At 62.7% G+C, this 57671-nt stretch carries 49 protein-coding genes and 2 pseudogenes (2 of these 51 only partly in view); 21 read left to right on the plus strand and 30 right to left on the minus strand.

The window, feature by feature from the left end; all coding sequences use genetic code 11:
* The 8 genes and pseudogenes from FE851_RS17130 to FE851_RS17165 all read left to right on the plus strand — a co-directional run.
* Nucleotides 1-172: pseudogene (locus FE851_RS17130) on the plus strand (CoA-transferase); its annotated part reaches 107 nt to the left of the window's first position; the annotation flags it as partial.
* Nucleotides 172-1374 (plus strand): 3-oxoadipyl-CoA thiolase, encoded by a 1203-nt coding sequence (gene pcaF / locus FE851_RS17135; RefSeq protein ID WP_145205054.1) that lies wholly within the window; start codon nucleotides 172-174, stop codon nucleotides 1372-1374. The pseudogene FE851_RS17130 and the gene pcaF, both read left to right, overlap by 1 nt.
* 1 nt (nucleotide 1375) lies before the next feature.
* Nucleotides 1376-1822, plus strand: coding sequence for a cupin domain-containing protein (locus FE851_RS17140; RefSeq protein WP_145205057.1), 447 nt, complete (start codon nucleotides 1376-1378; stop codon nucleotides 1820-1822).
* A 66-nt stretch (nucleotides 1823-1888) separates the two neighbouring features.
* Complete coding sequence (locus tag FE851_RS17145; protein ID WP_261371035.1) at nucleotides 1889-4324, plus strand: TonB-dependent receptor; 2436 nt, start codon at nucleotides 1889-1891, stop codon at nucleotides 4322-4324.
* Between the two features lie 29 nt (nucleotides 4325-4353).
* A complete protein-coding gene (locus tag FE851_RS17150; protein WP_261371036.1) occupies nucleotides 4354-6327 on the plus strand; it encodes a glycoside hydrolase family 3 protein in 1974 nt (657 codons plus the stop codon).
* 224 nt (nucleotides 6328-6551) lie between these two features.
* Nucleotides 6552-9461 (plus strand): Tn3 family transposase, encoded by a 2910-nt coding sequence (locus tag FE851_RS17155; RefSeq protein WP_048938210.1) that lies wholly within the window; start codon nucleotides 6552-6554, stop codon nucleotides 9459-9461.
* A gap of 142 nt (nucleotides 9462-9603) precedes the next feature.
* A complete protein-coding gene (locus FE851_RS17160) occupies nucleotides 9604-10470 on the plus strand; it encodes a recombinase family protein (RefSeq protein ID WP_006953933.1) in 867 nt (288 codons plus the stop codon).
* 120 nt (nucleotides 10471-10590) lie between these two features.
* Nucleotides 10591-11562 (plus strand): alpha/beta hydrolase, encoded by a 972-nt coding sequence (locus FE851_RS17165; protein WP_145205063.1) that lies wholly within the window; start codon nucleotides 10591-10593, stop codon nucleotides 11560-11562.
* Nucleotides 11563-11577: 15 nt separating this feature from the next.
* Here FE851_RS17165 and FE851_RS17170 read toward each other — a convergent pair whose 3' ends face one another.
* The gene (locus FE851_RS17170; RefSeq protein WP_145205066.1) at nucleotides 11578-12957 is read right to left on the minus strand and encodes a PLP-dependent aminotransferase family protein; all 1380 of its coding nucleotides are present in this window, start codon (nucleotides 12955-12957) and stop codon (nucleotides 11578-11580) included.
* 340 nt (nucleotides 12958-13297) lie between these two features.
* Here FE851_RS17170 and FE851_RS17175 point away from each other — a divergent pair, with 340 nt between their 5' ends.
* From FE851_RS17175 to FE851_RS17210, 8 genes are all read left to right on the plus strand, one after another.
* On the plus strand, nucleotides 13298-13780 hold the full coding sequence (locus tag FE851_RS17175; RefSeq protein ID WP_107124556.1) for an MSMEG_0572/Sll0783 family nitrogen starvation response protein: 483 nt from the start codon (nucleotides 13298-13300) through the stop codon (nucleotides 13778-13780).
* Between the two features lie 13 nt (nucleotides 13781-13793).
* Nucleotides 13794-14828 carry a Nit6803 family nitrilase gene (locus FE851_RS17180; protein ID WP_145205068.1) on the plus strand — a complete coding sequence of 345 codons (1035 nt, stop codon included), beginning with the start codon at nucleotides 13794-13796 and terminating at the stop codon, nucleotides 14826-14828.
* On the plus strand, nucleotides 14764-15888 hold the full coding sequence (locus FE851_RS17185) for an MSMEG_0568 family radical SAM protein (protein ID WP_261371037.1): 1125 nt from the start codon (nucleotides 14764-14766) through the stop codon (nucleotides 15886-15888). Before FE851_RS17180 ends, FE851_RS17185 begins: the two co-directional genes overlap by 65 nt.
* Nucleotides 15888-16430 (plus strand): MSMEG_0567/Sll0786 family nitrogen starvation N-acetyltransferase, encoded by a 543-nt coding sequence (locus FE851_RS17190; protein ID WP_145205664.1) that lies wholly within the window; start codon nucleotides 15888-15890, stop codon nucleotides 16428-16430. Before FE851_RS17185 ends, FE851_RS17190 begins: the two co-directional genes overlap by 1 nt.
* Nucleotides 16427-17401, plus strand: a complete 975-nt coding sequence (locus FE851_RS17195; protein ID WP_145205071.1) for a sll0787 family AIR synthase-like protein — start codon at nucleotides 16427-16429, stop codon at nucleotides 17399-17401. The genes FE851_RS17190 and FE851_RS17195 overlap by 4 nt, the downstream gene beginning before the upstream one ends.
* Nucleotides 17394-17681, plus strand: a complete 288-nt coding sequence (locus FE851_RS17200; RefSeq protein WP_145205074.1) for an MSMEG_0570 family nitrogen starvation response protein — start codon at nucleotides 17394-17396, stop codon at nucleotides 17679-17681. The genes FE851_RS17195 and FE851_RS17200 overlap by 8 nt, the downstream gene beginning before the upstream one ends.
* 38 nt (nucleotides 17682-17719) lie before the next feature.
* Nucleotides 17720-19009, plus strand: coding sequence for an MSMEG_0569 family flavin-dependent oxidoreductase (locus FE851_RS17205; protein WP_145205076.1), 1290 nt, complete (start codon nucleotides 17720-17722; stop codon nucleotides 19007-19009).
* 107 nt (nucleotides 19010-19116) lie between these two features.
* Nucleotides 19117-19965, plus strand: coding sequence for a Pnap_2097 family protein (locus FE851_RS17210; RefSeq protein WP_261371062.1), 849 nt, complete (start codon nucleotides 19117-19119; stop codon nucleotides 19963-19965).
* 52 nt (nucleotides 19966-20017) lie between these two features.
* On the opposite strand, the gene FE851_RS17215 is transcribed toward FE851_RS17210, so the two are convergent.
* The 4 genes from FE851_RS17215 to alr all read right to left on the minus strand — a co-directional run bounded on the left by FE851_RS17215 (nucleotide 20018) and on the right by alr (nucleotide 23298).
* Nucleotides 20018-20293: an HU family DNA-binding protein gene (locus FE851_RS17215; protein WP_017182407.1), complete on the minus strand. Its 276-nt coding sequence runs from the start codon at nucleotides 20291-20293 to the stop codon at nucleotides 20018-20020.
* 255 nt (nucleotides 20294-20548) lie between these two features.
* Nucleotides 20549-20893, minus strand: a complete 345-nt coding sequence (locus tag FE851_RS17220; RefSeq protein ID WP_145205082.1) for a RidA family protein — start codon at nucleotides 20891-20893, stop codon at nucleotides 20549-20551.
* Between the two features lie 18 nt (nucleotides 20894-20911).
* A complete protein-coding gene (locus tag FE851_RS17225) occupies nucleotides 20912-22168 on the minus strand; it encodes a D-amino acid dehydrogenase (protein ID WP_145205085.1) in 1257 nt (418 codons plus the stop codon).
* Nucleotides 22165-23298 carry an alanine racemase gene (gene alr / locus FE851_RS17230; RefSeq protein ID WP_145205088.1) on the minus strand — a complete coding sequence of 378 codons (1134 nt, stop codon included), beginning with the start codon at nucleotides 23296-23298 and terminating at the stop codon, nucleotides 22165-22167. Before alr ends, FE851_RS17225 begins: the two co-directional genes overlap by 4 nt.
* Nucleotides 23299-23415: 117 nt before the next feature.
* Here alr and FE851_RS17235 point away from each other — a divergent pair, with 117 nt between their 5' ends.
* Entirely contained in the window at nucleotides 23416-23880 is a 465-nt protein-coding gene (locus FE851_RS17235) for an Lrp/AsnC family transcriptional regulator (protein ID WP_145205091.1), read from the plus strand.
* A 15-nt stretch (nucleotides 23881-23895) separates the two neighbouring features.
* Here FE851_RS17235 and FE851_RS17240 read toward each other — a convergent pair whose 3' ends face one another.
* The 5 genes from FE851_RS17240 to FE851_RS17260 are packed head-to-tail and all read right to left on the minus strand — an operon-like array spanning nucleotide 23896 to nucleotide 30337.
* Nucleotides 23896-24525, minus strand: coding sequence for a cytochrome b/b6 domain-containing protein (locus FE851_RS17240; protein WP_145205094.1), 630 nt, complete (start codon nucleotides 24523-24525; stop codon nucleotides 23896-23898).
* A 53-nt stretch (nucleotides 24526-24578) separates the two neighbouring features.
* The gene (locus tag FE851_RS17245) at nucleotides 24579-25076 is read right to left on the minus strand and encodes a c-type cytochrome (protein WP_145205097.1); all 498 of its coding nucleotides are present in this window, start codon (nucleotides 25074-25076) and stop codon (nucleotides 24579-24581) included.
* A gap of 27 nt (nucleotides 25077-25103) precedes the next feature.
* The gene (locus tag FE851_RS17250) at nucleotides 25104-26471 is read right to left on the minus strand and encodes an ankyrin repeat domain-containing protein (protein WP_145205100.1); all 1368 of its coding nucleotides are present in this window, start codon (nucleotides 26469-26471) and stop codon (nucleotides 25104-25106) included.
* Nucleotides 26464-27804 (minus strand): DUF1552 domain-containing protein, encoded by a 1341-nt coding sequence (locus tag FE851_RS17255; RefSeq protein ID WP_145205103.1) that lies wholly within the window; start codon nucleotides 27802-27804, stop codon nucleotides 26464-26466. The genes FE851_RS17250 and FE851_RS17255 overlap by 8 nt, the downstream gene beginning before the upstream one ends.
* 10 nt (nucleotides 27805-27814) lie before the next feature.
* On the minus strand, nucleotides 27815-30337 hold the full coding sequence (locus FE851_RS17260; protein ID WP_145205106.1) for a DUF1592 domain-containing protein: 2523 nt from the start codon (nucleotides 30335-30337) through the stop codon (nucleotides 27815-27817).
* 218 nt (nucleotides 30338-30555) lie between these two features.
* Here FE851_RS17260 and FE851_RS17265 point away from each other — a divergent pair, with 218 nt between their 5' ends.
* Nucleotides 30556-32070 carry an adenosine deaminase family protein gene (locus FE851_RS17265; protein WP_145205109.1) on the plus strand — a complete coding sequence of 505 codons (1515 nt, stop codon included), beginning with the start codon at nucleotides 30556-30558 and terminating at the stop codon, nucleotides 32068-32070.
* 210 nt (nucleotides 32071-32280) lie between these two features.
* On the opposite strand, the gene FE851_RS17270 is transcribed toward FE851_RS17265, so the two are convergent.
* A complete protein-coding gene (locus tag FE851_RS17270; protein WP_145205113.1) occupies nucleotides 32281-33381 on the minus strand; it encodes a purine nucleoside permease in 1101 nt (366 codons plus the stop codon).
* Between the two features lie 63 nt (nucleotides 33382-33444).
* Nucleotides 33445-35925: a TonB-dependent siderophore receptor gene (locus tag FE851_RS17275; protein ID WP_145205116.1), complete on the minus strand. Its 2481-nt coding sequence runs from the start codon at nucleotides 35923-35925 to the stop codon at nucleotides 33445-33447.
* 317 nt (nucleotides 35926-36242) lie between these two features.
* On the opposite strand from FE851_RS17275, the gene FE851_RS17280 reads away from it, so the two are divergent.
* The 3 genes from FE851_RS17280 to FE851_RS17290 all read left to right on the plus strand — a co-directional run bounded on the left by FE851_RS17280 (nucleotide 36243) and on the right by FE851_RS17290 (nucleotide 38365).
* Entirely contained in the window at nucleotides 36243-37178 is a 936-nt protein-coding gene (locus FE851_RS17280; RefSeq protein WP_145205120.1) for a LysR family transcriptional regulator, read from the plus strand.
* A 78-nt stretch (nucleotides 37179-37256) separates the two neighbouring features.
* Nucleotides 37257-37787, plus strand: coding sequence for a phosphoribosyltransferase (locus FE851_RS17285; protein WP_019052389.1), 531 nt, complete (start codon nucleotides 37257-37259; stop codon nucleotides 37785-37787).
* On the plus strand, nucleotides 37787-38365 hold the full coding sequence (locus tag FE851_RS17290) for a TIGR00730 family Rossman fold protein (protein ID WP_017182003.1): 579 nt from the start codon (nucleotides 37787-37789) through the stop codon (nucleotides 38363-38365). Before FE851_RS17285 ends, FE851_RS17290 begins: the two co-directional genes overlap by 1 nt.
* Here the strand turns inward: FE851_RS17290 and FE851_RS17295 are convergent.
* The 18 genes and pseudogenes from FE851_RS17295 to FE851_RS17380 all read right to left on the minus strand — a co-directional run.
* Nucleotides 38362-39057, minus strand: a complete 696-nt coding sequence (locus FE851_RS17295) for an HAD family hydrolase (protein ID WP_145205123.1) — start codon at nucleotides 39055-39057, stop codon at nucleotides 38362-38364. The genes FE851_RS17290 and FE851_RS17295 overlap by 4 nt on opposite strands.
* 94 nt (nucleotides 39058-39151) lie before the next feature.
* Complete coding sequence (locus FE851_RS17300; RefSeq protein WP_145205127.1) at nucleotides 39152-40156, minus strand: adenosine deaminase; 1005 nt, start codon at nucleotides 40154-40156, stop codon at nucleotides 39152-39154.
* Entirely contained in the window at nucleotides 40153-41463 is a 1311-nt protein-coding gene (gene guaD, locus FE851_RS17305; protein ID WP_145205130.1) for a guanine deaminase, read from the minus strand. Before guaD ends, FE851_RS17300 begins: the two co-directional genes overlap by 4 nt.
* Nucleotides 41460-42380: a xanthine dehydrogenase accessory protein XdhC gene (xdhC, locus tag FE851_RS17310; protein WP_145205133.1), complete on the minus strand. Its 921-nt coding sequence runs from the start codon at nucleotides 42378-42380 to the stop codon at nucleotides 41460-41462. Before xdhC ends, guaD begins: the two co-directional genes overlap by 4 nt.
* Nucleotides 42377-44686: a xanthine dehydrogenase molybdopterin binding subunit gene (xdhB, locus tag FE851_RS17315; RefSeq protein ID WP_145205136.1), complete on the minus strand. Its 2310-nt coding sequence runs from the start codon at nucleotides 44684-44686 to the stop codon at nucleotides 42377-42379. Before xdhB ends, xdhC begins: the two co-directional genes overlap by 4 nt.
* The gene (gene xdhA, locus FE851_RS17320; protein WP_145205139.1) at nucleotides 44679-46106 is read right to left on the minus strand and encodes a xanthine dehydrogenase small subunit; all 1428 of its coding nucleotides are present in this window, start codon (nucleotides 46104-46106) and stop codon (nucleotides 44679-44681) included. The genes xdhB and xdhA overlap by 8 nt, the downstream gene beginning before the upstream one ends.
* 1 nt (nucleotide 46107) lies before the next feature.
* The gene (uraH, locus tag FE851_RS17325) at nucleotides 46108-46440 is read right to left on the minus strand and encodes a hydroxyisourate hydrolase (protein ID WP_145205142.1); all 333 of its coding nucleotides are present in this window, start codon (nucleotides 46438-46440) and stop codon (nucleotides 46108-46110) included.
* Nucleotides 46437-47855 (minus strand): FAD/NAD(P)-binding protein, encoded by a 1419-nt coding sequence (locus FE851_RS17330; protein ID WP_145205145.1) that lies wholly within the window; start codon nucleotides 47853-47855, stop codon nucleotides 46437-46439. Before FE851_RS17330 ends, uraH begins: the two co-directional genes overlap by 4 nt.
* Nucleotides 47852-48292 (minus strand): 2-oxo-4-hydroxy-4-carboxy-5-ureidoimidazoline decarboxylase, encoded by a 441-nt coding sequence (uraD, locus tag FE851_RS17335; protein WP_145205148.1) that lies wholly within the window; start codon nucleotides 48290-48292, stop codon nucleotides 47852-47854. Before uraD ends, FE851_RS17330 begins: the two co-directional genes overlap by 4 nt.
* Entirely contained in the window at nucleotides 48289-48669 is a 381-nt protein-coding gene (gene hpxZ, locus FE851_RS17340) for an oxalurate catabolism protein HpxZ (RefSeq protein ID WP_017182013.1), read from the minus strand. The genes uraD and hpxZ overlap by 4 nt, the downstream gene beginning before the upstream one ends.
* Nucleotides 48666-49535, minus strand: a complete 870-nt coding sequence (gene puuE, locus FE851_RS17345) for an allantoinase PuuE (protein WP_145205151.1) — start codon at nucleotides 49533-49535, stop codon at nucleotides 48666-48668. Before puuE ends, hpxZ begins: the two co-directional genes overlap by 4 nt.
* 163 nt (nucleotides 49536-49698) lie before the next feature.
* Complete coding sequence (locus tag FE851_RS17350) at nucleotides 49699-50937, minus strand: pyridoxal-phosphate-dependent aminotransferase family protein (RefSeq protein WP_145205154.1); 1239 nt, start codon at nucleotides 50935-50937, stop codon at nucleotides 49699-49701.
* A complete protein-coding gene (locus tag FE851_RS17355; protein ID WP_145205157.1) occupies nucleotides 50924-52159 on the minus strand; it encodes an allantoate amidohydrolase in 1236 nt (411 codons plus the stop codon). Before FE851_RS17355 ends, FE851_RS17350 begins: the two co-directional genes overlap by 14 nt.
* A complete protein-coding gene (locus tag FE851_RS17360) occupies nucleotides 52153-53736 on the minus strand; it encodes a gamma-glutamyltransferase family protein (protein WP_145205160.1) in 1584 nt (527 codons plus the stop codon). The genes FE851_RS17355 and FE851_RS17360 overlap by 7 nt, the downstream gene beginning before the upstream one ends.
* Before the next feature lie 4 nt (nucleotides 53737-53740).
* Nucleotides 53741-54658: a 5'-methylthioadenosine/S-adenosylhomocysteine nucleosidase gene (locus FE851_RS17365; RefSeq protein ID WP_145205163.1), complete on the minus strand. Its 918-nt coding sequence runs from the start codon at nucleotides 54656-54658 to the stop codon at nucleotides 53741-53743.
* Nucleotides 54655-56004, minus strand: coding sequence for an NCS2 family permease (locus FE851_RS17370; RefSeq protein WP_107124525.1), 1350 nt, complete (start codon nucleotides 56002-56004; stop codon nucleotides 54655-54657). Before FE851_RS17370 ends, FE851_RS17365 begins: the two co-directional genes overlap by 4 nt.
* A complete protein-coding gene (locus tag FE851_RS17375) occupies nucleotides 56004-57338 on the minus strand; it encodes an AtzE family amidohydrolase (protein WP_145205166.1) in 1335 nt (444 codons plus the stop codon). The genes FE851_RS17370 and FE851_RS17375 overlap by 1 nt, the downstream gene beginning before the upstream one ends.
* Nucleotides 57335-57671, minus strand: a pseudogene (locus tag FE851_RS17380) (bile acid:sodium symporter family protein) (it continues 805 nt past the right edge of the window). The gene FE851_RS17375 and the pseudogene FE851_RS17380 overlap by 4 nt, the downstream one beginning before the upstream one ends.

Raw genomic sequence — 57671 nt, forward strand, 5'->3', positions numbered from 1 at the left:
TTGCACATTGCCGCTGACGGGCAAGGGGTGCGTCGACCTTGTGGTTACCGACCTTGCCGTGATCGCCTGCGACAAGCCCGGCCTGCGGCTGATCGAACTGGCTCCGGGTATTGGGGTGGACGAGGTGCGCGCCAAGACTGCCGCGCCCCTCGAAGTCGGAGCGCTGCTCTGATGGCGCATGCCTTCATCTGTGACGCCGTGCGCACGCCCATCGGACGTCTGAACGGCGGACTTTCTTCCGTCCGCGCAGACGATCTGGCGGCAATCCCGATCCGGGCCCTCGCTGAACGCAACCCCGGTGTCGATTTTTCCGCATTGGACGACGCGGTTTTCGGCTGCGCCAATCAGGCGGGCGAGGACAATCGCAACGTGGCGCGCATGGCCGTCCTGCTGGCGGGATTACCGGTCGAAGTGCCTGGTTCAACGGTCAACCGGCTATGCGGGTCGGGTCTGGATGCTGTCGGGTCCGCCGCGCGCGCGATCCGGAGCGGCGATGCCGATTTGATGCTGGCGGGCGGCGTCGAAAGCATGACGCGCGCGCCGTTCGTCGTCGGGAAGGCGGGTGCTGCGTTCGATCGGACCCAGTCCATCGAGGATACCACGCTGGGCTGGCGCTTCATAAACCCGATCATGCGTGCAACCCATGGCGTCGACACGATGCCGCAGACGGCAGAGAATGTCGCCGCCCAATGGGGCATCGGCCGGGAAGAACAGGACATTTTTGCCCTCGCCAGCCAGGAAAAGGCCGCAGTTGCTCAGGCCAATGGGCGACTGGCGGCTGAGATTGTTCCCGTAACCATTCCTCAGCGCAAGGGCGAAGCGCTTGTCGTTACTGTGGACGAGCATCCGCGCGCGACAAATATGGAAGCGCTGGCGCGGCTCAAGCCCGTGGTCCGAGAGGACGGGACGGTCACCGCAGGCAATGCCTCTGGCCTGAACGATGGCGCAGCGGCGATGCTGATAGCCTCTGAATCCGCCGCAGCCCGGCATGGGCTTATCCCGCGCGCTCGTATCGTGGCCATGGCCTCGGCGGGCGTGGCGCCCCGGATCATGGGTGTGGGCCCGGTCGCAGCCGCGCAGCGGCTTTTCGACCGGACGGGCCTCACCATGGGCGACATGGACATCATCGAACTCAACGAGGCGTTCGCCAGCCAGGCCATCGCCACGCTCCGCGAACTGGGAGTCGATCCGGTCGATCCGCGCGTCAATCCGAACGGTGGTGCGATCGCGCTCGGACATCCGTTGGGCATGTCCGGCGCGCGCCTTGCGCTGACCGCAACACAGCAACTGAGCATCACCGATGGCCGCCGTGCGCTGATCTTCATGTGCATCGGCGTCGGCCAGGGCATCGCCGCAATTCTGGAGCGAGTGTGATATGATTTTTACCCACTTCATCCTGCGGGCGGCACTGGTCACAACAGTGGCTCTTGCACCGCATGCACTGCTAGCGAGCGCTTCCGGCACCGGCCCGAAGCAGATCAGGTCGCTTGCCGACCTTCCGACCGAGCGTTCGGGGATCTCCAACATCGAAACCGGTCGCGTCGATCTTCCCGAAGACTTCGGGGGCGGCGGTCGCCGAACGTTGCGGATGCGAAAGGTGACGATTGCACCTGGCGGTGTGCTGCCCATGCATAGCCATCAGGATCGTCCGTCGGTTTCCTACGTCCTGAGCGGCACGTTGACCGAGTTCCTGGCTGGCGACGACCTGCCGCACAGCTTCACGGCCGGGCAATCCAACAGCAGTTTTCGGCGTGATCACGCCTTGGTCAACAACGACGCCGAGCCAGTGGTGTTCCTGGAAGTCGATATCCCAACTAATTGATAAATAACAATAACATATTCGATAATGAACGAGAAAGGGAGTTTTTGCATGAGATATCAAGTGTCAATGACAGCGCTGGTCCTGTCACTAGCCGTCGCCATGTCGGCCAATGCCGCGACCGCGGCAGAATCCGGTGCCGCAGGAGCAGGCGACCAGGAGGTCGCCGCCACCGCGTCCGCAGGACAGGGGGCTACAGCGTTGGACTCGGCCGATGCGGGCGGTGAAATCGTCGTGACGGCGCAAAAGCGCACTGAACGACTGCAGGATGTTCCGCTGGCCGTTACCGCGATCGGCGGTCAGGCTTTGTCGGACCGACAGATCAATGACACCCAGAGCCTCGTCGCGGCGGTCCCGTCGCTGACTTTCCAGCAGGGTACCAATCCGTCAAACACCACGTTCCGCGTGCGCGGCATCGGTACGCAACTGTTCAGCCAGGGCGTCGAAGCGGCGGTGGCAGTCGTTGTCGACGGCGTGGTCGCTGCGCGCCAGGCCCAAGGCTTTGCCGACTTTGCCGACCTTGAGCGGGTTGAAGTTCTGCGTGGTCCGCAAGGCACGCTTTTTGGCCGCAACGCGACAGCGGGCGTGCTCAACATCACGACGGCGCGCCCAGCTCGCGACTTTGAAATGCGCGGCGATGTCACGATCGCCGAGCATGCCGAATATCGCGCCCGCGGCACCGTGTCTGGTCCTATCTCCGACATGTTGCGCGCTCGCCTGACGGGGTACTACAATGATGTCGGCGGCATCACCCATAATTTCGCGACCGGCAAGAAGGTCAATGGCAGCAAGAGCTGGGGTGTTCGCGGCAAGCTGGAATGGGAAGCGTCTTCCAACCTGAACTTCCTGCTGTCGGCAGACCATCGCGACACAAAGGCTGATTGCTGTGCGCAAGTGCTGATCAGTGCCGTCAACCCCGTCGTGGCGCAGCTTACCGCTCCCGTAGTCGCCTCACGAAAGAACCGGGCCATCAATGACGAGCAGCTGACCTTCGGCGATTCACGGCAAACAACGGTATCGCTACAGGGCGATTGGGACATTGGGCCGGCCACCATTACCTCGATCACGGCCTATCAGGACTATTATCTCAACGCCAACCAGTCGGTGGACCGTATCCCCTCGCTCCCCGTCAAGTTCATCAGCCCAACATTTGCCTATGCGCATTGGGCGACCGGCGGTGGCGAGGTTGCCCTCAACAACCTGACGCAGGAACTGCGTATCGCATCCAATGGCGGTGGCGATCTCAACTATGTCGCGGGCATTTTTTATTCCGACCTGAACGTCGACCGGAACTTCACCCGCCGCCGGGCCACTTGCACCGCCGGGGTCATTGGTCAGCCCTGCGCCGTTACACCCGTCTATCAATCCTCGCGCAGCGACGCTCATCTGGATGGCGAGAGCATCGCCGCTTTCGGTCAGGCGGACTATCGCGTGGTCGGCGGGCTGAAGCTGCTTGGCGGCATTCGCGTGCAGCGTGAGAAAGTCTCCAATCGTGGTACGCGGATCTCACCCATCCAGCCGGGCGATGTCGCCTTCCCCGGCAATGGCCCGACGACTGGAAGCGCCAGCATTACCGACACCGCCGTCACCGGCAAGGCCGGGTTGCAGTATGAATTCAGCCGCCTGGCCCAATTCTATGGCTCCTATACGCGCGGTTACAAGGGGCCTGGATTTGACACGGAAGTCACGGCCAACTTCGCCAACCAGACGGCTGTCCAGCCAGAGCATGTCAATGCCTATGAAATCGGCTTCAAGGGCCAGACAAGCGATCGTTCGCTGAGTGTCAACATTGCCCTGTTCCTGTCGGACTACACCAACCTTCAGGTGCAGGCGAACCGTTCCGACCCGGCCACCGGCGTGACGCAGTTCGTTACGGCGAATGCCGGATCGTCGCGGACAAAGGGTGTCGAGGTCGAGGCCACCTTGCGTCCAAGCGAAGCCTTCACCGTCAACGCTTCGGTGACATATGCAAAGGCGACGGCCAATATCAGCGGTCTGAACTGCCCTCTGCAATTCCAGGCGGCCGCGCAACCTTTCACGAACAATTTCCCGGTCAACACCTGCTATCGTCGTCAGACGGTCGTGAACGGAACGACGATTACGTCCGGACCGCTTCAGGACGTGCGCAACGGTGATCTGCCGGCGTCGCCACGCTGGCGCATCAGTGTCACGCCGCGCTACGAAGATAGCATCCCCGGCACATCCATGGTTGGTTTCGTTCAGGCAGCCGTGAACTTCCAGAGCGCGCAGAACTTCTCGATCGAGCAGGATCCGCTGCTCACCCAGCCTTCCTATACCCTTGTCGACCTGAGCGTCGGCCTGCGGACGGAAGACAATCGCTTCTCGATCACCGGGTTCGTCAAGAACCTGTTCGACACCAACTATCTGACTTCGATCAACCACAATTCCTTGCTTGCTACGACCGCATCGCCCTTTGATCTGATCGCAAATTACAACAAGGATGCGGACCGCTATATGGGCGTCACTTTCGGGGCGCGGTTTTGAGCGTTAAACGCTCACTAATGACCTGCGGTGTGGCGACCCTGCTTGGCTGGGTCGCCACCCAATCCTTGCTCGCGCAGACGAAAATGTCTGCGCAGCAACCCGCTCTTGCTGACCGGGACGTGCCTGTTCTGGTTCGCGGGGCGCTGCGCTTTCGTGATCTCAACCGTGATGGCCGCCTGTCCCCATTCGAGGACTGGCGGCTTTCGCCGGCCAGACGCGCCGCAGACCTGACCCGTCGCCTGACGCTGCCGGAAAAGGCCGGTACGATGGTGCATGACGCTGCACCGCTTCAGGCGGGCGGGAAAGGCTACGACCTTGCCGCCGCCACGTCATTGATCGCGCACCAGCACGTCACCAGTGTGATTACCCGCCTGGCCATACCCGGGCGCGCTTTGGCGGAACAGAATAACGCGCTTCAGGCCATTGCCGCGCAGGCGCGGATTGCCATCCCGCTTACCATCAGCACCGACCCCCGCCATCATTTTCAGGCGCTGGACGGTGCAAGCGTTGCTGCCGTCGGATTTTCCAAGTGGCCCGAGACAACCGGTTTTGCGGCGATCGGAGACACGGCGCTGGTCGAACGATTTGCTGACATAGCGAGGCAGGAGTATCGCGCCGCAGGCATTCAGCAGACACTATCACCCATGGCGGATCTGGCGACCGAACCCCGCTGGTCTCGCATCAACGGGACGTTCGGCGAAGACCCGGCGCTGGTTTCCCGACTGGTTGGCGCCTATGTGCGTGGTTTCCAGCATGGTCGATCGGGATTGGCGCGCGACGGCGTTTCGGCCGTGGTCAAGCACTGGGTCGGCTATGGCGCATCCGACAAGGGCTATGACGGCCATAATTGGTATGGCCGCCATGCGTCATTGAACGAACATACGCTCCGGCTGCATGCCGACGCTTTTCGCGGGGCTTTCGCCGCTGGCGTGACGGGTGTGATGCCAACCTATGCGATCCTTAAGATCAGCGGACAGAGCGGCCAACGATTCCCTGCTGTCGGCACGGCGTTCAGCCGCCATGTCCTGACCGACCTGCTGCGCAAACGCTACGGCTTTACCGGCATCATCCTGTCCGACTGGGGTGTGACAAAAGACTGCGGCGCGATCTGCCGTGATGGGTTTCCGCAGGGCGTCGTTCCATCGCGCGATGGATATTCGACCGCCTGGGGTATGGAAGATGCTTCGCCACTGGATCGGTTTGTCGCCGGTATCCAGGCGGGCGTTAACCAGTTCGGTGGCGTATCCGATTCCAGCCCGATCGTCGAAGCGGTGCGGCAAGGGCGATTGCCAGAGGCGCGGATCGATGCATCGGTAAAGCGCATTCTCGAACTGAAATTCCGGCTCGGGCTGTTCGAAAACCCCTATGTCGACCCTGCGGCCGCCCAAACCATCGTTGGCGCTCCAGCGTTTCAGGCGGAAGGCCTGAAGGCCCAATCACGCGCCCTGACCGTGCTCAAGGCAGGCAAGTTGCTGCCAGTAGTACCGGGTACGAAGGTCTATCTTTCCGGCATCAGTGCAGCCGTCGCGCAAGCGTACAAACTCGTGCCCGTTGCCCGGCCCGAGGATGCAGACATCGCCCTTGTGCGGATGGTGGCTCCATGGCGGAGCGAACATCCGCAATATTTCTACGGCGCGAAGCAGCATGAAGGCAGTCTTGCATGGGCTGATGACGATCCGGCCCTGGTCTCGCTCTCCGCCATAGCTGCAAAGGTGCCGACCATCGCCGTCGTTTATCTCGACCGGCCTGCCATTCTTACCCCCGTTGCGGCGATTTCGCGCGGGTTGATCGCGAATTTTGGAGCAAGTGATCAAGCCCTTCTTGCGACATTGACCGGCAAGGTTCCGCCGGAAGGTCGTCTGCCGTTCGAAATCCCGTCCTCGGAAGCCGCCGTCTCCAAACAGGCCAGCGATGTGCCGAGCGACAGTGAAAGGCCGCTTTATCCTATCGGTTATGGCCTGACCTTGAGCGGCATGCCCCTTCCTGCTCGTAAAGGAAATTGATGATGCGCCCCAGTTTGATGCTTCTTCCGCTGCTTCTTGGTGCCGCGACCGCCGTGGCCGCCGCTCCTCCGGGCTTGTCCGCGAAGGGAAGTTTCTATGTAGGCCCAGTCGGCCCCAAGCTGCGATTTTGGCCAAGTCGGAGAACGTTTTGGGAACGTGGCATTCGGTATTGACGATGGAAATCATAGAAGAGGACAGTTCGCTCCATCATAGGGAGTGGGTTGATGGATCGGAGTATTCCGGGCGGGGATTTGATCGGACGATGGAGCCTGAGCTTTGCCGATATTGATTTTGTAAATTCGAAGCCGGCCCTGACGCGCCTTGGCCTCGCCGCGCAGCTGAAATTCTTCGCTTCCCTGGGGTTTTTCGCGATCGATCCCGGCTCAATCCCTACCGATGGCCTCTCGTATCTGGCCGAGCAACTCGGTGTCGAGGCTGGCGAGATAGCCGGTTATGACTTTTCCAGTCGGACAGCACGACGGCATTGTGCGGAGATCCTGATCCATCTTGGATATCACCGCATGAAGCGGGTGGATCGCGCGCAATTGACGGAATGGATTGCTGGCGAGCTGTGCCCGGGCGGCCAGTCGATCAATGCCATGCTTGAGCATGTTTTCCTGTGGTGCCGGGACCGGCGTATTTATGGGCCGTCGCGCAAGGAGCTTGAACGTGTCGTTCGCTCACAACGGCAAGATTATCTGGACACCTGGCTGATCGGAACCAGTGATCGGCTTTCGTCAGATGCGGTGGCGTTATTGGAAGCCTCGCTTGCCGATCCGGACAGCTCGACCGGATTCAACAGGATGAAGGGTGACGCCGGACAGGCAACGCTCGACAACATTCTCGACGTGACCGAGAAACTCGCCTTTATCCAGAGACTTGATCTTCCCCATGATCTCCTGACGGCTACGGGCAAGCCATGGGTCGATCAGATTGTTCGCCGCGTTGCCGGTGAAAAGGCCTCGGAGATGCGCCGGCATGCGCCGGCGCGACAGCTCGGCCTTTATGCGATTTATCTAATGTCGCGGGAGGCGCAACTCACTGACGCGATGATCGACCTGCTGATCGAAACCGTTCACAAGATCGGAACGCGCTCGAAACGCAAGGTGGTGGGCGATATCGCGAAAGACATCGAGCGGGTCTATGGAAAGGAGCGCCTGCTGGTCGAGATCGCCAGCGCCTCGATCAATGAACCATCGGGGCGCATCTGCGATGTCATTTTCCCGATCGCCGGTAAGGCCAAGCTGGCGGCGATCGTCAAGGAGAGCCATGCGAAGGGCGCTCTGGACCGGCGCATCTACAAGGTGATGCGTGGTTCCTGGGCCAATCATTACCGGCGCATGCTGCCAAGCCTGCTTTCCGTACTTGAGTTCCGGTCGAACAACGCGGTGTGGCGGCCGGTCCTGGCGGCCCTCGACTGGATCAGGAGCAAGGTGGATGGCGGATGCCGCTTCGTGCCATTGCAGGATGTTCCGATCGATGAGGTGATTCCAGCGCGATGGCGCAGTTCCGTCATTGATGACGATGGGCGGGTAAACCGGATCAGCTATGAGCTTTGCGTCCTGACGCAACTGCGCGACCGCATCCGCTCCAAAGAAATCTGGGTGGTCGGGGCGGATCGCTATCGCAATCCCGATGACGATCTTCCCAAGGACTTCGAGATCAGGCGAGATGCGTACTATTCCGGCCTCAGCCTGACGCCAGATGCGCAGGCGTTTTGCGCCTCGATCCGGGAGGAGCTTGAACGGGAACTGTTGCTCCTCAATGCCAATATTCCACAAAACGACAAGGTCCGGCTCCTGTGGCGCGGCGACAACCGGATATCGATTACACCGTTCAAGCCCTTGCCCGAACCGAAGGGTCTCGCTTCGATCAAAAGCGAGATCGGTCAGCGCTGGCCGATGACCGGACTGCTGGACGTGTTGAAAGAGGCTGCTCTGGACACGGGATTGATGGATGCTTTCGAAACGTCGGCCTCGCGGGTTACCCTGTCGAAAGCAGCCTTGGCTCAGCGTCTTTTGCTGTGTCTCTATGGCTTGGGCACGAACGCCGGGCTCAAGCGGGTCGCTGGCGCAACACCCGATGTCAGTTACGAGGAATTGCTGCATGTCCATCGCCGTTTCATCCACGCGCCAGCGCTGAGGGAGGCGTGCGCGCGGGTAGCAAACGCGACACTGGCAATCCGCAATGCCGCAGTATGGGGAGATGCGGGCACGGCATGCGCGTCCGATTCAACGAAGTTCGGCGCGTGGGACCGCAACCTGATGACGGAATGGCACGCCCGCTATGGCGGCCGTGGCGTCATGATCTACTGGCATGTGGAGAAGCGCGCGACCTGCGTTTATTCCCAGCTCAAGCGGTGCTCTTCCTCGGAGGTCGCCTCCATGATCGAAGGCGTGCTACGCCATTGCACCGACATGGAAATCCAGCGCCAGTACGTCGATAGCCACGGCCAGAGCGCAGTCGGCTTTGCGTTCTGCCGACTCCTTGGATTTGAGCTTGCCCCGCGGCTGAAAGCAGTGGCACGCCAGAAACTGGCCCTTCCCCAAGCCGGCATGCGCACGCGGCTTTCCAATTTACTGCCGATCCTCTCCAGCCCGATCGACTGGGACGAGATCGAGCAACAATATGACGAAATGGTCAAATATGCCGCTGCCATGCAATCGCGCACCGCCGATCCGGAAGCGATCCTGCTCCGGTTTGCCAGAGCCGAAGTGATGCACCCGACCTACAAGGCGCTGAGTGAACTCGGCCGCGCGGTCAAAACAATCTTCCTATGCCGGTATTTGCGTCAGGAGGCATTCCGCCGCGAGATCCACGAAGGGCTGAATGTGGTTGAGAACTGGAACGGCGCTAATGGTTTCGTGTTCTTCGGCAAGGGCGGCGAGATCGCCACCAACCGCATCCATGAGCAGGAAATCTCCGTTCTGGCGCTACACCTCCTGCAAGCGTCGCTGGTGTATGTGAACACCCGCATGCTTCAGACCGTACTGGTTGAGCCGAAGTGGGCGGGGCGGATGACGCCGGAAGATTATCGTGGTCTCACGCCGTTGATCTACAGTCATGTGAACCCTTATGGCCGCTTCGACCTCGACCTGAACGACCGGATTGATTTTGGACGGCTTGCAGCGTGAGGCGGCTGATCGGCCTATAACATTTGGGTACACCCCAGAGTGATAGGGCCGAGTGACACCATTCGTCTGTCACAAAAGGGTGGGTTTGCGCTCAATGTGACGATACACTGCAAGAGCCACCCTAATGTGACGGATTTTGCACTTGGCTCGTATCGGATATGCCCGCGTCAGCACCACGGACCAGGATCTGGATATCCAGATTGGCCGCCTCAAGAATGCAGGTTGCGAAATTATCCGTTCCGAGACCGGATCGGGGGCCTCGCGGAGCGGGCGCACGGAACTGGAAACGATCATGCAGTTTATGCACACCGGCGACGAGCTGGTCGTGCTGCGGCTCGACCGGCTCGGCCGCTCCACGCGCGATGTCCTGAACCTGGTGCATGAGCTTGATGAAAAGGGAGCTTCGCTGCGCATCCTTGAGCCAGAGGTGACGACGGCGGGCGACATGGGGCGAATGGTCATCACCATACTCGGCATGGTCGCCGATATGGAGCTGAAGTTCATCAAGGATCGTCAGCGCGCCGGGATCGAAGCGGCGCGCGCCGAAGGCGTTTACAAAGGCCGGAAGAAGAACGTCGATGACGATGAAATCCGCCGTCGCCTTGCCGCCGGCGCCAGCAAGGCCCGCGTTGCCCGCGACCTGAAGGTCTCACGAATGACCGTCTATCGGGCGCTCGACATTATTCCGTCACAGACCAAACTGCCGGAAAAGCCGCCCACTGCCAGCATCGCCCTGCATCTGATTATCGAGAACTTCAACAAGCGTGGAAGAGGTAGAAAACCCGCTCGGGAGCGGATTGAGGCGATGCTGGAACGCGACTACGCCATGGTAAAAAACGGCAATTGTGATTACAAACTGACCGTCGCCTATGACCCCGATCCGGATGGCATTTCCCTTGATGAGGAAATCCAAAGCCTCCTCTCCGAGATGTTCAACATCGCAGAGAGCTACAATTGCTCCATGGAAGCCGATATCTACGAGGTCGGTGGTCAGCAACGGTCCTGGTAGAATCAATCAAGCGTTCAGTGTTCGTTCTTCAACCTGGCCAAAATCGCAGCTTCGGGCCGACTGGGCCATGTAGGGGGACGCGACATAGAGAAGGATGGCGGCAGCGTTCGCGTCGGCAGCATGTATGTCGAATATAGCGTGCCCGCCAAGCGCCGCAGAGCAACCCCGATCGTGCTGGTCCATGGGAATTATCAGAATGGCACCGCCTTCACCGGCACGCCCGACGGGCGCGAAGGCTGGGCGGACATCTTTCTGCGTCGTGGTTACACCGTCTATGTCGTGGATCAGCCGGCGCGAGGCCGCTCCCCCTACACACCATCGGTCGATGGGCCAGCCAACAGGATTGGCACGGCCCAGATCGAACGCCTGTTCACAGCGCCCAAGTCGACTTCATCCGTCCCCCAGGCACAGAAGCATACGCAATGGCCAGGTTCGGGCAAGCCGGGAGACCCGACATTCGAGCAATTCTACAGTTCCCTGCAACCGACGGTGACTGCCCCCGGCGACCAGATCGATGCAACGGCGCGGGCCGCGCTGGACGCTCTGCTCGCCGAGATCGGACCAGCCGTGTTGCTCACGCACTCACGGTCGGGCACCTTCGGCTGGGAAGTCGCCGACGACCTTCCCGATCTCGTCAAGGCTGTGGTGGCAATCGAACCCAATGGCCCCCCATTTTACGATCCTGCACCCGCGGACGGGAAGACACCGGAGAAGATGGCGCGGCCTTGGGGTCCGACCTACGGGCCGCTGACCTATGATCCGCCCGTCTCCGATCCGGCGGACCTGGCGATCGCACGGGAATCGGTGGCCGAGGGCGCCGATCTGACCCGTTGCTGGCTTCAAACCGGCAAACCCCGCACATTGCCGCACCTGTCGCGCATTCCCGTCATGATCGTGGTCGGCGAAGCCTCCTATCATGCCCCTTATGATCATTGCACCGCCCGCTATCTCTCACAGGCCGGCGTGCCCGTGACGTTCACCCGGCTGGAAGATCGGGGCATTCACGGCAACGGCCATCTCATGATGCTGGAGAAAAACAACGCGCCGATCGCCAATCTCATTGCCGACTGGCTCGACAAGAGGGTTCGCTGATTGCGCTTGCGCGGCTCAGGCGAAGTCGACGCCTCCGATTGCCTCTTCGTCAAGGACGTGGCGGACGAATTCCAGTTCGGCACGTAGCTCTGCCCTGCTCAAGACGCCGCCCAGTGAAATGCGAACCGCTTCGACCGGAGGCTGACCGACGGCGAAGGCGTCGCTCACCACGACGCTGAGATCCGATGCGCGCATCCGTGCGGCAAAGGCCGAGCGCTGCCATGGCTTGGGCAGAGCCATCCAGACGTGGAAACCTTCCGCATCAGCGAAATAGGCACCCGCCGGTAGAGTATCCGCGACGAGCTTCTGCCGGGCGGAACATTCGCGTCGAAGCGCCTGAATGATCTGGCGCGCCGTTCCATCCTCGATCCATTGGGTTGCCAACGCCGTTGTCAGCGGCGACGCCATAACCGAAGCGGTGCGCAAAATGGCGCTGACTGGCCAGAGCCTGCGCTGGTCCGGCGCGACGACATAGGCGATGCGCAAGCCCGCGCCCAAAGTCTTGGAGAGACTCGCCACGTACCAGGTGATGTCAGGCGCCAAAGTGGCAAGCGCCGGCGGCGGATTTAGCGGCAGCAGCCCATAGGCATCATCCTCGATAATCGTCACGTCATGGCGTCGCGCGATTTCGGTCAACGCCTCGCGACGCGCCAGAGAACTGGTCGATGTCGTCGGGTTGAGCAGGGTCGGGTTGACGTAAAGCACGCGAGCCCCATGTTCGCGGCAGGCTTGCGCGAAGCCCTCCGGCTCAATCCCGTCATTATCGATCGGGAGCCCGATCAACCGGAGGCCCAGTCGCCCCGCAACGGCCTTGATGCCAGGATAGGTCAGCGCTTCGCAGAGAAGGATGTCGCCGGGTTGCAGAAGAACCTGGAGGATCGCCTGAAATGCTAGGTGGGTGCCGGGACATATCGCCAATTGTTCGGGCGTTGCCTTGACGCCACGCATGGCGAGCAGGTTTGCGGCCACCTCGCGCTGGACATATGTGCCGCCGAAGGCCTGATATCGCAGCAGGGTCGGCAGATCTCGCGCGATCCTCTGCATACCCACCTGCATCTTGTCGACAAGGGCCCGGTCTTCAGGTTCGGGCGCTAGATTCATGGTCAGGTCGACGACCGATGGTCTTTGCGCGGGGCGCAACCGCCGTGGCTGCCCCGCAACGAACGTCCCTTGTCCGGTTCGGGATTCGATCAGGCCACGCTTTTGCGCCTCGACATAGCCGCGCGCTACGGTGGTGAAATTGATTCCGAGCCGCTGTGCAAGGTCGCGCTGAGGCGGCAGGCGGTCTGAAACCCTCAATCGCCCTTCCTTGACATCATCTGCAATGGCGTCAGCGATCGCCCTGTAATAAGGCTTGCCATAGCGAGCGAGCTCGGGCTTCCAGTCTTCCGTCATATCATCTCCAGACCGCTGCACTATCATGCAGTCAATATGCGGTCAATTTTTGATTCGGACTTTTGCGCCTTGCTGAGATGCAGTGTCGCATTTTTAGGCAGCCACCCAAAAGAAATGCCCAATATTTCGGCATTTTCGGGAAGCACTGCATCTTTCAGGAATATGTCGACCAAAGCGCCATCACGGTTCGTCTCCGAAAAAGGGCGGCTTAACGCGCAGCATCACTATAATTGAATGCATTCAAATATCATATCAATATGCCAATATTGACTGCATAATGACTGTTCACCAGTCTGGATGCGTCCCCATTGGGGCCAGCAACAGGATCTGGAGAAAGCCGATGCCCACCGTAACCGTTCCCGCCAACCAGAAGGGTGATTTCCTCGTCGATTTCGAGGAGAAGGTCTTTGAAGACGTGAAGGCCGAGCCTGGTGAGAAGGCTCTGGTGACCTTTCATACCGTTGCCTTCGAAGGCTCGATCGGCCTTGTGAATTTGCTTCAGGCCACCCGCCTTCAGCGCAAGGGGTTCGAGACGACCGTGCTCCTGTATGGGCCGGGCGTTACCCTCGGGCTGCAGCGCGGCTTTCCCAAGCTTGGCGACGAAGCCTTCCCAGGCCATCTGGCCATGAATAACCAGATCGAAAAGTTCATGAAGGAGGGAGGCAAGGTCTATGCCTGCCGTTTCGGCCTTCAGGCGCTCTATGGCCACGGCGAAGGCGCGCTGATCCCCGGCATTCGTCCCATCGCGCCGCAGGATGTCCTTGATCTGATCCTGCTGCACCGCCGCGATAACGCCTTCATCCTCGACACCTGGACCCTCTGAGGAGGCCGGGTCGATGGAGCATGATGGCTTTGACAGGCGGATCATCCGCGCCGCAGGGGTACAGATCGCTCCGGTGCTGGACCGTCCGGGCGGAACGCTTGAGCGGGTTGTGAACGCCATTGCCGAAGGCGCAGGCAAGGGTGTGCAGTTCATGGTCTTTCCCGAAACCTTCCTGCCCTATTATCCCTATTTCTCCTTCATCGACCCGCCCTACCGGATGGGCGCCAAGCATCTTGAACTTTATGATCAGGCCGTAGTCGTTCCGGGACCGGTCACTCAAGCGCTCTCTGCCGCCGCCCGTCGTCATGCCATGGTGCTGGTGGTCGGCGTCAACGAGAGGGATGGCGGATCGCTCTACAACAGCCAGCTCGTTTTCGATGCCGATGGCACCCTTGCGCTGAAACGGCGCAAGATCACGCCAACTTACCATGAGCGCATGGTCTGGGGGCAAGGCGACGGTTCCGGCCTACGTGCGGTTGACACGGCCGTAGGTCGGGTCGGCGCGCTGGCATGTTGGGAGCATTATAACCCGCTCGCTCGCTATGCGCTGATGGCAGATGGCGAGCAGATTCATGCAAGCCAGTTTCCCGGTTCTCTGGTTGGCCCGATCTTCCATGACCAGATAGAGGCGGCGATCCGTCATCATGCGGCCGAAAGCGCCTGTTTCGTGGTCAATGCCACGGGCTGGCTCACCGACGAGCAACGCGCCGCGATCGACCCGACCGGCACGCATCACAAGGTGCTGGCTGGCGGCTGCAACACCGCAATTGTCTCGCCGGAAGGCCAGCATGTGGTGCCACCCATGACCGATGGCGAAGGCCTGCTCATCGCCGACTGCGACCTGTCGCTGGTCATGAAGCGCAAGCGAATGATGGATTCGGTCGGGCACTATGCCCGCCCCGAATTACTGCGCCTCCACCTCGACAATCGCCCTGCCCCCGCGCTGCACCGCGCGTCCTCCCACCCGATCACGGAGAATTATGATGGCCAAGCCGACGACCGCCGCGATGATTGCGCAGTTGCAGTCCTCAGGCATCCGGCTGGTTGATCCGCGGGCCGGCGCAGCCAGCCGCCGGGGCGGAGCAGGCCCTTCAGACCACAAGGCCATCACCATTGACGGCGTGACGGTCATGGTGCCCGTCCATACTGCCGATGCATTCGACAGCCCGTTCCAGGCGAGCCGTCCGGATGCGCAGGGCAACGCCATGCTGAGTCGCGACGGCAGCGCCATCGGCGCCATCGCCTTTCCGCCCCAGCCACACTTCTATTCGCTCAAGACCGGCGATGGCGTGCCTTATTCGCAGATTGCCACATTGCATGGGCGCGACGTGCTGGCCACGACTGTGCTTCAAACCTGCATCCGCTATCAGAGCCGAACCAAGACCTGTCAGTTCTGCGCAATCGGTCAGTCTCTCGCGGCGGGCCGGACGATCGCGCACAAAACTCCCGCGCAGCTTGCCGAAGTGGCGAAGGCTGCGGTCGACCTCGACGGCGTACGGCACATGGTGATGACGACCGGCACGCCGGCCACGCCGGACCGGGGCGCCGGGGTGCTGGTCGAAAGCGCACGCGCCATCCGCGCTGCTGTCGATCTTCCGATTCAGGGTCAATGCGAACCGCCGGATCATGATGGCTGGTTCGCAACGATGCGCGAATCCGGGATCGACACGCTCGGCATGCATCTGGAAGTGGTCACGCCCGCGCTGCGAGCCAGGATCATGCCCGGCAAGGCGAGCGTGTCCGTCGATCGTTATATGGAGGCTTTCCGAGCCGCTGTGCCGGTGTTCGGACGGGGACAGGTGTCCACCTACATCCTCGCCGGTCTCGGCGACACGCGCGAAGCCTTACTGTCCATGGCGCAGGACCTGGTTGCGATCGGGGTCTACCCGTTCATCGTGCCATTCGTGCCGATCTCCGGAACGCCGCTGGAAAGCCATCCATCGCCGTCCCCGGAATTCATGTCCTCTGTGCTGCGGCCCCTTGCGCAAATGCTCGCCGACGCCGGCATGACGGCCGAGAAGGTCAAGGCGGGCTGTGCCCGCTGCGGTGCATGCTCGGCGCTGTCGACATTCGAAAAGTTCCACCAGCCGGACGTTCAGGTGGCGTGATGGACCTGGCACCACCCCCGCCCTACCGCTCCGCCGACTACATCGTGCGCTTTGCCACGCAGGACTGGGAACTGGCCGGGGCAGCTACGCTGCGCCACGCTGTGTTCTGCGTCGAGCAGGGACTGTTCGCGCATCATGACCGTGACGAGATTGATGCTACTGCTATCCCCATCGTTGCGCTCTCGATGATCGGCGGCCAGCCGGACGAAGTCATCGGCACTGTCCGCATCCATTCAAGCGAAGCAGGCGTTTGGCGCGGTTCGCGTCTGGCGGTAGCCGCATCGCACAGGACGATAGGGACCATCGGACCAGCCTTGATCCGTCTTGCAGTGTGTACGGCGCATGCGCGCGGATGTCACCGTTTCCTAGCGCATGTGCAGGCGCGCAACGAACTGCTGTTCCGTCGCATGAAGTGGCGGGGCATCGACTCACTGGATCTGCATGGCAGCCCCCATGTCCTGATGCAGGCGGACCTGGCTCACTATCCTCCGCTTGCCGATGGGGTTGCGGGTCTGCGTGCCGAAGTGCGTCGCGCGGCATGACAGATGTGGCAGCCATAGCTGCGCTGGTCCGCGCCAGCAGAGGCCTTGCTCACAAGGGTGACATTGCGCCGGTCGTGGATTTGCTCGGCCTCAGCAGTGCCGATGCCGTGCCGGTTGGCGACGATGCCGCGGCCATAGCCGATGGCGACGGGCACCTGCTGCTTGCGATCGAAGGCTTCGTCGAAGACTTCATCGCCGCCGATCCGTGGTTTGCAGGCTATTGTGGCGTGATGGTGAATGTCAGCGACATTCTCGCCATGGGTGGCCGTCCGATTGCTGTCGTCAATGCCTTCTGGGCGGATGGCATGGCCGGCGCAGCACCGATGCTGAACGGCATGCGCGAAGCGGCGCGACGCTATGGGGTACCAATCGTCGGCGGCCATTCCAATCTCAGATCGTCCGGAGGGCAACTCGCCGTCGCCATTCTAGGCAGGGCCGGCTGCGTCGTTACCAGCTTCGATGCGCGCCCAGGCGATACGCTGCTGATGGCCATCGATCTGGATGGCAAGTTCCGCGATCCATTCCCCTGGTGGGACGCAAGCACCGATGCGACGGACGCACATCTGCGCAGCTTGTTGACGATCATGCCCGAACTGGCCGAGCAGGGCCGCATTTCTGCGGCCAAGGACATCAGCATGGCGGGGCCGATCGGCACTGCGATCATGCTTGCCGAAAGTTCGCGTGTGGGTCTGGATATCGCTCTCGATGCTGTCCCCCGCCCGGCCGGTATCAACTGGGAACGCTGGCTGAGCGCCTTTCCCAGTTTCGGCTTCGTCCTCACCGCCCCGCCACGTCATGCCAAAGCCGTGATCGCCCGGTTTGCCCAAGCCAATATCGCCTGTGAGGCCGTCGGAACAGTGACCGCCCAGACCGATGTCACCATCAGGCTGGGAGGAAACAGCGCCAGGGTTTGGTCAGCCGCAGAGCGGCTGATTGGCTGTCACCCGATTCTGGAGAAACGACATGCCTGAAATGCTGTTCCGGGTTCGCTGGCCCGATGGAGAAGTCGAAAATTGCTTTTCCCCGTCCACCATCGTCCGCGAGCATTTGAGTGTGGACGAAGCCTATCCGGTTGCCGTCTTTGCCGAGTTGTCCCAGGCCGCGCTGGAGGCCGCCAATGACCGGGTGAGGGCCCGGTTCGGGATGGGCTGTGCCCAGGCGCAGGTCCAGTTGGCTGCAATCAAGGCAAAGGCTGTCCGCTTTGCCGACTGGCCCGATCCGCACGTCCACGTCCTCGCCTTCATCCCGTGATCCGTTCCTGAACCGACATCCCAATTCGGAGATCGACCATGCCCAACCCCGTCGAGACCACCCCTTCGCACATTCCCGTCATCATCATCGGAGGCGGGCAGGCCGGGCTTTCCCTCAGCTATCTGCTCAAGGCGCAGAAAATCGAGCATCTCATCTTCGAAAAGCATCGCATCGGGCATTCGTGGCGGTCGGAACGCTGGGACAGCTTCTGCCTGGTTACCCCCAACCGCCAATGCCGCCTGCCGGGTTTCAGCTATTCCGGTGAATATGGCGGCACCGATGCAGAAGGCTTCATGCTGAAGGACGAGATTATCAGTTTCCTTGAGGCATATGCCGGACTGGTAAACCCGCCAATCCGCGAGGGTGTGGCTGTCACCCGCGTCAAACCAGGCGTTGATGGCGCCTTCCTGGTCGAGACGACCGATGGCATCTACAGCGCCGACAAAGTCATCGTGGCGATCAGCGGTTATCACACACCCATCGTACCCCGGGTTGGGGCGGCCATTCCTGCGCAAGTTCCGCAGTTTCACTCGCTTGAATATCGCAATCCTGACGACCTGCCGGAAGGGTCGGTGCTGGTGGTGGGTTCGGGCCAGTCCGGCTGCCAGATTGCCGAGGATCTGATGCTTGCCGGGCGCAAGGTTCATCTGGCCGTCGGCGATGCGCCACGAGCGCCCCGACGCTATCGCGGCCGAGATTCGACCGACTGGCTCGAGGAAATGGGCCATTACGATATGCCGATCGACGAGCACCCATCGAGCGAGAAAGTGCGCCAGAACGAGAACCACTATCTTACTGGTCGCGACGGCGGGCGCGAGATCGACCTGCGTGCATTCGCGCTACGCGGCATGAAACTATATGGCATGCTCGACGGCGTGGATGGAAACATAATCCGCTTCCGTCAGGATCTGACCAAGCATCTGGATGCCGCCGATGCCACCTATCTACGCATCCGCAAGACCATCGACGACTATATTGAGCGTGCAGGCATCGATGCGCCCGAAGAGGCGCCCTACGTGCCCTGCTGGGCACCGGAAAGCGATCCGGAAACTCTCGACCTGACGGCCGAGCAGGTTGGCAGTATCATCTGGTGCACCGGCTTCCGCATGGATTTCAGTTTCGTTGATGCGCCCGTCTTCGACGGTAGGGGCTATCCGGGGCATGATCGCGGTATTGCCAAGCATGACGGCCTGTATTTCATTGGCCTGCCATGGCTCTACACATGGGGATCGGGTCGATTTGCCGGCGTTGCCCGTGATGCCGCGCATATCGTGAGCCACATTGCCGAGACGCTGCAACCCGTCGCCCCAGAGCCGGTGTTGGTCTGAACGGAGCGACATTCATGGCGCAAACAGCCTTGTCCAGAATTTGCCCGGACGTGAATGCGACCGAGCATGCCATCGAATGGCGGTCGCTTCAGCCGGTCGTTGTCGGTATGCCGCAATTATGCCGGGCCGGGCTTTCGGAAAATTGGCTTTTGAAGGCGTGCGGTCATCGTCATTGGCTTGCGCTGGCGGCCGCGCACGGTCTTGACAAGCCGGACTTCCGCGGCGTGGACCATCAGCGCCTCTATCCCGCATTCATGGCTATAGCGCTGGATGTTTCCGGTAGGGGTTTGGGAGCGATCGGCGAGAATGCGTCGATTGACTTTGCGCTTACCTTGGAACGGATCGGACATACGCGATTCCGCAGCAAAATAGACGTGGCTGCCGATACGGCTGGGCTGGCGCAGGTCACGATGGAGTCCGCTTTCGTGCACCGTGCGGTTGACGGCGTAAATAATTCCGCAACGCGCGGTGGCGTTGCAAGGCCATGTCGTTTGTTGCCGTCGCCCCGGTTGCGAACAGCCCCGTTCCGCGCAGAGCATTGGGACGACATACTGGGCTTCGCCCGGCAGGACCGGCAATGCCTCGCTCGCTTCCTGATCGATCCCAACCCGCACGAGGATTTTAACGGCGCGGATTTTCTCTATTTTTCCGCGTTCCAGGCCATGCTCGATCGGGCGGAATGGGCCTGGTTCCGCGAGCCAGCGGCATTGCCTGTCACACGGAACCGGCGGATCTACTATCTCGGCAACGCAGAGCTTGGGGACAGGATCGCACTGACGCTGTGCGGGACGCGCAATCATGGCGCTGCCGAGCGCGACCATTGGGTCGAATTCCGCCGCGAAAGCGACGACAGGCTGATCGCGATCGCTTTCACCCGACGCGAACCTGCTGGAGCAAATGCTAGCGCGTCAAGGGAGCAGAGCAACTGGCCGCAAAAGCCGTGCGGCCAACTCTGACTAGGTTATGCATAACCGGCGTCGCTCCTGCGAGAGACGCCGGTTCGGCCAATCAGCCGTTGAGCTTGTCCTTGACCGCCTTGGCCGGGGTAAAGCCGAGCTTCTTCGACGCAGCGATCTGAATGGTCGCGCCGGTCGAGGGGTTGCGGCCTTCGCGCGCCGGCGAATCCTTCACCTTGAACTTGCCGAAGCCATTGAGCGACACTTCTTCACCCTTGGCAGCGGCATCGGCGATGGCGGCGAAAACACCGTCGACAATCTTGCGAGCATCCGCCTTGGTGATGCCGTTCGCCGCGGCAATGCCGTCGGCCAGATCGCTATTGTTCATAAAATGCCTTCCGTATGGGAGTTATTGCCATGCCCGCATAACCAAGGCTGAGGCGCTGGTCCATATGCCACGTTGCGCAAACTTGGGCTTTGCGGGCAGTTTTGGCCGATTTTCATGCCGTTGCGCCCCTTTACGCAGGTTTCGGGCGGGCAAGGGGACATGAACCGCGTGGTTTTGCGCATTCGTCATCGACTCTGGACTGACTGACATGCCGGGGGGCTTTGCCATGGCCCCGGCCTATCTCCTGCGCCGGCTTCAGGCGCGCGCGGCGGTAATGATTATTTCGACCTTGTAATCGGGCGTCGCCAGTTTCGCTTCGCCGGTCGCGCGCGTGGGCGCTGCAACGTCTGCGATCCAGGCGTCCCACACCGCATTCATTTCGGCAAAATCAGCCATGTCGGCGAGCCAGATCGTAGCGCGCAGGATATGCGCCTTGCTACTGCCCGCCAGCGCCAGCAGACGCTCAATTTCCGCCAGCGCAGATTGGGTCTGGGCTGTCACGCTGTCGCCTTCGCCGACCTGGCCGGCCAGATAAACGGTATCGCCATGAATGACAGCCTCGCTCATGCGCGGGCCGGTTTCGATGCGGGTGATGGTCATGAGGCTTCTCCTTGAAAATCAGCGGCGATAACGCGCCAGAGCCAGGTCGGCGGTTTCGATGGCAGGGGTCTGGCCGCCGATCAGGTCGGCGATGACCTGTCCCGATCCGCAGGCCATGGTCCAGCCAAGCGTGCCGTGGCCCGTGTTGAGGAAGAGATTGTCGATTGGCGTCGCGCCGATTACCGGGGTGGAATCAGGCGTCATCGGTCGCAGCCCGCTCCAGAATGTTGCCTGGCTGAGGTCGCCCGCGCCGGGGAACAGCGTGCCGACGCTATGGTCGAGCGTATCGCGGCGCGCCTGCGGCAGATCATTGGTGTAGCCCGACAATTCGGCCATGCCGCCCACGCGGATGCGGTCGCCCAGTCGGGTGATAGCAACCTTGTAGCTTTCATCGAGCAGGGTTGAGACCGGCGCGGCATCGGGCCGCACGATCGGCACCGTGATCGAATAGCCCTTCACCGGATAGACCGGAAGCCGCATGCCGAGCGGGGCCAGGAGCAAGGGCGAGAAGCTGCCCATGGCGACGAGATAGGCGTCGCCGGTGACGTCGCCTTCGTCGGTGACGACATGGGTGATCCGCCCGGCTGCGCGCGCCAGTCCCTTGATGGTGCGGCCCATCAGGAACTGGACGCCGCGCGCCCGCGCCATGTCTGCGAGGGCATTGGTGAATTTGAAGCAGTCGCCCGTCTCGTCATTGGGCAGGCGCAGGCCGCCCGCGATGGAGGACGCGCTGGCGGCAAGGCCAGGTTCTGCGGCGATACAGCCGGCGCGGTCCAGCACCTCGAAAGGCACATTATCGGCGCGCAGCACCTCAATATCCTTGGCGATGCCGTCGAGTTGCTTTTGTTCGCGAAAAAGTTGCAGCGTGCCCTGACGGCGCTCGTCATAGCTGATGCCGGTGGCGGCGCGCAGGGCAATCAGCTGATCGCGGCTATATTCGGCCAGCCGCACCATCCGCCCCTTGTTGATGCGATAGTCGGCGGCGTTGCAATTGCCCAGCATCGCGATCATCCAGCGCAGCATGGCCATGTCCACATTGGGGCGCAGGATCAGCGGCGCGTGCTGCATGAACAGCCAGCGCAGCGCCTTGGCGGGGATGCCAGGCGCGGCCCAGGGGGACGCGTAGCCAGGCGAGATTTCGCCAGCATTGGCGAAGCTGGTTTCCTGTGCCACGCTGCTCTGGCGATCGATCACTACGACTTCATGCCCTGCCTGCGAAAGATACCAGGCGGAGGTTACGCCGATGACCCCGCCACCCAGGATAACGACCTTCATGCCATGATACTCCTGTCTGGATTAGCGACCGGCGCGGGCAGATAGGTCCGCGCATAGCGCTGGCCCAGCCGGGTCAATATTTCGTAGCTGATCGTGTCGGCCTGCGCCGCGATATCGTCGATGGTCTGATGCGGGCCGATCAGTTCGACCGGCGCTCCGGCATGGAGCAGGGCGTCTGGCACGTCCGTGACATCGAGCGCCATACTGTCCATCGACACCCGCCCGACGATGGGCACGCGCACGCCGCCAATCCAGGCGCTACCCCGATTGCTGAGATGACGTGGCCAGCCATCGGCATAGCCCACGGAGATAGTCGCAACGCGCGCAGGCCGATCGAACCGGTGGGTCAGACCATAACCGACCCCTGCCCCTGCTTCGAGGGTGCGCAGCTGAACGATATAGGCGTCCAGCGCAATGACCGACCGCATGGGATTGGGCTGGCCATGGGGGGCACCACCATAAAGGGCGATCCCGGCGCGGACGATGTCGCCATGTCCCACGCCCGGCGTCATGGCGCCGCCCGAATTGTCGATCGAGCGCGGAACGCCGGGGAACTGGCGAGCGATGGCATCGAAAGCGGCACGCTGCCGCTCGTTGAACCCGTCGTCGGGATCATCGGCGCAGGCCAGATGCGTTATGACAAGACGCAGGTCGATACCATCCAGTCGCTCCGGCGACATCCGCAGGATCGCCAGCTCATCCGGGGTCAGACCGAGGCGACCCATGCCGCTGTCGACCTGAATCACGCCGGGCAAGGGGCGGCCCATAGTGCGGGCCAAGGCAGCCCGGCTATCAATCTGTTCCAGAGAATTGAGGACGGGCACCGCGCCGACCGCAACGCAATCCCCTTCCGCGCCGGGCGGCAGCCCATTGAGGATGTAGAGGGTGGTATCGATCGGCAGATGCGGTTTCAGGATCGCCGCTTCGCATAAATGAGCGACGAAGAAATGTCGGCAGCCTGCGGCGTACAGGGCAGCGGATACCGGAGCGGCGCCCAGCCCATACGCGTCGGCCTTGACCACTCCAGCAACGGTAGCGGGCGCGACATGCTGCGCGATCAGCTGATAATTGGCCACCAGCGCACCAAGGTCGATGCACAAGCGTCCCGCCGTTCCATGCTGCAAGACCATTCCCCTTCCTACGTCGACGTACAATAAATCACGTTTGTTCGAATATCTACGCAATCAGCAGATGATTATTCGATATTTAGCGCCTATATCGCACAATGTTTCAATGGATTTGCACATATGGCGATGTCCTTCGATAATGTGGATCGCGCGATTCTGCGCTTGCTCAAACTGAACGCGCGGCGATCCAATGCGGAAATTGCGGCGGAGGTCGGTCTTTCGCCGTCGGCCTGCCATCGACGCATCCGGCAGTTGGAAGCGCAGGGCTATATTCGCGGCTATACCGTGGTCGCAGGCGGACGGGACGACAACAGTCTGGTCAACGTGCTGGTCCAGGTGACGCTCGATCGACAGACGGAGGATCATCTTGCCCGCTTCGAACATGCGGTGCGCCAATGTCCGGAAATCCGCGAATGCTTTCTGATGACCGGTGCTGTCGATTATTGGCTGCGTGTCGAAGCGGACAGCGTGGATGCCTATGAGCGCATCCATAGCGAAATTTTATCGCGGATGCCCGGCGTGACCCGGATCAATTCCAGCATCGCCATGCGCGACGCGCTGCGCCCGCGCCGCGGCAAGGGTTAGGCGATGCCGCGCCGCTTAGCGAAAACCGATGGCCCAGGTGCAGGCAGCGGCGATGAGCAGGCCGACAAGCGCTTTCCACGGTGATCCGACGGGCAGATTGGCCGCGTCTCCCACCGATATGGTGCTGCGGCCATGGATCATCGGGCCGATCAGATTATGGCGCAGGCGCAGCAGATAATAGAGGATGGCGGCAATGTGCAGCGCAACGAGCGTGAGCAGCAGGTTGAACAACAATCCATGCAGATCAGCGGCCAGGCGCCCCTGATCGAAGCTGACATAGTCGGCGAGCGGCCCTGATTCGAGGCCATCGACATCCACCGCGAACAGGCCAGCCGTCACCATGGCGATCAGGCTGACGATCATCAGCAGGACGCTCCAGCCGCCGACTGGATTATGCCCCGCCGTGGCACGATAGGGCCGTGTCCGGAGCGTTTGGAGATAGGTGAAGGCCGAGCGGGGACTGCGCACGAATTGGCCGAAGCGGGCTGTGCTGCTGCCCACAAACCCCCAATAGATACGAAAAATCAGCAGGAACAGGATGGCATAGCCCGACAGGCGGTGCCATTCCATTTCATGCTGTTCGCCACTCCACCAGGAAAAGGTCAAAAGGGCGACGAGCAACCAGTGGAACAGCCGGATATACATATCCCAAACAAGCGAACGCCGGGATGGCGCGTCAGTCGACACGGCGCAGTCGCTCAATTGTCCGCGCGGAACTGGCGATGACAGCCGGCGCAGGTGCCGCCGGTCGCCTTGGCCTGTGCGCGGATCGCATCGAGATTGCCGCCATTGACGACGCCGACCAGCTTGCCCGATTCAGCGATCAGCTTGGCCATCTGCCCATCAAAGGTCGCGCGATCGGTCCAGATGCTGGGCAAGGCGTCGGTGGAAACGCCCGCCGTCGGGCCGCTGCCTACCGGGAACAGCCGGGATTGTTCCCGCGCTGTGGCGGCGATCGTCTGGGCCGCAGCAACCATCGTGGCTTTTACCGGCGCGCCGCTCTTGATCTGATCGTTCAGGGCCTTCATCGCCGCGCCCATCTTCTTGTAGCCTGCCTGGCGCGCAGCGATCGCCGCCTTGGGCGCAGGCGCTGCGGCGGGCGCGGCTGTCAGCGGTTGCGCCAGCATGGGCAGGATGATGAGCGGAAGCCCCAGCATTGCGAGCGTCGGGAGACGGAAAGACGGCGATATGGTCATGCGATGTTCTACCTTGCGGTTTGGCTGTCAATGGTCAGGAACGGTCTGCGGCGCGGCACCCGCCATCTTCACCGACATCTTGTCGGGAAAGACCGCGCGAAAAATCTGCTTCACTTCGGTAAGGCCACCGTCCGCCATTTGCGCGGCGGTCTTGCCATATTTGCTGGGAATGTCGGTGCGTGCACCGCGAGCAGCCAGAATGTGCAGCATGGCTTCCAGCTCTGGCTGGACACCGCCGGCAACCAGCAGGTGGAGCGCGGTCATGCCATCTTTCCCCGCTATATCGACGACCGGCGCAAGAGACAGGGCATAGTCGAGCGTCGCCGCACTGCCCCCACGCGCCGCTGCCAGCACGACGTTGGTACCATCCGCCGTGACGAAGTGCGGATCGGCCCCTGCGGCCAGCAACAGCATCATGGCATCCTTGCGGCCATTGGCGGCAGCAATCAGCAACGGGGGCGTGGGTGGTACCGGCGGCGGGGGAACGCCGAAATTGGCTTCGGTCACCCAGGTGATCCGCGACGGTCCGGTCAGGCCATTGGGATCAGCGCCCTTGGCCAGCAGCAATCGGATGAGTTCGGCATCGCCTCCCGCCGCTGCACCATGAAGCAACTGCTCGCCGGTCCGATCCCGCTCCACTATATCCACACCATGCGGCACCAGCAGGGCGGCGGCCCCGTAATTTTTCTGGTACAGCGCAAGCTGCACCGCGCTGCTATTTTCCGGGCCGCGATGGGCGCTGTCGGCACCGGCTGCCAGCATGATCTGCGTAGCGGGGACTACGCCGCTCTTGATCGCGAAGAACAGGGGCGTGAAGCCGCCCTTCGACACGCGATTGGGGTTTGCGCCAGCCTTCAGCAACAGGGCCATCGCCTCAGTCCGGCCCGCCGCGGCGGCCCACATAAGGGGCGTTTGGCCACGCTTGTCGACACTGTCCGGGGCCGCGCCCAGGGAGAGCATGCGTTCGACGGCTTCTGCGGGACCGTAGCGGGCGCAGATGGCAAGCGCGCTTGTGCCATCGGCCCGTGCGCCGCGCACATCGGCGCGGGCATCCAGCAACTGCGCCAATATGGCCGGATCGCCCAGTTCGCAGGCGAGAGCCAACGGCGTCACGCCATCCTGATCGGCGGTGTCGACGGTCGCGCCGCCAGCCAGCAGCGCGGCGACAATCGCGGGATTTTGGGTGTTGACTGCCCAGCCTAGCGGCGTCGCGCCGAAGGCCAGCTTCTGGTTCGGATCGGCTCTGTCGGCCAGTGCCGCCTGAACGGCCGCCACGTCATTTGCCACGATCGCGCGCGCCAGCCCATCATCCCTCTGCGGCGCGCGGGCCTGCGCGATGCCGCATCCCGCCATCAGCGCCAGCAGGGCGACACCCAGGCATGCGCGATTAAGCATTGGCCAGCGCCTTGAACGGGCCGTCGCTGTCGCCAAAGCGGGTCGCGGGGACATCCAGCACCTGCAACGTGCTCAACAGCAGATTGGACATGGTCGTCCCCTTTGGCGCCACAACATGCCGGTCGCCCGGCACCAGCCCGCCCGCGACAATGATGGGCAGATCCATATGGTCATGCTCATTGGGATCGCCAAAGGCCGACCCGCGCAGCACCAGCGTCCGGTCCAGCAGCGATCCTTCGCCGTCCTTCACCGCCTTCATCCGTTCCAGATAATAAGCAAAATATTCCATATGATGCCGGTTGATACGGGCCAGTTTCGCCTTTTTCTCCGGGCTATTGCCATGATGGCTGAGCATATGGTGGGAATCCGGCACGCCGATTTCCGGATAGGTGCGGTTGCTGAGTTCCCGGCCGATCATGAAACTGCCGATGCGGCTGATGTCGGCCTGCATCGCCAGCACCTGAAGGTCGATCATCAGGCGGACATGCGCATCGAAACTGTCGGGAATGCCCGCCGGTCGTTCCAGATCAGCACTCTGCGCGCCACCGCCCGACGCGATCGCGCGCTGGATGCGCCGTTCAATGTCGCGGGTCGCTTCCAGATATTCGTCGAGTTTCCGGCGATCCTCCATCCCCAGCGCGCCGCTCAGGCGCGCACTATCGTCCATCACGAAATCCAGAATGCTCGATTGTCGCCGTAGCCGGGCCAGGCGACTCTTGGCATCCAGCGCGTCGCCATCGCCGAACAGCTGTTCGAACACGTCGCGCGGATTGGCGGTGACGGGCAGCGGCACGGTAGGATTGCGCCAACTGATGCCATTGGTATAGGCGCAGCTATAGCCGATGTCGCAACTGCCCAGCAGGCTGGCCTGATCGATACCCAGTTCGAGCGAACTCAGCTGGGTCGCGTCGCCCAGATGATCGGCATAGGCCTGATCGACCGAAATGCCGCAGCGTATGTCGGTACCTTCGGTCTGTTTCACATGGACGCCGGTGATGAAGGCGGGGCAAGAGCGGCCATGCCCCGCCGGACGATCCCCCATCGCCGCCGCGCTGGGATGGCCAAGGCCGGTGATGACGCTGATCTGCGCGCGATGCGGCGCCAGCGGCTCCAGCGTAGGTGGCAGGATGAAGCCCGGCCCCTGCGATGATGGCATGAACTGGTCCATCATCATGCCATTGGGTGAATAGAATATCTGGAGCCTTTTGGGCCGGGATGCGACATCGGCCGCCTTGGCCGAGGGCATCATCGCTTCCAGAAAGGGCAGCGCCATGGCCGTGCCAGCGCCACGCAACAGGGTACGGCGGCTAAGCGGTTTGCGCAGGATGATCATCGCGTTGCCCTCATTGACCAGTTGTTCGCCGCAGGGTGAAGGGGGCGCTGTGTACGATCCCCTTGATGACGGTCTGGATGCGATAGCCATCTGCGGCGGCGCTGCGGGTGATGGTGCGGATGGCCGGCATGTCGCGCGCATCCACCCCGCGGGCCAGCGCATAGGTCAGCAGCCTTTCGGTAAAGGCGCTTGCGAATTCGTCCTTTTGGCTGAGCAGGATGCGCTTTAACCCGGACAGGCCGGCAAATTGGGTGCCATCGGGCATCCGCGCCGATACGTCGATGGGCTGGCCCGCATCTTTCTGGCGAAAGGCGCCGATCGCATCGAAATTTTCAAGACTGAAGCCCAGCGGGTCCATCTTCACATGACAGGCGGCGCAGGCCGGGCTTTTGCGATGCAGTTCCAACTGCTCGCGCGCGGTCAGCAGGCGACCGTCATGCTTTTCCTGCAATGCGGGCACGTCGGGCGGCGGCGGCGGCGGTGAGGCGGCGAGTAGATTGTCGAGAATCCATTTGCCCCGCTTCACCACCGATGTGTGATTGCCATAGGAAGTGACGGTCAAGATGCTCGCCTGCCCCAGCAACCCGCCACGATTGGAGGCCGGGTTCAGAGTGACGCGCCGCATGGCGGTGCCGGTGATCCCGCCAATGCCATAATGGTCGGCCAGCCGCTGGTTGAGGAAGGTATAGTCCGCCGCAATGAAATCCAGCAGGCTGCGATTGGTGCGCAACACATAGGTGAAGAACATTTCCGTTTCCTGCGCCATGGCACGGCGCAGGCGCGTGTCGAATTTGGGGAATATGCTGATATCGGGCCGTTGTTGGTCTAGGTTACGCAAATAGAGCCACTGGCCTGCGAAATTGGTCGTCAACGCCTGCGCGCGCGGATCGGCGAGCATCCGGGTGATCTGCGCATCCATGACGCCGGGCTTCTGCAACTGGCCCGTTTCGGCCAGCGACAGCAGGGTATCGTCGGGAATGCTGCTCCAAAGGAAGAAGGACAGGCGGGACGCGAGTTCCAGATCAGTGAGGCGCCGAACGCCGCCCGGCTTGCTGCCTGCCGGATCCTGCTCGACCAGAAACAGGAAATGGGGTGAGACCAGTATCGCTTCGACGGCTGCCTCGATCCCGTGTTCGAAATCGGACTGGGCGCGCTCGGTCGCATAGACCCGCATCAGCGGCGTCAGGTCATTGTCGTTCACCGGCCGACGATAGGCACGGCGGGCCAGCGCCCCGACGATCTGCCGGGCGCAGGCGGCTTCAGCGCTGGCCCGCCGGGGCTTGCAGATGAAGATGCGGTCGCGGCTGGGGGTTCGGCCGACACCCTTTGGCGAAAATGGCCCGGCCACGTCGATCTGGAGGACGTCGCGCGGGAAATTCTGCTGCGAATAGCGGGGCGACATGCGATAGGACGGCACGTTAACGGTTTTGACCCGAACGCCATCAACCGAGACATCCATTGGCAGCATGACCGGCGCCGCGGTCGGCACCGGCACCTTGTCGAGATCATTGCGTAGCGTCTGGACGCTCTCGTCGGGCGCCAGTTGGCGCCGGAAGGACAGGCCGATAACATGTGCCCCGGATTTCAGCGGCACACGGACGCTGACCTTATCCTCTGGCTGGCGGTCGGTTTCATTGTTCGTATTGGCGTTCAGCCAGCCGCTAATCTCGTAGGTGGCATCATAGCGGGCATAATAGGTAAACGCCCCGCCCCCGCGCGAACCGAGCGGCAGATCGTCGCTGGCGCGCTCATTATAGGCAGGGCGCCCCCCATTCATGACCGATCCATCCTTGGGTACTTCAAAGGATGTGACGAATTCCCGCCGGGACGTCAGGCCCGTCGCCATGCGGCCAACTTTGCCAGCGACGGCGATATAGCGGTCCATCAATGTCGGTGAGACGCTCAGCACATCAGCGATATTGTCAAAGCCATAGCCCGAATTGTCCTGCGGCAGTTCCCGGCTGACATCGACGTCGAGCGCCAGAAGGTCGCGCACCGCATTGGCATATTCGACCCGGTTGAGGCGACGGATCGTCGCGCGACCGGGATCGGGATGCTGTGCGGCATAGGCGTCCAGTCCGCTCTCCAGCCACTGGACGAAGGCGGCCCTGGCGGCAGCTGTTGGCTGCGGCTTGTTGAGCGGCGGCATTTCGCCCTGGCGAGTGCGACGCAGCACCTTTTCCCAGATTTCCATATTCCTGCCATGGAAAAGATCGCCATTGCGCACATCATCGAGCGACAGGTTGGCGACCTTGTCATTGTCATTATGGCAGCGCGAACAATAGTCGCCCAAAATGGCCGGGGTCGCTTCGGGCGTTGCGAAAGCTTCTACAACAAGCGGCTGCTCTGCACCGTCCGGCCGCGCCAAAACCGACGCCGTGGCGACCAGCGCGCTGAGCGCCAGAATGCAACTGGGCAAGGTCGGATGCCAGTTCAGGCCCATCACATATGATCCCATGTCCCGCAGGCGGCCATGCGCCGTCCCCTTTCCCCTTGTCATGACGATCGGCGGCCCATCGTCCGCCGTTTGCATGCAAATCGGGTGTGAGCGCGGGCCTATTGCGGATTCGGCGTTGCGTCCATTGCCGTTAACGGGACGGATGAATCGCAAAATTAGGCCACCCCGCGAGATGGCCCCGCCATGCTGCCCGCTCCGCCCGCCGCTCTGATTTTGGCAACGCGATGTCCGCAATATCGTCATTGAACATCCTGGGTCTCGTCGCCAGAAAGGCCGCGAAACAGGGGATTGCTATGACGCGGGTGGCTGCATTGTTGATGGCGCTGATGGTTAGCGCCGGACCGGTCGTGGCGCGAACCCCAGCCACCGCCTTGTCCAACGAGGCGCGCACGGCAGCCTATCTGGATCGGATCGTGCATAGCAGCCCGCGCCTGCGCATCTTCCTTCAGGCCATGCCCAAGGGCGGCGACCTGCACAATCATGCTGGCGGCGCCAATTTTGCGGAGGATTATCTTCGCTGGGCAGCCGCCGACGGCCTGTGTATCTCGACCGTCACGTATCATATCGTCGAACCGCCCTGCACGCCGCCGGAACATATCCCGGCCGCCGGGCTGGAGCGCACCTATCCCCATTATTCGCGCGCGATCGACGCCTTTTCCACCCGCGGTTTCGAGGCGGGCGTGGGCGACCCGGAAGTGTCGGGCTATGACCGCTTCTTCGCGACCTTCGATGCGTTTGGCCCGGCCTATAGTCGCCATGTCGGCGAAGCGATGGCGCTGACCCGCAGGCAGGCGGCGGCGGATCATGTCTCCTATGTTGAATTGGGCAGCGGCGCGCGCGCAGGCTGGTTGCTGGGCATGAAGATGGCCGATGCCGACGCCAGCGATCTTGCCGCGCTCTACGCCAGGATCGCGCCGCTATTGCCGGATGCGGTTGCCAGCGCGAGGGCCGATTATGACGGCTATGATGCGCAGGGCGCGGCGTTCAATGGATGCGGAACGGCCGATCGTGAACCTGCCTGCGACGTGGCGATGCGCTATCTCTACACGGCGATCCGCACCAATCCACCGGCGCAAGTGTTCGCACAGCTCGCCTTCGGCTTTGCCCTGGCCGATGCCGATCCGCGTTTTGTCGGCGTCAATATCGCCGCGCCGGAGCATGATCCGGTCGCGGTGCGCGACTATGCGCTGCATATGCAGATGATCGCGTTCCTCAAAGCGCGCCATCCCAAGGTGCAATTGTCGCTCCATGCGGGCGAACTGACACTGGGTCTGGTTCCTTCGCGCGATCTGGGCTTCCACATTCGCGATGCAGTGCAAATCGCAGGTGCCAGGCGGATCGGCCACGGCATCGACATCGCTTATGAGACTGACGCGCCCGCGCTGCTGGCGCAGATGGCGCGCGATCAGGTAGCGGTGGAGATCAACCTGACCAGCAACGCGGTCATCCTGGGCGTGAAGGGCAGCGATCATCCGTTGTCGCTATACCGGGAAGCGGGCGTGCCGGTGGTACTGTCGACCGACGATGAAGGCGTGTCGCGCAGTGACATGACGAATGAATATCTGCGCGCCGTCACCGAACAGGGGCTGCGCTACGCGGATTTAAAGCAGATCGTGCGTAACGGGCTGCACTACAGCTTCCTGCCGGGCGACAGCCTGTGGCAGGACAGGCCGGGCGGTGCGCGGGCTGCGGTGTGCGTGGCAATGGATGCGCCAGGATGCGCCGCATGGCTGGCGAAAAATGTGAAAGCGGCAGCGCAAGCCCGACTGGAGCGCGATCTCCAGGCCTTCGAAGCTATGCCGCGCTAGTCTCAGGTTCAAGGTGACCGCGACCAGCGCGGCAGCGGTCATAGGCGTGCCGATCCTTGGCGCGAAGCCGCGCAGGATCAGGAATAGCGTGCCAATAGTGACGATATGCCGCTCATGATGCCAGTGATGCGGCTCCGTCGACAAACTCCCAACCGGGGATCGTCCATGCAGACCAGCACGTCGGCATTGCGGATAACGCAAAGCGCCATGCTATTGCGGGACGGTCTTTTCGTAGCGATCCCAATGATCGATCAACTCGTCTACCACCTTGGACCCCACCAGATAAAGGCTTTCGAGCGCGGCGTTCATGCCGGCATAGCCTTCATTTTCGGTTAGCAGATAATGGGCGGCGCTGTCGCCGGGCGGCGGCATGGTGAAGTTGCTGCCCGCGCGCAGTACCATGAAGCGCTGCTTGTCCACCCGGCCGATGCGGTCGAGATAGACGATCGACTGATAGGTGCCGGTTTCCTCCATGGCGGAAGTGACGAATTCACCCTTCCCCTGCGTCCAATATTTCACCCAGTCATTGGCCCAGTCGGTCATCCGCGCGCCGTGCCAGAAGGTCATGGCTGCCAGTTGATCGCCCTTCAGCACGAAGGGCGGGCGCTGCGCCATGGGATGGTCGGTGAAGCGCCCCCGTTCCTTGCGGATCGAAGAATCGTCGGGCAGCGCCAAATTCTTGGTCAGGTCATAGGCCCAGTCGCGCAGAGCCGGGTTGATCTCGAATATCTCGCCCTGGCCCACGGGCGGGCTGGGATCATTAGGGCCTTTGCTGTGCAGCGGGAAATAGCCGCTTTTCCAGTCGGCAGGAATTTCCCGCGCGTCGATTTCATGGGCGAGGTCGCCATCCACCAGATAGCGCGCCCAGGCGGCAGAACCTATGGACGCATTTTGCGGATCGATGCCAGCAATGCCCGCGACCAGCCAATAAGCGTGGGAAAGGTCGAACCGCTGATCAAGGCCCAGCGCCATCGTCGCAGTCGCCGACTTGATATTGCCCATGCCCGTGACCATGCCCAGTATCTGGGTATCGGGATTATAATAAAGGTCATGATGGGACTGGGGGAAAGGGATACGGGTATCGAGATGCCGCCGTTCCTTCCACAGCTGGAATTCGCCCGGCTTGTCGCCGCTATCCTCGCCGACTTCAAACAGAGACACGATAACGACCCGGACTGGCAGCGGATGGGCGCAGGCTTTGCCGGGCAGGCAGTCCTCGACGCCCGACGGCAGCGCGGCGCTGGCCGGGACCGGCGCGGCAATGAGCAGGGTCGCACTCGCCAGTGTCGCGACATAAGACAGAAGGCGCATGAAACGTCCCTTATAACCAATCAGCTATGGAAGGCGCCGACAGTCCGACGCCTTCCATAATCATCAGAATTTGTACGACACCGTCGCCTGGAAACTGCGCGGCCGTTCGGGCAGGACAATTGTGCTGCCGAACAATTCGGTAAAGTTGGCGCGGAAATATTTCTCGTTGGTCGCATTTTTGACCACGAAGCGGAACAGCCAATTGTCCAGTTGATAGGACGCGCCCAGATCGACCAGCGCATAGCCCGGCAGCTTGACCGCCTGCGACTGGCCGGAAAAGACCGAGTCCACTTTCACGACGCTGGCGCTGAGCGCAAGGCCGTTGTCGAACGAATAGGTGCCGGTCAGCGAGTAGAGATTTTCAGGGATGCCCGCACGGCGCGCGTCATTCTTGCTGCCAATCGGCAGCAACGCTCCCGGCTGCCCCCCAAAAATCAGCGACGGGTCGTTCAGATAGGCCTTCAGATCCTCATAGCCCAGAAAGCTGAACGCAGTGCCGCTATCCAGGAAGGTCAGGTTGACCACCTTCGTCTTGGTATAGGCGCCGGTAATCAGGAAATGCCGATCAACCGACCAGCGGAATTCCGCTTCCAGCCCCTTTGTCTGTACCGACTGGTTGACCGTGGACGACTGGATATTGTGATCGGTGCGCTCCTGCTTGTACACCGACAGCGCGGCATAGAGCTGGCCGCCGAGCCAACTGCCCTTGACGCCGCCTTCAACCATTTTGGACGCGGTGATGAAGCCGTTGGCGGCCACCGTGCCGGCATCGATCTCCGAGCCCTGGCCCGCAATCACCGTCGATTGGCGTGAAGCAGTGGCATAGGGGATCAGGCCGAAGGGCATCTTGTAAGACGCGCTTGCCGTCCAGGACCAGCCGCCCTTGCTGCCCTTGGCAGAAGTAACGGCGGGCACATTGTTCATCTTGGTCGGGATGAAGCTGGAATTGACGCTGATATCGTCATAGCGGGCACCCAATATGAGGCCCAAGCCGAAGTTGAAATCAAGGTCGGCCAGGCCCGCAAAGCCATAGTCGGTATAATGGCCCTTGAGATAATTGGAATAATCGCAGTCGCATTCGGTCGACAGCAGACGATCCGACAGCGCGTCATAGCCCTTGGTCAGGTCGACGCGGTGGAAATATTCAAAATCGAAATCATCGCCATGAAGGAATTTGGTGTAGCGTACCGAAGGCGACAGCTGGAACGAGAATTTACCCGCGCTGCTGTCAAAGCTTTTCGAGATGACGATCTTGTCCTCGATCACCCAGCTTTTATGAAACTGGGAGAAGCCGTAGCTATTTTCGTTATCATTATCGATGCCGTCATAGAAAAACTGGTTCTTGATCTCCAGCCCGTTGTCGGCGGTGTAGATCATGTCGAAATAGGCGGTCTTGGCCTTGTTCACCAACAGATCATTCTTGCCGGTCAGCACTTTCTTCCGGCTGAGCTTTGTCGTGCCGACGTTGGTAAGCCCAAGCCAGGGATAGTTGGTCGCATAGCAGGCGTCATTATTGGACGCGTTGGCAAAGACGCTGCCGCCGCCACAACCGAAGGAACCGAACGGGTTGAAATCGCCGATCGCGGTGAATTCCTGCTGCGATACCTGTCCGTCACCATTGGTATCGACCGGCTGGGCCGATCCGGTGATGTAGGTGCCGTCATCGACCAGAGCCTGAGTCAGACGGTTCCATCCGCCATTTTGTTGACCCGAATATTTCTGGTACATGCCGCCAAATTCAATGCGGAAATTGTCGGTGATCTGGCTGTCAAACGCGGCTTGCAGGATCGTCTGGTTGGTCGACATATTGTCGTAATAGCTGTCGCTATCCTCGACCTCGGCATAGAGGCTATAGCCGAATTCGGCCGTACCGATCTTCGCCGGGCCGCGCAGTTCTGCCTTCAGCACATTGCGGTTCCAACTGCCGGTCGTGTAGCTGATTTCACCCTCCGGCCCGGTCAGCAACGAACCATCCTTCACGCGCGCGGATTTGGGCACGAAGTTCATATAGCCGCCGGTTTTGGAAGGGCCGTAAATGGGCGAGGCCGGGCCGCGCACGATGTCGATCCGGTCGGATGCACCAATGGGCGTGGGATAGTTGCCGGGATTATCCAGGCGACGAACGCCGCGAAAATAGACTTCGCCGGGCGTACCGCGAATGTCGAGCGCACCACCGACGCCGAAGAAGCTGTTGGTGAAGGTACCTGGCGCCTGAGCGACCAGATCATAAATGTCCGTGATGCCGAAGCGCTCAATCTGTTCGCTGCTGACCGTCGAGGCCGAACGGGGCGTTTCAACCAATGTCTTGGCAAAACCGAAGATCGATCCGACATCCTTGTCGGGCAGCGCGTTTAACGCGCCGGTAACGACGATTTCGGCTCCCGGCTCTGACGCATCGCTCGGCACGGCATCCTGCGCCATCGCCGGTGTCGTCAGTGCGGTACAGGCCATAAGACCGGCGGCGATCACACCAAAAGGCCGACTGAAACGGTCCGTACGCGGCGTGACATGGTGCTGTCCGCGCAAGCGATCAATATTCGCCATGAATAAGATACCCCCCTTTTGAAACAGGGCGGCCCATATTGATCGCCCTGCTGTTAATTCTCCCTGTTCCTCTCCCATTTGATCGTCGGCAGGATTTCATTGAGAAATTCCAGCTCTATCCATTTTCACGGCCGGCTCTTGCCGCGGTCGCAAGGCGCCTTGGGCGCACCCCTTTCGCGACGGTGCGTTGCAGCATGCACAGCCATGATCCCCGCCAATCGCCGCCGGACGATGTGGTGTGCATTGCAACTAGGGGCTTGACGTGGTGCGATCAAATGCAATGAATTCGACGCAGTGTTGCAAAAAATAGGGTGGGTATGCCGGCACTTTCACGTTTCTTGCGCTATTTCATAGCGGTAGGCCGATTGGGCTCGATCCGGCGCGCGGCGGACGAACTGAATGTGTCAGCGTCAGCGATCGATCGGCAGATTTTGAATGTCGAGGCCAATCTGGGCATGCCGCTGTTCGAGCGGCTGCCGACCGGCCTGCGCCTGACTGCTGCGGGTGAGATCATGATGGCGGCGGGCACAAAATGGCAGAAAAACATGGCGGATGTTCGCGCGCAGATAGAGGATTTGCGCGGGCTGAAACGCGGGCATGTCGATATTGCGGTCATCGACGCCCTAGCCAAGGGCTATATCCCCGCCGCGATCCGGGCGCTGCAAAGCAAATATCCCGGCATCACCATCGGCGTGCGGGTGCTGGAAAATGACGCAGCCCGGCTGGCGACGGTGCGCGGAGAGGTTGATTTCGGCATATTTTTCGAACCGCAAACCGTGCGCGACCTGGCCGTCCGATCCTTCGTGGAGGTCGTGCTGGGCTTCGTCACGCCGACCGGCCATCCACTGGGCGGCAAGAGGGAAGCCCGATTTTCCAGCTGCGTAGGATCAAGGTTGATCGTGCCAGCTGAGCCATTGGCGGTTTATGAGCAGATTTCGGTGCTGGAAGGGACGACCGGCGTGGTGATCGACCGGGCCGTGTCATCGGACAATATCCAGATGATCACGTCGCTCGTATTACAGGGCATTGGCATCGGCGTACTGACATCGCTCGACGTCATTACAGAGGTGCAGCGCGGCCTTCTGTCCTTCACCAAGATTTCCGACCCGATATTGCGGCCAATGACGCTGGCGCTGTGTACCGCATCGGCGCGCACGCCATCCTATGCGGCCGGCATAGCCTTGCAGGAAATCGAAAACGGCTTCCCGCAACTCAGCTATCCCATATCGATCGACGGTCCCGCCATAACATGACGGCCTCTCAGCCAATTGCCCAAAGCGTGCAGACCCGATAACGGACAATCTTTCCAGACCGTCAACGGACCTTCTGTCATGAGCCAAACTGCCGAGCCTCAGCTCCACTATATCTCCAACGACGCCTTTGTCGCCGACGTGCAAATGCTGGCGCGACAGGTTGAACAGGACGACTGGACACCCGATTTCATCATCGGAATAGGCCGTGGCGGGCTGGTGCCTGCGGTCTATATCTCGCATCAGACCGAATTGCCGATGCTGTCGATCGACCATAGTTCAAAGGTACCCGGCTTTGCCGACGAACTGCTGGCCAAGGTCGCGGCGAAGAGCGCGGCGGGCCAGCGACTGCTGTTCGTCGACGACATCAACGATAGCGGCGGCACGATCGATTATGTGCGGCGGCTACTGGCCGACAATGGCTGCAATGGCGACAATCTGCGCTTTGCCGTCATCATCACCAACAGCCGGTCGCGCGTGACGGTGGATTATTGGGCGGAGATGATCGACCGGGATGAGGACAAGCGCTGGTTCGTGTTTCCCTGGGAAGCGGTTGGTGCAAAGGGTACGATCGTTGAAGAGGCGCTTTCCGTGCCGGAACGGCTGGCCTGATGCGGATCTGCGTCTATCTTGGCTCCTCGCCCGGCAACTCTCCTGTCTATCGCGAAGCTGCCGAGCGGGTCGGCACGCTGCTGGCCGAGCGGGGCATTGGCCTGGTTTATGGCGGCGGGACCGTCGGGCTGATGGGTGTGATCGCCGATACCGTATGCGCTGCGGGCGGCGAGGTGATCGGCGTCATTCCCGAAGCGCTGCGCGCGCGCGAACATGATCATCCGGGTATCACGCAACTGCATGTCGTCAAGACGATGCATGAGCGCAAGGCGATGATGGCGAAATTTGCCGACGGTTTCCTGTGCCTGCCTGGCGGCATCGGGACGCTGGAGGAGATATTCGAGGCGTGGTGCTGGTCGCAGCTTGGCTATCATGAAAAGCCGTGCGGGCTGCTCAACGTCAATGGCTTCTATACGCCCATGTCGACCTTCATCGATTCTGTCGTTGCGGAGGGTTTCCTCCAGCCCCGGCATCGGGCGATGCTGCTGATCGACAATGACCCGGACATATTGCTGGACCGCATGGCGCAATATCTGCCGCCGCAGACAGAGCATTGGCTGGGCGACGACGACGTTTAGCCGATGGTGTCGATCAGGGCGGGCAGTTCGGCCAGCCGATCGATCTGGCGGAAGCGGGGATTTTCGGCTGGCGTGTCGGCGATTTCATGGACCCACGCCCCCTCCTGCGGGATATAGGCCGCCCAGGCGCCAGCCTCCAGCGCGGGGCGGATGTCCGACCGCAGCGAATCCCCCGCCATGATGGCTTCGTGCGGGGCGACGTCATATTGGCCGAACACACGGCGGAACGTATTTTCGGTCTTGTCGCTGACGATCTCAATGCCGCTGAACAGGTCGCCCAGGCCTGAAGCTGCGAGTTTCGATTCCTGGTGCAACAGGTCGCCCTTCGTCACCAGCACGAGCCGACCTCGGTGGGCCAGCGCGTCGAGCGTGTCGGCGACATCGTCGAACAGGTCGACCGGATGGGCCAGGAGCGCGCGCCCGGCCGCCAGAATATCCTCGATCATCGATTTGGAAATCTGGTCCCCGGCCAGTTCTGCCGCGGTCTCGATCATCGAAAGCGTGAAGCCCTTGGCCCCATAGCCATAAAGTTTGAGATTGCGCCCTTCGCAGGCATTAAGCGTGTCGCGGGCTATATCGGCGTCGGCAAAGGGCTGGAGCATCGCCACCAGCGCCTCTTCGGTCGCGTTGAAATGCCGCATATTGTGCCAGAGCGTATCGTCGGCATCCAGACAGATGAGCTTGATTGTCATTTCCATATCCTAGCGTCGGGCAGCCGAACTGGCTGTTATAATCGACATGGAGCGTCGATCGCCGCGAACAGCGAGAGAAGGACTCCAGGCAGCCTCATAACAGGGCATCCAACCGCTCCAGATGGGCGGCGATGGCATCGGGCGGCAGGAAAGATCCGGTGAAGCTGTTTCGGGCAAGCTGGCCCAACTGCGCCCTGGTGAGGCCACGCGCTACGGCGGCCGCGCGATAATTGTCGGCGATATAGCCGCCGAAATAGGCGGGATCGTCCGAATTGATCGTCGCGCGCAGGCCGCGGTCCAGCATCCGGTCGATCGGATGGTTGACCAGATCATCGACCACGCACAGCTTGAGGTTGGAAAGCGGGCAGACCGTGAGCGTCATGCCGTCGCTTACCAGCCGGTCGACCAGCGCATCATCTTCCAGCGCGCGATTGCCATGGTCGATCCGGTCGACTTGAAGCAGGTCGAGCGCCTGATAGACATAGGCGGGCGGCCCCTCCTCTCCGGCATGAGCGGTGAGGCGCAGGCCCTTTGCCCTCGCCGCGGCAAAAACGCGGGCAAATTTTTCCGGTGGATGGCCGGTTTCGGATGAATCGAGGCCGACGGCGGCGATCTGGTCGAGCCAAGGCTCGGCGGCGGCCAGCGTTTCGAAGGCCGCCTCTTCGCTCAGATGACGCAGGAAGGAAAGGATGAGCGCGCTGCTGATCCCATGGCGCGCCTGCGCGTCGGCCATGGCGGACAGCAGGCCCTTGATGACCGTAGCGAAAGGGATGCCGCGATCCGTATGAGTCTGCGGATCGAACATGAGTTCGGCATGAACCACGCCATCCGCCGCCGCGCGATCGAAATAGGCAGCGGCGAGATCGTGGAAATCCCGCTGTGTTCTCAGCACGTCTGCCCCGGCATAATAGATGTCGAGAAAATCCTGCAAATTGCCAAAGGCATAGGCCGCACGGACATCCTCCACGCTGGCATAGGGAATGGCGACGCCGTTGCGCTCGGCCAGCGCGAACATGAGTTCCGGCTCCAGACTGCCTTCGATATGCAAATGAAGTTCAGCCTTCGGCAGGGCGCGGATGAAGCTGTCGAGATCGGTCATGATGCAGTGCCTTGTCGGTCCCAGGCGCATTGGCCCATTATGTAGGTTCGCGCGATGGCGCGGTCGTCGCCCAGGATTTGCAGCGCGAAGAGGCGCTCTGCAAGCGTGGCCTTTGCCGAGCGACGCGCCAGTAACGGCGTGGCCGCACAGTCGAGCAGAACGAAATCCGCTTCCTGCCCCGGCTCCAGCCCGCCAACCCGATCATCGATATGCAGAAGCATGGCGCTGCCCGCTGTCGCCAGATAAAGGGCGCGGAAGGGATCGAGCGGGTAATCGCGCGACAGGGCGGCCTGATAGGCAAGACCCGCCGTATGGAGCAGTGAAAAGGATGTGCCCGCGCCGACATCGGTGCCAAGGCCAATCCGTACGCCATGGGCATCGGCCTGACCAAAGTCGAAAAAGCCTGAGCCCAGGAACAGGTTGGAACTGGGGCAGACGGCGATTCCAGCGCCGCTTTCTGCGAGGCGGGTGCAGGCATGGTCCGACAGGTGGACGCCATGGGCAAAAACCGACCGGGCACCGACCAGACCAAAGCGGTCATAGACATCGAGATAGTCGCGTGCCGTCGGGAAGCGGTCAGCCACGGCGGCACATTCGCGGAGATTTTCGGCCAGATGCGTGTGCAGCAATATATCGGGATGATCGGCCAGCAATGCGCCGGCGACCTGCAACTGCGCGTCCGACGACGTCAGGGCGAAGCGCGGCGTCACGGCATAGCCCAGCCGTCCCCGCCCCCGCCAGCGGCGGATCAGCGCTTCGCTTTCGTCCCGCCCGCTTTCCGGCATGTCCGCCAGGCCGTCCGGCCCCAGATCCATCAAAATCTTTCCTGACAGGATGCGCATGTTCCGGTCAAGCGCTGCGTCGAACAACGCGTCGACCGAATGCGCGTGGACGGTAGGAAAGACAAGCGCGCTGGTCGTACCGTTGCGCAGCAACTCGTCCAGAAACAGGTTCGCCAGGCTGGCAGCATGGGCGCGATCAGCAAACGCCTTTTCCGCAGGAAAAATATGGCGATCCAGCCAGTCAAGCAGCTGTTCGCCGTGCGAGGCTATATGATCCATCTGCGCATAATGGACATGGGCGTCGATGAAGCCGGGGACGACAAGGCCGGGCAAATGGTCGATCGGGATGCCCGGATAGCTGGGTGCCAGACTTGCATAGTCGCCGCGCGCGACGATGAGGCCGTCCTCCACAATGAGCAACCCATCCGGTTCGTGGCGAACGGCATCAGGATGACGATGCGGATCGCGCGACACTGACAGAATCTCGCCGCGAAAGCCCTTGATCCCCTTGGCCATCTGCATCATCCGGCCCTCAATTGCAGCAATTGGGCCAAGACGGCGATGGCGATGACATCGGGTTCCTTGCCCATGACCCCCGGCACGCCGATCGGCGAGGTCAACCGGGCGCGGGCCTGTGCATCGATGCCATCGCGCGTCAGCCGCGCATGGAAACGCGCGCCCTTGGTGGCGGAGCCGATCAGGCCGACATAGGCGCAGGGCGGACGACTCAACGCAGCGTGGGTCAGGCGATAGTCGAGGCCATGGTCATGCGTCAGGATGAGAATGGCGGCATCGTCAGTCGCGTCGGCCACACATTGCTCTATTGCAGCCTCCGGCACGACGGCGACCCCATCGATCGTCTCGAAAACCGGGCGCGTGTCGAACCAGGACAGGCGGAATGGCAGGTTTGCAGCGTGGCGGGCAATTGCCTGACCGACATGACCCGCACCGAACAGATAGAGTGGCCGACGGTACTGACCGATAATTTCCGCCAGACAGTCGCCCGCACGGGGACGGTCGCCCCGCGCCGACGGGGGCGACGGCACGGCATGATCGCCCACATGCCTTTCCACCCGGTCGGATTGGAACGTCGAAACGAGAATTCGATCGTCCGCAGCATCCGCCAACCAGCCCATGGCGTCGGGATCGCAATGTTCAATGAGCAACCGTACCCGGCCGCCGCAACATTGGCCCAGCAGCGGCCCAAGCGGATAATCCTGCACCCGCCACTGGCCCGGCGGCAGCGCCAATATGGCGCGCGCCTGTTCGACCGCACGATATTCGAGCTGACCGCCGCCAATGGTGCCGTGCAGCCCCTGATGCGTGACCAGCATGCGCGTTCCCGCCCCGCGCGGGGCGGAGCCTTCGCTGCCCAGTATGGTGATCAGGGCGCCTGGTGTTTTGCCTGCAACGTGCCGCAGCCAGTCCAGCCACTCGCTCATCGCGCGCGATGCTCGCTGACCGCACGCAATATGCGTTCGGGCGTGGCGGGGGCGTCAAGGCGGGGCAGCGCGCGAACATCCGGCGCGACTGCCGCTACGGCGCGGGTCAGGGCGGAAAAGACCGAGATGGCGAGCATGAAGGGCGGCTCACCGACCGCCTTGGACCGATTGATGGTCGGCTCCACATTCTCCCCATCCCACAGGCTGATTGTCATATGGGCGGGGCGATCCGACGCGGTCGGGATTTTGTAGGTCGCGGGCGAATGGGTGAGCAAGCGGCCCTGATCGTCAAAGACCAGTTCCTCGGTCGTCAGCCAGCCCTGCCCCTGGATGAAGCCGCCCTCGATCTGGCCAATGTCGATCTGGCGATTGAGCGAACGGCCAACATCGTGGAGAATGTCGACGGCCAGCACCTTATGCTCGCCGGTCAGCGTGTCGATCGCGACTTCCGACACGGCAGCGCCATAGGCGAAATAATAGAAGGGGCGCCCCTGATGCGCTTGGCGGTCATAGGCAATGTCGGGCGTCGCATAATAGCCGGTAGCGGCAAGCGAAACGCGGCCAATATGCGCCTTGCGACACAGATGCGCGAAGGTCAGCCGCTCGGTACCCGCGATCACGCCTTCGGGGGTAAAATGCACCTCGCTGTCGGGGCAGCCGAAGGTGCGGGCAAGGAACCCGGTCAGCCGTTCGCGGATCGTCATCGCCGCGTGATAGGCGGCCATGCCGTTCAGGTCCGCACCGGACGAAGCCGCCGTCGCCGACGTATTGGGCACCTTGTCGGTGCGCGTGGCGGTGATCCGCACCTGGTCGATCGGCACAGCAAAGACGTCAGCGACGACCTGCGCCACCTTGATATACAGCCCCTGCCCCATTTCCGTGCCGCCATGATTGATCTGGATCGACCCATCGGCATAGACCAGCACCAGCGCACCGGCCTGATTGAGGTGCGTGGTGGTAAAGCTGATCCCGAACTTGACCGGGGTTAGGGCTATGCCGCGCTTGATGATCGGGCTGGTGGCGTTGAAGGCATCGATTGCGGCACTGCGCGCGTCATAACGGGCGTCGGCGCGCAACCGGGCGATGAGTTGCGGTGCGATATTGTCCGCGATGGTCATGCCATAGGGCGCGACATCGCGACCGGGACCGTAGAGATTGGCGCACCGCACCGCCAGCGGATCATGGCCCAGATGCGCGGCGACATCATCCATGATGCGCTCTATCGCCAGCATCCCCTGCGGCCCGCCGAAGCCACGAAAGGCTGTGTCGGACACGGTATTGGTCTTGAGCCGTTCCGACAGGATTTCGACGTCCGGCAGCCAATAGCAATTGTCGGCATGGAACATCGCCCGGTCGTTGATCGCCGGGGACAGATCGACCGTGGCGCCGCAGCGCGAGGCGAGGCGCAGGCGCAGCGCCAGCACATGGCCCTGCGCATCGAAACCAACATCATAGGTGACGCGGAAGGCGTGCCGCTTGCCCGTCATCACCATGTCATCGTCGCGGTCGCAGCGGAATTTGGCGGGGCGGCCCGTTTTGTCCGCGACCAGCGCGGCCGCCGCGGCGAACAGGGCCGCCTGCGTTTCCTTGCCGCCAAAGGCGCCGCCCATGCGGCGTACCTCCACCGTCACGTCGGCGGAGCGGCGATGCAGCATATGGGCGACAAGATGCTGGATTTCGCTGGGATGCTGGGTGGAACAGAGCAGATGAATCTGGCCATCTTCGCCCGGTGTCGCGACAGCGACCTGCCCCTCCAGATAGAAATGATCCTGCCCGCCCATGTCGAAGCTGCCGGTCAGCCGATGGGGTGCGCTGGCCAGCGCAGCAGCAGCATCGCCGCGCGCCATCCGCTGGGTCGGTTCGATCAGCGACTTGGCCGCCTGCGCCGCCGCGATCGTCAGGCAGGCGGGCAATGGTTCATAATCTATCCTGGCAAGCCGTGCAGCCTTGCGCGCCGCGCGCTGGCTGGTGGCGGCGACCAGGAAGATGGCTTGTCCAACGCAGATCACTTCGCCATCGGCCAGCAGCCGGTCGTCGCCTGCGACGGGGCTGACGTCATTCGCGCCGGGGATGTCGACGGCGGTAAAGACATGCACGACACCTTCGGCCGCCCGGACGGCGGACAGGTCCATGGACCGGATGCGGGCATGGGCATGGGCGCTCTGGCCAAAAGCCAGATGGAGCATGTCGGCAGGTTCCGGCCCGTCATCGGCATAGCGGGCCGCGCCAGTGACATGGAGCGGCGCGCTGTCATGCGGGTGCGAGGGCTTGGGCAGAACATGCCATGCAGGATCGCGATCAGCCATGGACGGCTTCCAGACCAAGCACCGACACGGCCTGCCCCTGCTCCCGGTGCCAGAGGCGCAGCAGCAGATTGGCGGCGGCGTCGAGGCGATAGGCAGCGGACCCGCGAACGTCGGAGAGGGGGGCATAGTCGGCGCGCAGCGCGTCAGCCGCCTTTTCCACCGTCGCCAGCGTGAAAGGCTGACCCGTCAACGCAGCTTCGCACATCGGCGCCCGGCGCGGCGTGGCCGCCATGCCGCCAAAGGCGACACGCGCGCCGGTCACGATCCCGTCAGCGACCGCCAGATGAAAGGCACCACAGACCGCCGAAATATCGCTGTCGAAGCGGCGGGACAATTTGGCGATATGGATGATGGCTTGGGGATCGGGTCGCGGAATCCACAGGCTTTCGACAAATTCCCAGGGGCGACGATCCTGCTTGCCATAGTCGAGGAAATAGTCCTCCAGCGCCATCGTCCGTCGCCCGTCCCGGCTGCGCAACGTCAGTTCCGCCCCAAGCGCGATGAAGGCAGGCGGTCCGTCCCCGATGGGCGATCCATTGGCGATATTGCCGCCGACCGTCCCGGCATTGCGCACCTGCAACCCGCCGATCCGGCGGGTAAGTTCGCCCAGATCGGGATGGAGGTGCGCAAAGGGGGCGTGGGCGTCGGCATAGCGCACCCCCGCGCCAAGCCGGACGCCTGCGGGGCCTTCCTCGATCGTCTGTAATTCGGTGACGTCGCCCAGAAAGATCAGCGTGTCGATGCTCCGCAATCCCTTCGTCACCCAAAGGCCCACATCGGTGGCGCCCGCGACCATGCGCGCATCGGGATGGTCGGCGAGCAGGTCAGCAAGCTCGGCTCCACTGCGCGGCGCGAACCAGCGGCGATCGTCATGCTGGCCTGATGCGGCGGGCCGTTCGCGCAACGCCTTCAGCGCGGCGACGACTGCCTTGTCGTCGCGCGCTAGGGGCCTTGTGGCATCTGCTGCGGCCAGGATGGGGCCATAGCCTGTGCAACGGCACAGATTGCCCGCCAGCACGTCGGCGACCGGCAGGTCATGCCCACTTGCCCCGACGCAGCGGCCATAGAGCGACATGACGAACCCCGGCGTGCAAAAGCCGCATTGCGAACTGCCATTGGCGGCCATGCACGCCTGCAACGGATTAAGCGCGCCGGCAGGTGCCAGGCTTTCGACGGTCAGCAGTGCGCGACCATCCAGCATCGGCAAGAACAGGATACAGGCATTGACCGCGCGCCAGACGATAGCGTCGCCATCCAGATCGCCGACCAGCACGGTGCAGGCACCGCAATCGCCCTCCGCGCAGCCCTCCTTGGTGCCGGTGCGGCGCATCCTGTAGCGCAGATGATCGAGCAGGGTAGCGGTGGGATCGACATCGGCGATCTCGACCAGATCGCCATCCAGCAGGAACTGCACGCTCATTTCAACTGCCCCGATAGGTTGAATAGCCATAGGGCGAGACGAGCAAGGGAACGTGATAATGGTTCCCATCGGCAATGCCGAAATCGATGATGACGGTGTCGAGGAAGGGCGGATCGGCCAGCGCAACGCCGCGCCCGGCAAAATAGCGGGCAATCGCGAATTCCAGCCGATAGCGCCCCGGCGCGACCGGCGGCAGGCCGGGGCAGCGGCCATCGGCATCAGTCACACCGGCGAACAGGATCGTCCCGTCGCTATGGAGCAGGCGCAGCGCGACGGCGGCGGCGGGGCAGCCATGGCCGGTGTCGAGGACATGGGTGGACAGACTGGCCATCATGCTGCCTCCTCTTGGGGTTTTGGCCACTGCCCGACAAATTCCGCTTCATCATAGGCCAGCAGGTCAGCGACCAGTCCAGTGCGATCATCCAGGAAAAGCTGGTCGCTGATGCCGCGCAGCAACCGGGGCAGCGCGGTTTGCAGGCCCGACAGGGCGGATGCCGACAGGCCAAGGCTGATGAGCGCTGAATAGTTGAAGGCGAACAGGCCGTGCAATGCCGCTGCGCCAGCTTCGGTCCGGGGGGTCAGTTCAAAGCCCTCGCCCAGATAAGGATGCGTATCGATCAGCGCATTGGCGCTGCCGGGCGCAGGGGTGAAGCGATCGGCCCAGCGCGCGATATGCGGCGCGACCGCGCCCAGTTCGCTGCGCAGGCCGGGGTCGCTGACAAGGCCGGTCGACAGGATCACGAAATCGAAATCATGCGTCCCCTGCGGCGTGGTCACGCATACCTGATCGTCGACCAGATCGACCGACAGCCAGGGCGCGCCCAGATGAAGGTCGAAGCCGGGCCAGGCGGCTGCGCGATCGAACGTGTCGTTGGTGGGCGGCTGGTTATGGCCCAGGAACGACGCCATCACCGCATATTTGTCCGCGTCTGACAGCGCGGGATAGCGCCCGGTGAAACCGACCCGTTCCATGAAGCGGATCGGGTTGATGCGCGGCAGCACGGCGCGACGTATAAAGACATGCGCCTCACCCACGCCGAGGCTCAGCGCCGCATTGGCATTGTCGAAGGCCGAGGCTCCTCCCCCCAAAATGCCGATGCGCTTGCCAACGAGCGCGGCAAAATCGATCGGTTCGCTGGTATGGGCGTAGCGGTCGCGGGGCAGGGCGTCGCGGATCATGGCGGGCGTGTGCCATTCGCCACCGCCCTGTATGCCGGTCGCCAGCACCACCTTGCGCGCCAGTAGCGGCGGCTGGCCGTCCAGATGCAGGCGGTAAAGGCCATCCCCCATCGGCTCGATCAGGGAGAGTTTCGTGTCGTTGCGCACTGGCAGGTTCAAGACGCGACGATACCAGCGCAGATAGGCCATCCAGTCGCCACGCGCGATCTTGTCGACCGCCTCCCAGCCCGCCGCGCCATGCTGCGCTTCCCACCAGGCGCGATAGGTCAGCGCCGGAATACCGAAATCGATGGGGTTGAGTTCCTTGGGCGTGCGCAGGGTTATCATCCGCGCATAAGTGTCCCATGGACCTTCCAGCCCGGCAGGATTTTCGTCGATGACCAGGATGTTGGACACACGCTCGCGCAGCAGGCCAAAGGCGGCGGCCAGGCCGCTCTGCCCGCCGCCGACGATGATGACGTCATGGACATGCCCGTCCGGGTGCGCGCGCGGACGGGTCCAGTCGGCGCCGCCATGGCCGATCAGGACGAGTTGCCGGGCCAGCTCGGATTCCAGCGCGGCCAGGCTCATGCCAAATCCTCCAGCCGCAGCCGGACGATCTCGCCAATCTGGGCAAGCGCGGTTGCGATCTCCTCTTCGCGACCATGGCTGAGCCGCTGCTCCATGGCGGCCAATATACCCGCCTTGTCGGTCAGCCGCACGCAGATGATGAAGGGGAAATCGAAGCGCGCGCGATAGGCCGCGTTCAAGGCGTGGAACCGTGCATATTCCTGGCTGGTCAATCGATCCAATCCCGCCGACGCCTGCTCAGCAGCGGAGGCATCGGTCAGCGTCTTGTCAATCGCCGCCTTGCCCGCCAGTTCGGGATGCGCGCGGATCAGCGCCAATTGTTCGTCGGGCGTCGCGTCATGGACAACCGCCATCAGGTCGGCATGACGGTTGCCCGACGATGGCCGCGCGTCAGCGCGCGCCTCCACCCAGGGACTATGTTCGAACAGCGCAGTCAATGCGTATTGCCCTCCAGACTGACATGGGCCGATACGACCTTCCAGCCATCCGCGAATTTGACCCAGCTCTGGGTCTGGCGGCCACGCCGCTCGCTATTATCGCGGAAAAATTCGGCGTCGGCGGTTGCGAAGCTGTCGCCATAGACGGTGATCGCCACCTTCCCCAGCTTGCGCTGCGGCGATCCGCCGCGGCCCTTGCGGAATTCGCGGATCTCCTCAATGCCATAGAGCACTTCGCCCACGCCATAACGGTTGGTGGTGGGTGCGTCATGGAACAGCCCGTCCATAGCGGGCACATCATCCGCCATCAGCGCGCGCTCATATTCCATGAAGGCGGCGGTGACTTCGGCAAGCAGGATCGGATCGTCTATGGTCATGCGGGGTGGACCTCCATCCAGTGACGGGCAATGTCGATGCGCCGGGCGACCCAGGCATCGCCACTGGCGATGACATGGTCCAGGAAGCGGGCGAACGCGGCGGCGCGGGCCGGTCGCCCGGCGATGCGACCGTGCAGGCCGACCGACATCATCCGGCCACCCTCGGCACGCAGCTGATCGAACGTGTCGCGCAGATAGCGGAAGAACTGCTCGCCATCGGTAAAGCCGTTGAGCGCAACGCACTTCATGTCGTTGGCGTCGAGCGTGTAGGGGACGATCAGCTGCCCTTCTGCATAATAAGGCAGGTCGTCAGCATAGCTGTCCGCGTCATATACGAAGCCACCTTCTTCGCGCACCAGCCGCGCGGTGTTGGGCGACGTCCGGCCCTGATACCAGCCGAGCGGGCGAGTGCCGGTCAGCTTTTCATGCAGCGCGATGGCCTGTGCGATATGGGCGCGTTCCACCTCTTCGGCGACATATTGATAGTCGATCCATTTAAGGCCGTGGCTGGCGATTTCCCAATCCGCCACCAGCATGGCCTCCACCGCACCGGGGTTCATCGCCATGGCATTGGCGACGCCGAATATGGTCACGGGCAGGCCGCGTTCGGTAAACAGGCGATGCAAGCGCCAGAAACCGGCGCGGCTGCCATATTCATACAGGCTTTCCATCGCCATGGCCCGCGCCGGGTGGCTTGCCGCCCCGACCATGTCCGACAGGAAGGCTTCGGACCCCCCATCACCGTTGAGGACGCAATTTTCCGCGCCTTCTTCATAGTTGACGACGAACTGGACCGCGATACGCGCGCCACCGGGCCAGCGCGGGTCCGGCGGGTGCTGGCCATAGCCAATGAGATCGCGATTCATGAACGCATCCCCCACATAAATCCTCCCCCATTGGGGGAGGGGGACCGTTCGCGAAGCGAATGGTGGAGGGGTGTTTCCCTATCGAGAGGGGCACACCCCTCTGTCTGGCCTGCGGCCAGCCACCTCCCCTGTAAGGGGAGGATGATATAATCGCGATCAACACTCATGCGTCCCATGCCTCCAGCGCTGCCGGGACCCCTGCACCGGGTGGCAGAGTGAAACCTTCGCGCAACAGACAGGCTTCAAGAGCGCCCAGCGTTATCAACACCTTATGCTTCATGGCATTGTAGCCCATCGCGCCGATCCGCCAGATGCGGCCCTGCAACGGCCCGAAGGCGGTGCCGATCTCAATTTCGAAATGATCGCGCATGGCGGCCCGGACCCGGTCATTATCGACGCCATCGGGGATGAACACGCCGGTCACATTGGTCATGCGATGGATGTCATCGCCAAACAAAGTAAGGCCCATGGCCCGCAACCCTGCGCTCATGGCCCGGCCTGCGGCGGCGTGGCGGGCATAGCGCGCCTCCAGCCCCTCCCCCAGCATCACGCGCGCACATTCCCGCGCTGCGTACAGCATGGATGCGGCTTCGGTATGATGGTTCAACCGCTTGTCGGACCAGTAATCCATGATCATGGCGAGGTCGAAATAGTTGGAGGCGATCCGCGGGCCTGCGCCATCGACGCTGTCGGCGCTGCGGATGCCCGCTTCGGTATGGCGTCGGGCGAAAATATGATCTGCCGCGCGATCCGAAATGGTGATGGGGGCAGAACCGGACGGGCCGCCAAGGCATTTTTGCAGCCCGCCAGTCACGACATCGACGCCCCATCGATCGGCGGCAATTTCCATGCCGCCGATGGTGGCGGTCGCGTCGACATAGCAGAGCGCGCCAGCCGCCCGGCAAAGGTCGCCAAGGCCATCGAGTGGCTGGGCCATGGTCGTGGACGTGTCGCCATGAACGCAGGCCACGATCCTGGGGCCGGTGCGGGCGATGGCGGCGGCGACCGCCTCCATCGGCACGACTTCGCCCCAGGGCGCGTCGACGGTTTCGATGACCGCGCCGATACGGGTCAATATTTCACGCAGTAGCAGCCCGAAGCGACCAAAGTCGATCACCAGCACCGTGTCGCCCGGCGCGACCAGCGACACCAGCGCCGCCTCTATTCCCGCGCGAGCAGTCCCGTCGATCAACATGGTCCATGGGTTCTGCGTGCCGAAAATCGGGCGATAGAGCGCCATGACCTGATTCATATAGCCGGTCATTTCCGGGTCGAACTGACCCAGCAGATCGGCCGCCATGGCGCGCAGCACGCGGGGATGGGCGTTGACCGGCCCCGGCCCCATCAACAGGCGTTGCGGCGGGTCGATTTCGCCAAAGAGCAGAGGATCAAGCGGGGTCAAATGTCGCTCCCAATCGGTCGATAAAGCCAAGCATGACCTGCAATGCCACATCAACGTCGGCGGGGTCGACATGTTCGGCCGGATTATGGCTGATACCGTGTCGACAACGGATGAAGAGCATGGCCGTAGGACAGAGCGCTGCCATGACCATGGCGTCATGCCCAGCCCCCGATACGAGGCGACGGACCGGATGCCCCACAGCCGCGATGGCGGTGTCCATCAGGTCCATGAGCGCCACGTTGCACGGGCTGGCGGGCAGGTCATGGACGCGCTGGATCGCGAAATCTAGATCGCGGCGATCGGCTATGCCGGCCAGCGCATAGCTTATCGCTTCCGCCGCCCGATCGCGCCGCGCCGCGTCACCTGATCTTATGTCGATCGTGAAGCGGACTTCGCCTGCTATGACATTGGGCGCGCCCGGCATCGCCTCTATCCGTCCCACCGTCGCGACCAGATCGGACGCATCAGCGCGGGCGATCCCCTCGATCGCCAGGATCATTTCGGCAGCGCACGCCAGCGCGTCGCGCCGCAGCGGCATCGAACTCGTGCCTGCATGACCGGCCATGCCCTTGACGATCGCCTGATAGCGCAATTGGGCGGCGATCCCGGTCACTGTCCCGACGGCCAGTCCCTCGGCCTCCAACACCGGCCCCTGTTCGATATGGGCTTCAAGATAGGCAAGGGTCGAGCCGGGCGCGCGGGCCGCGGACAGATAGTCGGACAGGTTGACGCCCGCCTGCGCCAGCGACACACCGTCCGCATCGGCAAGGTCGAGTGCGTCGAGAGCCAACGTCCCCGCGACCGCACGACTGGTGAGCATGGCGGCGGGAAAGCGAGACCCTTCCTCATCCCCAAAAGCAATGACTTCGATCGGGAAAGGCAGGCGCTGGCCATTCTGGTGCAGGGCCGCCACAGCCTCGACACCCAGCATGATGCCAAGCGGCCCATCATAGCGCCCCCCATCGCGCACGCTGTCGAGATGGCTGCCAATGAGCAGAGCGGGCGCGCCAGGCAACGTGCCTTCATAGCGAGCAATGAGGTTGGCGGCGGCATCGCGGCGCACGGTCATGCCCGCCTGCGCCATCCATCCGGCGAGCGCTTCCTGCGCCGCGGCATAGGCCGTGGTCAGATAGCCGCGATAGAGGCCATGCGCCATGTCGCTATAGGGCGCTACGCCCAGTGCGTCGCAGCGCGCCACCGCTCTTGCGCCTCCGCTCACCATGCCACCACCTGCCCATCGCTGCGCGGATCGGTCGCCCCATCCAGGCGGCCATCGTCATGGCGAACGATCGCCCCGGCATGGCCCATCATCGCGGTCAGCGGCCCGACCCGCTCGACATCATGGCCCGCCGCCGCAAGATCGGTGTAGAGCTTGTCGTCGAACCCGTCCTCCAGCTTCAATGTCGTGCTGTTCTCGCCCCATGTCCGTCCCAGCAGCCAGCGTGGCGCGCTGATCGCCTGCTGGAGATCGACGCCGAAACGGGCGTAGCGGGAGAAGAGCGCAGCCTGGGTCTGGGGCTGCCCTTCCCCGCCCATCGTGCCATAGGCCATGACGCGCCCATCATCGAAACGGGCAAGCGCCGGGTTGAGCGTATGGAACGGCTTGCGTCCGGGCCGAAGCGCGTTCCAGCCGTCTGCTGCCAGACGAAAGCTGCTGCCCCGGTTCTGCCAGATGATGCCGGTGCGCGGCAGCACCAGCCCCGATCCGAACTCGAAATAGGTGGACTGGATGGCGCTTACCATGCGCCCGTCCTTGTCTGCGGCGGCGAACCAGCATGTGTCCCCCTGCGCCGACGGGCGGGGCCAGGGCATGGCGCGGGCCGGGTCGATCGAGGCGGTGATGACGTCCAGCGCGGCGGGATCATCGAGCAGTCCCTGATAGTCGAAATCATGGAATGCGGGGTCGCCGACATGGGTATCGCGCAGCAGGAAGGCTTGCTTGCTTGCCTCTACCAGACCGTGGACATGATCGAAGCCGTCGGCCTGCGCCGCGCGCAGCCGGTCGAACAAGGCGAGGATCATCAGCGACGCAAAGCCCTGCGTCGGCGGCGCGCTGTTGTAGAGGTCGATGCCGGTGATGCGGGTCTTGAGCGGCACGGGTCGGCTTGCCTGATGCGCGGCCAGATCGTCGCGACCGACGGGGCTGCCCAGTTCCGCCAGATCCAGCGCGACCATATCGGCCAGCGCGCCGGCGTAGAAATCGGCCGGGCCATTGTCCGCGATGCGTCGCAGCGTCGCGGCCAGGGCGGGCTGGCGCAGTCTGTCGCCTTCCCGCAAGGGGCGGCCTTCCGGCTCGAAGATGGCGGCATAGGCGCCGGGCTGGATGCGCAGTTCCGCGCCCTTGGCCGCTGCAATGGCCGCGCCGCCGCTGGTCACCGTCACGCCAGCATCGGCATAGTGGATAGCGTCGCGCAACAGACGGGACAGGGGCAGCCTGCCCCCACCGCTTTCCAGCATCGCCGCCCAGCCCGATACCGTTCCCGCCACCGTATTGGCGGCAAGCGGCCCGCGTGTGGGCACCGCGTCCATCCCGGCATAGAGGGCAAGGTCTGCGCGCGCTGCGGCACCGCCGCAGCCATGAACGCTGTGGACCGCGCCATCCGGTTCGGCAACCAGCCAGAAACTGTCCCCGCCGATGCCGGTCATGTGGGGATAGACCACAGCCAGCGTGGCTGCGACGGCAACGGCGGCTTCAACGGCGTTGCCCCCGTCCTTCAGCACGTCGCAACCCGCCTGCGCCGCCAGAAAATGGGGGGCGGTTACCATGCCGTTCGTGCCGCTGATGGTGGAAAGCGCCATCGTCCTAGTCCGGCAGCGCGGCAACGAAGGCGCGCACGACATCGGCGCTGTTGACCGAAGCCAGCGCCATGAACGTCGTCATCTGGTTCGCGCCCGCATCTCCCCCGGCCAGATCGGACAGGCTGCGGAACACGATGACCGGCACCTGATTGGCATAGGCGACCTGCACCACCGCCGCGCTTTCCATGTCCAGAACGCGCGCTTTCCACGCCTTGGCCAGATAGTCGCGAAATTCGGCATTGTCGGCATAGACCCCGGCGCTGACGCCCGTGCCGCCAATCACGATTTTGGGTTCATGCGCGAGGCAGGTTGCGCTGGTCGCCTGCCCTTCCGTGCAACGGCGCAGGGTAAGGCCCGGCGCGATTTTGCGGGCGATCGCCAGCAATGCCGGATCGACGGCCTGCCGATAGTGGCGGCGCGGTGCGTCGGTCGCATTGCCCAGCCGAACCCCGCGCGGGAACATCATGCCAAAGGGCGGCGGCGCGTCGGCATCGACAGGTTCGGGGACAACCCAGCCCTGCGGCGTCTGGCGCGCGAAAGACACTTCCAGATATTGCGCCCAATCTTCCGCGACGATGACATCGCCGATCGACAGGGTCGGATCGACCCCGCCTGCGATGCCGGAAAAGACGATCCGCTTCACCGTGAAACGATCCAGTACCAATTGGGTATTCATTGCGGCGTTGACCATGCTGACGCCGCTCTGCATCAGCAGCACCGGCTTGCCCGCCATGGTGCCGGTCAGGAAAGTGAGGCCGTTGACCTTATAGGTTCGGGGCTTGGCGACGGTATGAGCCAGCGCATCCCATTCTGGCGCAAAGGCGGTCATGACCACAGTGCGCGGCGTCCGGTCGAGCGGCTTTGCCTGCACGGACAGGGGCAGCAATAGCGCGCAAAGGGCGAGGAAGAGCGCGCGGATCATGCTGCGCTCATCCAGATGAAGCGGACGACGAACAGGCCAGCGAGCAGGAACAGGAACCAGTCAGCCCGTGTCGCCGTGCCGCGCAACAGCTTCAATATCGCATGGGCCGTGATGCCAAAGGCAAGGCCGTTGGCGATCGAGAAAGTGAGCGGGATCATCGCCACGGTCAGGAAGGCTGGAATGGCCGAAAGCGGGTCTTCCCACTCGATTTCAGTCAGCGGCAACAGCATCAACCCGCCCACGACGATGAGCGCGGGCGCGGTCGCGGCCAGCGGGACGATCTGGGCATAGGGGGCAACGAACATGGTCGCCAGGAAAAGCAGGCCGGTGACCACAGCGGTCAGCCCGGTGCGCCCGCCCGCCTGCACGCCCGCCGCACTTTCGACATAGGAGGTGACGGTGCTGGTCCCTGCGACCGATCCAACGATCGTGGCCGCGGCGTCGGTAATGAGGATGCGATTGAGGCCGGGAATGCGACCCGCCTTGTCGATCAGTCCCGCCCGCTTGGTCACCGCGACCAGCGTACCGATATTGTCGAACAGGTCGACGAAGAGAAAGACGAAGAGGATTTCAAGGAGACCTAGCCCATGGCTGCCGGTCAGGCCGAACACGCCCGACAGGTCAAGCTGGAAGGCGGTGCCGGTCAGGGCGTCAAGGCTGTAGGGTTCCGGATTGATGACGACCTGGCCACATAGCCATCCTACCAAAGTGGTCGCGACGATGCCGATCAGCATCGCGCCGCGCACGTTCCAGACGCTGAGCACGCCAATGACCAGCAGGCCGAACAGGGCGAGCGCCGCACCGGGTGCCTTCAAGTCACCCAATGCCACGAAGGTCGCCGGATTGGCGACGATGATCCCGGCATTTTTCAGGCCGATAAACCCGATGAACAGGCCGATCCCACCCGCGACCGCGGCAAACAGGTGCATCGGTATGGCCGCGACGATCATCTGCCGTACGCCAGTCAGCGTCAGGATCAGGAAGGCGATCCCTGAAATGAACACGCAACCCAGCGCAACCGGCCAGGGGACGCCCATCTGCTGGACCACCGTGAAGCTGAAATAGGCGTTGAGGCCCATGCCCGGCGCCAGCGCCAACGGCGTGTTGGCAACCAGCCCCATCAGGATCGATCCAAAGGCCGCCGCAAAACAGGTCGCCGCCGCCACCGCTGCAATCGGCATCCCCGCCTGTCCCAATATGGCGGGATTGACCAGCACGATATAGGCCATGGTCAGGAAGGTGGTGAAACCGGCCAGCACCTCCGTCTGGGCCGACGTGCCCCGCTCCGACAGGCCGAAATAGCGTTCGAGCCCCCCTGTCCTCGGCTGCACCGCCACGTCCGTCATTATGCGTCCCCCTGATATGCGCCCGCTGGCCATGTTATGCCGGTCAGCCCCTTGTCTTCCAATAGGGTGGCGAAACGGAATAATGTCGCCTCGCCCCCTTCCCTGCCGATCAGTTGCAGCCCCAGTGGCAAGCGACCCGGACGGCGCAGCGGCACGCTGAGCGATGGCAGGCCGGTGAAGCTGATCGGCTGGCTGTGAATGCCCAGGTCTGCGCGGGCTGGCGACGGCGCGCCGTCGATCAATATCTGCGGATCGGCGATCAGCGGCGCGGGACAGGGCGTTGCGGGGGCCAGCAGCACATCATAGTCCGCCATGATGTCGGCGATGCGTTGCCTATATTCCGTGCGAAACGCCTGTGCCGCGTCATAAAGGGCGTCGGGCAGCAGCGCCCCTGCGATCAGCCGGTCCCGCGTGGCAGGATCGAACGCCATGGCGTCGCGGGTGAGCGCCTCTCGGTGCAATCTGCCGCCTTCCGCTGCGGTGATCAGGAAAGCGGCAGAGCGGGCGCGGGCAATGTCGGGTAGTTCGATCAGGGGCGCGTCGGGCGCAATGGCATCCATCGCGGCGATCTGATCGGGATCGACATTGTCACGAAACCGCCCGCCCAATCGCGCGATGCGGATCGGATCATCCTGCGCTGCCTGCCTTTCGGCCAGCACGTCCCAGATAGACCGCATGTCCGCCACGGAGACGGCGAAGGGACCAATATCGTCGAAACTGTCGGCGAAAGGAAATACCCCGCCCATCGGCAGCGCGCCATGGCTGGGCTTGATGCCGTAAATGCCGGTCAGGCTGGCGGGAACGCGGATCGATCCATTGGTGTCGGAGCCAAGCGAGAAGGGCAGAAGCCCCGCCGCCACTACCGCCGCCGATCCCCCCGATGATCCGCCAGCCAGCCGGTCAGGAGCATGGGGGTTGCGGGTCGTGCCGTGCCGCGCGTTGATGGTGGCGAAGCCATAGGCGAATTCGTCCATGTTGAGCGTCGCGACCAGCACCGCCCCGGCAGCGCGCAGACGGCATATGGCCTCCGCATCGGATTGCGCTGGCGGCGCATCGGCATAAAGGCTGGACCCGGCCGTGGTGGGCAGGCCGCACACATCGAACAGATCCTTCACGCCATAGGGCACGCCCGCCAATGGTCCGGCTTCGTGCCCTGCCGCGATGGCGGCATCGACGGCGGCTGCCTCCGACCGGGCGCGATCGGCCAGAATGCGCGTCACCGCGACCAGTCGCCCGCCTTCGGCCGCCAATCCGGCCAGGCATTGCTCCAGCACGGCCATGGCACTGGTCTGTCCCGACCGGACAGCGGCGGCGATCTCGACGGCCTGCTTCACGCTTTTCCAGCCGCAAACAAGGTGTCGGCATGACGATCCAGCAGCGCCAGATTGGCGCTGACGCCCGCCATGCAGGGTTTAGCGATGGTCATGCCCAGCCTCTGCGCAGCACCCTCAATCTCTGCCCCGGTGCGCGGCAGCACCGGGCGTTGAAGCCTTGCGCCGCCTCGCGCAAAACGCCCCGCCAGCGCGGCGCAGAGGAACAGCTGGATCTGGTGAAAGATCATCAGCGGCAGGATGATAACGCCAACCTGTGCTGCGGGGAAAAGCGCGCCTGCCATCGGCACGCCCGACACCAGGCTTTTCTTGGACCCGCAGAACAGCAAGACGATC

It is taken from the genome of Sphingobium sp. B2, assembly GCF_007693735.1.
GTDB classification, from domain to species: Bacteria; Pseudomonadota; Alphaproteobacteria; order Sphingomonadales; family Sphingomonadaceae; genus Sphingobium; species Sphingobium xenophagum.

Bases quoted from the DNA above. Each gene is read 5' to 3' on its own strand.
- pcaF (WP_145205054.1), top strand. From the start codon at position 172: ATGGCGCATGCCTTCATCTGTGACGCCGTGCGCACGCCCATCGGACGT.
- FE851_RS17140 (WP_145205057.1), top strand. From the start codon at position 1,376: ATGATTTTTACCCACTTCATCCTGCGGGCGGCACTGGTCACAACAGTG.
- FE851_RS17145 (WP_261371035.1), top strand. From the start codon at position 1,889: ATGACAGCGCTGGTCCTGTCACTAGCCGTCGCCATGTCGGCCAATGCC.
- FE851_RS17155 (WP_048938210.1), top strand. From the start codon at position 6,552: ATGGATCGGAGTATTCCGGGCGGGGATTTGATCGGACGATGGAGCCTG.
- FE851_RS17165 (WP_145205063.1), top strand. From the start codon at position 10,591: ATGTATGTCGAATATAGCGTGCCCGCCAAGCGCCGCAGAGCAACCCCG.
- FE851_RS17170 (WP_145205066.1), bottom strand. From the start codon at position 12,957: ATGACGGAAGACTGGAAGCCCGAGCTCGCTCGCTATGGCAAGCCTTAT.
- FE851_RS17175 (WP_107124556.1), top strand. From the start codon at position 13,298: ATGCCCACCGTAACCGTTCCCGCCAACCAGAAGGGTGATTTCCTCGTC.
- FE851_RS17180 (WP_145205068.1), top strand. From the start codon at position 13,794: ATGGAGCATGATGGCTTTGACAGGCGGATCATCCGCGCCGCAGGGGTA.
- FE851_RS17185 (WP_261371037.1), top strand. From the start codon at position 14,764: ATGGCCAAGCCGACGACCGCCGCGATGATTGCGCAGTTGCAGTCCTCA.
- FE851_RS17190 (WP_145205664.1), top strand. From the start codon at position 15,888: ATGGACCTGGCACCACCCCCGCCCTACCGCTCCGCCGACTACATCGTG.
- FE851_RS17195 (WP_145205071.1), top strand. From the start codon at position 16,427: ATGACAGATGTGGCAGCCATAGCTGCGCTGGTCCGCGCCAGCAGAGGC.
- FE851_RS17200 (WP_145205074.1), top strand. From the start codon at position 17,394: ATGCCTGAAATGCTGTTCCGGGTTCGCTGGCCCGATGGAGAAGTCGAA.
- FE851_RS17205 (WP_145205076.1), top strand. From the start codon at position 17,720: ATGCCCAACCCCGTCGAGACCACCCCTTCGCACATTCCCGTCATCATC.
- FE851_RS17210 (WP_261371062.1), top strand. From the start codon at position 19,117: ATGCCGCAATTATGCCGGGCCGGGCTTTCGGAAAATTGGCTTTTGAAG.
- FE851_RS17215 (WP_017182407.1), bottom strand. From the start codon at position 20,293: ATGAACAATAGCGATCTGGCCGACGGCATTGCCGCGGCGAACGGCATC.
- FE851_RS17220 (WP_145205082.1), bottom strand. From the start codon at position 20,893: ATGACCATCACCCGCATCGAAACCGGCCCGCGCATGAGCGAGGCTGTC.
- FE851_RS17225 (WP_145205085.1), bottom strand. From the start codon at position 22,168: ATGAAGGTCGTTATCCTGGGTGGCGGGGTCATCGGCGTAACCTCCGCC.
- alr (WP_145205088.1), bottom strand. From the start codon at position 23,298: ATGGTCTTGCAGCATGGAACGGCGGGACGCTTGTGCATCGACCTTGGT.
- FE851_RS17235 (WP_145205091.1), top strand. From the start codon at position 23,416: ATGGCGATGTCCTTCGATAATGTGGATCGCGCGATTCTGCGCTTGCTC.
- FE851_RS17240 (WP_145205094.1), bottom strand. From the start codon at position 24,525: ATGTATATCCGGCTGTTCCACTGGTTGCTCGTCGCCCTTTTGACCTTT.
- FE851_RS17245 (WP_145205097.1), bottom strand. From the start codon at position 25,076: ATGACCATATCGCCGTCTTTCCGTCTCCCGACGCTCGCAATGCTGGGG.
- FE851_RS17250 (WP_145205100.1), bottom strand. From the start codon at position 26,471: ATGCTTAATCGCGCATGCCTGGGTGTCGCCCTGCTGGCGCTGATGGCG.
- FE851_RS17255 (WP_145205103.1), bottom strand. From the start codon at position 27,804: ATGATCATCCTGCGCAAACCGCTTAGCCGCCGTACCCTGTTGCGTGGC.
- FE851_RS17260 (WP_145205106.1), bottom strand. From the start codon at position 30,337: ATGCAAACGGCGGACGATGGGCCGCCGATCGTCATGACAAGGGGAAAG.
- FE851_RS17265 (WP_145205109.1), top strand. From the start codon at position 30,556: ATGACGCGGGTGGCTGCATTGTTGATGGCGCTGATGGTTAGCGCCGGA.
- FE851_RS17270 (WP_145205113.1), bottom strand. From the start codon at position 33,381: ATGCGCCTTCTGTCTTATGTCGCGACACTGGCGAGTGCGACCCTGCTC.
- FE851_RS17275 (WP_145205116.1), bottom strand. From the start codon at position 35,925: ATGGCGAATATTGATCGCTTGCGCGGACAGCACCATGTCACGCCGCGT.
- FE851_RS17280 (WP_145205120.1), top strand. From the start codon at position 36,243: ATGCCGGCACTTTCACGTTTCTTGCGCTATTTCATAGCGGTAGGCCGA.
- FE851_RS17285 (WP_019052389.1), top strand. From the start codon at position 37,257: ATGAGCCAAACTGCCGAGCCTCAGCTCCACTATATCTCCAACGACGCC.
- FE851_RS17290 (WP_017182003.1), top strand. From the start codon at position 37,787: ATGCGGATCTGCGTCTATCTTGGCTCCTCGCCCGGCAACTCTCCTGTC.
- FE851_RS17295 (WP_145205123.1), bottom strand. From the start codon at position 39,057: ATGACAATCAAGCTCATCTGTCTGGATGCCGACGATACGCTCTGGCAC.
- FE851_RS17300 (WP_145205127.1), bottom strand. From the start codon at position 40,156: ATGACCGATCTCGACAGCTTCATCCGCGCCCTGCCGAAGGCTGAACTT.
- guaD (WP_145205130.1), bottom strand. From the start codon at position 41,463: ATGATGCAGATGGCCAAGGGGATCAAGGGCTTTCGCGGCGAGATTCTG.
- xdhC (WP_145205133.1), bottom strand. From the start codon at position 42,380: ATGAGCGAGTGGCTGGACTGGCTGCGGCACGTTGCAGGCAAAACACCA.
- xdhB (WP_145205136.1), bottom strand. From the start codon at position 44,686: ATGGCTGATCGCGATCCTGCATGGCATGTTCTGCCCAAGCCCTCGCAC.
- xdhA (WP_145205139.1), bottom strand. From the start codon at position 46,106: ATGAGCGTGCAGTTCCTGCTGGATGGCGATCTGGTCGAGATCGCCGAT.
- uraH (WP_145205142.1), bottom strand. From the start codon at position 46,440: ATGATGGCCAGTCTGTCCACCCATGTCCTCGACACCGGCCATGGCTGC.
- FE851_RS17330 (WP_145205145.1), bottom strand. From the start codon at position 47,855: ATGAGCCTGGCCGCGCTGGAATCCGAGCTGGCCCGGCAACTCGTCCTG.
- hpxZ (WP_017182013.1), bottom strand. From the start codon at position 48,669: ATGACCATAGACGATCCGATCCTGCTTGCCGAAGTCACCGCCGCCTTC.
- puuE (WP_145205151.1), bottom strand. From the start codon at position 49,535: ATGAATCGCGATCTCATTGGCTATGGCCAGCACCCGCCGGACCCGCGC.
- FE851_RS17355 (WP_145205157.1), bottom strand. From the start codon at position 52,159: ATGGTGAGCGGAGGCGCAAGAGCGGTGGCGCGCTGCGACGCACTGGGC.
- FE851_RS17360 (WP_145205160.1), bottom strand. From the start codon at position 53,736: ATGGCGCTTTCCACCATCAGCGGCACGAACGGCATGGTAACCGCCCCC.
- FE851_RS17365 (WP_145205163.1), bottom strand. From the start codon at position 54,658: ATGATCCGCGCGCTCTTCCTCGCCCTTTGCGCGCTATTGCTGCCCCTG.
- FE851_RS17370 (WP_107124525.1), bottom strand. From the start codon at position 56,004: ATGACGGACGTGGCGGTGCAGCCGAGGACAGGGGGGCTCGAACGCTAT.